The organism is Micromonospora sp. NPDC047644 (assembly GCF_040704315.1).
Lineage (GTDB): Bacteria > Actinomycetota > Actinomycetes > Mycobacteriales > Micromonosporaceae > Micromonospora.
The window spans coordinates 230,037-287,707 of record NZ_JBEYSY010000008.1 but is presented as its reverse complement, the minus strand read 5'-3'; the positions used below and the strand labels follow the sequence as shown (position 1 = coordinate 287,707).

The window sequence follows — 57,671 nt, the reverse complement described above, 5'->3', positions numbered from 1 at the left end:
ACTTCGGCCAACTCGCCAAGCTGAAGGCCAAGCACCCCAAGCTGCAGGTGCTGATCTCGCTGGGCGGCTGGAGCTGGTCGACGTACTTCTCGAACGCGGCCGCCACCGACGCGTCCCGCAAGGCGTTCGTCACGTCCTGCATCGACCTCTACCTCAAGGGCAACCTGCCGGGCACCACCGCCGGTGCCGGGGCCGGCGTCTTCGACGGCATCGACCTCGACTGGGAGTGGCCCGGCTCGGACGGTGAGCCCGGCAACGTCATCCGCCCCGAGGACCGGGAGAACTTCACCAAGCTGCTCGCCGAGTTCCGCCGGCAGCTCGACGCGTACGGGCGCACGACCCGCGCCCACCACCCGCTGACCGCGTTCCTGCCGGCCAGCCCGGCCTTCATGGATGCCGGCTACGAGGGCCGCAAGATCTTCAAGTACCTGGACTTCGCCACCGTGCAGGGGTACGACTTCCACGGCGGCTGGGACGCACGGGCCAACCAGCAGTCGGCGCTGCGCGTCCCGGCGGGCGCCCCGGACAACCCGGACTTCTCCGTCGAGGTCGCCATCGACGGGTGGATCGCCCGAGGAGCGCCGCGCGACAAGCTGGTGCTCGGCATCCCCTACTACGGTCGCGGCTGGACCGGCATCACCGGCGGCGGCAACGGTCTGTTCCAGCCGGCCACCGGGCCAGCGCCGGCCACCTTCGAGGCCGGCTACGAGGACTACAAGAACCTCAAGACCCTGGCCGGCAACGGCTACACCGTGCACCGCGACCTGCGCGCCGGGCACGCCTGGCTCTTCGACGGTACGACGTTGTGGACGTACGACGACCCGGCTGTCGTGCTGCAGAAGACGCTCTACATCCGACGGGCCGGCCTGGGCGGCGCCATGATCTGGTCGCTCGACGGCGACGACGACAACGCCACGCTGACCAAGACGATCGGCCTCGGTCTGACGACCTGGTAGCCGTACCCGATCCACCCGGCCCGCCGCCGACCGATTCCTCGGCTGGTGGCGGGCCGGCACTGCGTCACGCCGTCGGGCTGCTGTTACCCGACGTGCCGAGGTGGATGTCGACGTCGGCGGCCCCGGTCATCTGGTCGTACGCCCTGGTCTTGAGCCGGTTGGTCTGCACCTCGCCGTCGAGCAGCGCTGCCCGCAGCGCCTCCGCGTCCGTGATCTCCCTGCTGGTGACCGCGTCGGCCGCGGTCGTCGCACCCTGCACGACCTCCAGGTGAGTGCCGTCGGTGGGCATCAGCTCGGCCCACTTGGCAAGGCAGTAGACCCGCTCCGGCACCTCCTGGCACTCGCTGCCCAGGTCGGGCATCTCGTCGCCGGTGCCGAGGTGACTGGTGCGGAACGCGGCCAGTTCGTCGACGAACGCGGCCAGTTGCTCCTCCACCGCCGGCGCGAGCCGGGTCGCCACCGCCTTGCCGAAGATCCATCGCAGCGCGGCAAGCTCCATCCCGGCCCGCACCGGGAGGTAGAGCTTGGCCCAGCTGGCGTTGAGGAAGTCACTCGGGTCGCGCTCGGGGGCACGGGCGTCACCGGCCGACCACCAGCCGGGGTACGACACGAACGAGGCGCGCTCCCAGTCGAAGACCCGGTGCCAGAAGTCGATCTCCCACGCCTCGTCCCGCACACTGGCCGGGAAGTGCGCGTCGACGATCTGCGAGACCATCTCGTTGACCGGTGAGTAGCCGCCGCGCAGCCGCGCCTCGAACTCGTCCCCGGCCTCCTCGGCCGCCGCCAACACCGCGTCGCGGGTGTCCTGCCAGTCCTGCAGATCCGTGAGATAGCCCGCCACCAGCGCGTTGTACGCGGCGTCGTCGGCATTCTGGTCGACCAGCGTCGGGGTACGCCGGAACGTGGCGGCGAGCTGCACGTCGGCGCCGGGACCGGCGAGCCAGCTGGCCGCGCCGACGTGGATGCGTACCCGCAGTGCGGGCTGACCGTTGGCGTCGGTGACCACCGGAACGCCGACCACCCGAGCCGCGATGCCCGACGGCGGCCGACGGGTGATCAGGTTGAGGCTCTGCCGGATGCTCTCGATGTCGCCGTCCCACTCCCACCCGCTGTCGAAGGTGACGTCGATGTCGTAGTCGGCGCTCATGTCGCCGGTGAAGCCCCACTTGTCGAGCGTGACCACCGGGGAGTGGATGGTGCGGGTCTCCACGGCGGCCGGCACGCCGGGTGCCGGGCGCACCGGCTTGACCGGCATGGTGGGCAGCGCGGCGAGAGCGTTGTCTCTGATCCGCTGGCGCCCGTCGGTGATCTTCTTGGCGAACGCCAGCGCCGGGTCCTTCACCGTCGGCGCCCAGCACACCCGGGCGCCGTAGCGTTCGTGGGCCAGCTCCAGGCGTTGCAGCACCTTGAAGTAGTGCAGCGTGATCGGCGTCACCCGGTTGGGATTGCGGACGGTCCGCTTCGAGGTCGACTCCATGCCGGTCTCGCTCACCAACTTGAAGTCGGTCTTGTGCTGGGTGCGGTAGCGGGCGGCGACCTTGGAGGTGGCGGTCTGACTGTCCTTCACCGCGCGGCGGCTGGTCTCCTGGCTGGCCGCCGTCACGCTGCGCGTGTAGCCGATCGTGTGGCTGGCGTTGAAGGTGCCCCAGACGCCGGTCGGGCTGGTGTACTGGCCGGTGTGGCTGGCGTTGAGCCCCCAGGTGTCGGTGAGCGACTTCTGCCGCTCGAAGCCCTCCTGCAGTTCCGTGGTGAGCGCGCTGGTCAGCTCGACGTCCGTCTGCCTCTCGGTCTCGGCCTGCTCCTCCAGGGTCAGCTCACGCTTGGTGTAGGTGCGCTGCTCCAGCACCGCCTCCTCGCCGGGCGCGAGCGCCAGCGCGTAGACGTGCTCGCCGAGCGCGAAGCCCACCGGCCGGATCCGGGTCCGGTCGAGGAACGCGATGCCCACGTCGGACTGGAGCAGACCGGCGACGAACTCCGCCTCCTGGTCACCGAGGATGCTCTGACGCCGAGCCGGCGGCTCCCGGTGGATCATGCCGGAGTCCTGCCCCGGCAACGCCGCGTCGGCGGCGTCCATGTCGTTGGCCTTCCACAGCCCCGACAGACCGAGTTCCTTGAGCAGGTGCGGCAGCCGATCCTGGGACAGCCCGCCGTACCGCATCGCCTCGATCAACGCCTGCTTGACGTAGAAGGGCAGCAGCGGCGTCTGCCCGTCGTCGAAGGTGAGCTGGACCGGCACGAAGTAGTTGGAGTAGACGTAGCGGTCGGAGTGCGCGGTACTGAACCCCAGCGTCGCCAGGTCCGCCTCGGCGACGACGACTTCACCCATCGGTGCTCCTTCTAGAGTGGCAGTTGGTAGAGGGCGTGCAGACCCTGGTAGGTCATCTCGTGCGAGGTGACGAAGAACCCGGGAAACAACTGACTCAGGGCGGCCTGCCGGACGACGGTCTCCCGCACCGCGTGCGCCGTCAGCTCCTCCAGGCCGGCGACGACCTCAGCCGGCACGCCGCCCTTGCTGGCCCGCCGGTAGGCGTCCGCGATCGCCTCCCAGCGACCGTCGAACGCCTCGCCGAGGTCGTCGGCGACCGTGCCCCACGTCTTCTCGAAGCGCTCCAGCTTCGTCGACGCGGTCCAGTCCACGTTGGTGACCCGGGCCGCCTCGGCATCGACCAACAGCAGGTCGCTGCGAAGCTCACCGACGGTGGTGGACGCCTTCCAGCCGAACCGCTCGGCGAGGTGGGTGGCCAACGCCTTCTCCGCGCCGGCCGCAGCCGGGCTCCTGGTGAACCCGACGAGACGCAGCAGCAGGTCCCGGTCCGGGTGGCTGAGCAGGAGCTGGGCGACCGTCTGCCGGAGCACCGCGTCGGAGCCACGCAGGGCCGCGGCCAGCTCCGGGTTGGCCGCGCGGACCGCCTCGACGACGGTGGCCAGCGACTTCTCCGCGAACGGCTGCAATCCCGGCGAGCGGGCGACCAACTGGGCGGTCTCGGCCGCCATCCGCCGGTGTACCTGTTGGCCGAGCCGCCAGGGCTGCGCCTGCCCGGCCTTGCGCAGCGCGCGGAACTCCTCGTACGCGGCGGTCTGCAATGCCCGGTTGAACACGGTGGTCAGGCGCTGCTCGAGCTGGCGGGCGATGGCGGCCCGCACCGCGGCGGCCCGGATGTCGCGGGGGGTCTTGGGGGGTTTGAGCTCGCGCAGGTCCTCGACCCGCTTGATGATCTCGTCGAGCGCCTGGTTCAGCTCCGCCCGGGTGGCCGAACGACCGGCCGACGACACGGTCTCCGACATGCACGCCATCAGGACCGGCTTGCCGTCGGCGCTGATCAGCGCGCTGAGCCGGGCGCCCGCACCCGCCCCGGCGAACGCCTCGGCGTGTGCGGCCTGGTTGAACACCGTCAGGGTCAACTCGGCGTCGACGAGCAGCGCCCGGCCCTGCCGGAACAACGCGTCGAGCACCTTCGGGGGGAACAGAGTACGCAGCACCGCCAGGCCCACCTGCGGCGTGGCGAGCAGTGCCGCCCGGCCGATCGCGACGAGCAGCGCGGCGATCTGGGTGGTCAGGAGACGGACCTCGGCGGCGGCCTCCCGGGCGCCCACGATCAGCAGCGGCACGTACCGGATCGCCGCGCGCACCGCCACGCCACCGAGTAGCCGGACCAGGTGGACCAGGCCGGTCAGCACCTGGAACAGGTCGCCGGCGATCCGGCCGAGCAGCCGGCCGGCGGCGAACGGGTCGAGATCCTCCAGGTGCCGCCCGAATTCCGTCGCCCAGCCGCGCCAGAGCGTCAACAGCCGCTCGGGCACGGTGCTCGGGTCCAGCGCGGCCACGACGCCGGCCAGCGCCTCGCGGACGACGGTGGCCTGCTCGGCTAGGCGTCGCAGGCCGGCCCGGGGGTCCACGGTGAGCACGATCAGGGTGGTGAACTGCTCCTGCTGGAGCCGACCGACGAGCTGCACGAGTTTGCCGAGGTCGACCGCCACGGTCGCCAACGACTCCCCGACGCCCACCAGGAAGCCGTCGAGGAACAGCTTCGGATTGATGCCGTTCCAGGCCGCGTAGTGGCGCATCGCGTCGAGCAGCGCGGGGTCGAGGCCGAGCAGGAACCGGCGGAACGCGCCGTCCGCGTCGACGTCGGAGGCCGCCAGGTCGAAGAACTTCTCGGTCAGCCCGAGCCTCGTCAGCATCGCGACCAGGTCCCAGACGTTGTCGGCGGAGATGCGGCCGGTCATCGCCTGCACCACCCGGTCGCGGGTCATCGAGCGGGTGGCGTGCGCGTCCACCCAGTACCGTACGGTCAGCGCGACGAACTCCACCCGCGGATCCTGGGTCCGTAGGCCGTAGACCGCCGCCCGGTTCTCGGCGGACACCCGCGGCACACTGAACCAGTCCCGGATCATGACGGTCTCGCCCGTCGGTTGCCCCAACGTCCCCACCTCCTCCGGCGCAGTGCACTGTCCGGGCAAGGGGATTCGGGCGGTAGCGCTGGGTCGAGAACCCGACATCGATCCACTTCGGAGCTCGGCATCGGGTCACGGTGCGGCGATCGATATCGGTCATCGTCGAGGCGATTGACGCATCGACGACTGTTTGGTTCGGGCAGCCGGTCGACCTGGTCGGGTCGAAGCGGCTCAGCGGTCGTTCGTCTCGACCCTCGGCCGGTGATCGGCCGGAGCACGCACCGCGCTCGCGATGAGCGCCGTCACCTGATCCATGTCACGAGCACCGCGCACGTCCAACTCGGCCGACCAGCCGTCCGCACGGGTGAGCCGCACCGTCACGTCGTCGCGGCGGTGGGTCAACCAGCCGGCGATCGACTGCACCAGCACCATGACGGCACCGCCATCGTGGACGGCGACCACCAGCACGTCGGTGGCGGCCGCGGCGGGCGCGGTGGTCACACCCTCACGCAGCCGGTCCTCGGCGCGAAGCCAGGACCCCAGAGAACGTCGAGCATCGGCAGAGGGAAGATCCGGACAGACCGACAGCGTGATCGTCTCCTGAGACGCGGGCAACGTCTTCTCCTTCCGGCGAAGGCCAACCCCACTGCGTCATCCTGCCAGCCGGCGTGACCATCGGCAGCCCGCGCAGTCACCGGAGTCGATCAGAGCTTGACCGTCGCGTCCGCCCGTCCATAGGCTCCGGCCACTGCGAGGCTTTCCCCCAGGAAGGGAACCCGAGAGATGGTCCCATCGTCGCGTCCGTTCTGGACCCTCCCTGCGAAGCGGCTGGCCAGCGCCGCCACGATCGCGCTCCTGCTCGGTACGGCTCCCCTGCTCAGCGGCCCGGCAGCCGCGAGCGCGCCCCGGCCGACCCCGTGCAGCAGCGACCCGACCGCCCGGCTGACCACAGTGCCCAGCCCGGACGCCGTGCTCGGCTTCCCGCTCGGCGCGGGACAGGAGCGGGTCGTCACCAACGACGAGGTCCGGACCTACCTCGGGGCGGTCGATCGCGCCTCGAACCGGGTCGTGACCGGCGTGATGACCACCAGTGTGCTCGGCCAGCCGTTGCCGTACGCGGTGGTGTCCAACGAGCGTCACGTGCGGCCCGCCGCGCTTCGCGAGATCGCCGACGACATCCGGGACCTGCGCGACCCACGCCGGACCAGCGCTCGGACGGCCGCCCGGACGGCGAAGGACAGCCCGGCCATCGTCTGGGTCACCGCGAACGTGCACGGCGGAGAGAAGAGCGGCGCCGACGCGGCGCTCAAGACGCTGTACGAGTTGGCCGCGGGCCTGTCCTGCGATGTCGCCCGGCGCAACGACAACCTGGTCACCATCATCGTCCCCACCCAGAACCCGGACGGCCGTGACGCGACCCGCCGGCAGAACGAGTTCGGCTTCGACCTGAACCGGGACTGGTTCGCCCGCACCCAACAGGAGACCGACGGCAAGCTCGAACTGCTGCGCCGCTACCCGCCGCAGGTGCTCATCGACGCCCACGAGATGGGCGGCCGGCAGTACTTCTTCCCGCCCAACGCCGATCCGATCCACCACGAGATCGCCGGCGAGGCGGTGGACTGGATCAACCGCATCGGCGAGGCCAACAAGGCCGGCTTCGGCTTCAACGGGGCCTGCGACGACACCGTCACCACCGAGTGCTACTTCAACTACGACACGTACGACATGTTCTTCATGGGCTACGGCGACACCGTGCCGACCACCGGCTTCGGCGCGGCCGGCATGACGTACGAGAAGGGTAGCGCGTCGGCGGTGGCCGACCGGGTCCAGCAGCAGTTCCACACCCAGTGGTCGACGCTCGGCTGGGCCGCCGCGAACAAGCGCGAGGTGCTGGACGGCTACTTCGACATCTGGACCGACGCGCTCGCCCAGGGCAGGGCGGGCACGCTGGAGCCGAACGAGGTGGTGCAGCCCACGAACGAGGTGCAGTTCCCGGTGCCGGACCTCACCATCCGCTCGTACTTCCTGCTGCCCGACCGGCAGCTCGCCGACGTCCGCCAACTCGTCGAGCGGCTACGCCGGATGGACGTCGAGGTGTACGAGGTGCAGAGGGCGACCCGGGTGCCCACCGCGCGGGTCTTCGGCGGGCGCAGCGCCACGAACGTGACAGTGCCCAAGGGCGCGTACTGGATTCCGATGGACCAGCCGCAGAAGCACTGGATCCAGGCCGTCATGGGCGAGGACCCGTACGTCCCGTTCCCGTACTTCTACGACGTGTCGTCCTGGAGCAACCCGCTGCTGATGGGCATCAACACCATCTACACCGGAGACACCGTCCGGCCGAAGGCCGAACTGGTGCGCAAGGTCTCCGGCGGTCGCACCGGTGCGGCGTGGCCCTGGGGCTCGTACACGTACCCGCTGGATTCGGCCGCCGCCGCGGAGTTCACCTTCACCCTGCTCGGCCGTGGCGTACCCCTGGTCCGGGATCTCACGACCAGCAGGGTCGCCATCCCGGCCACCACGGTGAGCCGGACCGTGGACGAGCTGGCCACGAGGCTGGGTGTCACGCTCACCCCGGGTGGTCGGCCCTCCGGCACCCGCCTCGATCTGCCCGACGTGGGGCTGTTCCAGGGCACCGGCATCTCCACCACCTCCGGTTCGCACGGCGAGGCCCGCTACGTGCTCGGCAAGCGGTGGGGGCTCGACCTCACTCCGGTCACCACGGCCGACATCAACGACAACACCGAGGCGTTCACCGGGCGTACCGTGCTGGTGGTGCCGGACGGCAGCAGCGCCACCGGCGGTCTGACCGCCACCGGGCAGGCCAACCTGCGTGACTGGATCGGCCAGGGCCACACCTACCTCGGGCTGCGCAACGAGGGCACCCGCATCGCCCGCGCCGCCGGGCTCACCTCGACCACCGAGAAGACGAAACCTGCTGACTACCTGGTGATCGGCTCGCACCTGCGCGTCGACGTCGACCAGGACAGCCCGGTGGCGGTGGGTCGCCCGGCGGAGGACTTCGAGTTCAACAACAGCGACCCGATCCTCACCCCGAGCACCACCGGGACGAACGTGCTCACCTACCCGACTGGCGACACGTTCTGGGCCAACGGTTTCACCGTCGGCGCGGACACGTTGAAGGGCACGGCGGCCGTCGTCGACGAACCGACCGGCGCCGGTCGGGCGGTGCTGTTCGCGTTCAATCCGCTCTTCCGCGCGTACAACGAAAATGGCCTGCACCTGGTCGCCAACACGCTGCTCTACCCGGCGACCACCGCGCCCGACGCGCGGCGACCGGCCGGCGTCGGCGCGGCGCGCGCCAGCGCCGCCGCCGCGCCGGTGACGCCGGACCTCGGCGGCGGATGGCGGCCGATCACCATCCAGGTGGCGGCCGGCGACCTGCCCCGCACCCGGGCGATCGTCGAACGCTTCAGCACCGACGCGCAGGCGTCCGAGAAGAACGGCTCGGCGTACGTCGTGATCCCGAACCCGCGGGGGCTCCAGGTGGACGAACACCCGTTCGCGAGGGATCTGGTACGCGCCCTGCGCGACGCGAAGGTGCCGTTGCGGTCGGTGGTCAGCTGACCGACCCGTGCACGGCGAAGCGCCCGCCCCTCGCGTTGGGGGCGGGCGCTTCCGTGCGTGCTGAGGGCTACGGCCGCCGGGCTACCTCGGTGACGAACGCCCGCCAGGCCACCGGCCCGAAGACGAGCGCCGGCCCCTCGGGGTCCTTCGAGTCCCGCTAGAACGCTTCGTCAGATCACCCCGGCGAGAACTGCCTGAACGTAGTCACCTACCCAGCGGAGTGTAACCACCGGCGCGGCTGGCAAGAGACCCCGAAACGCGGTGGAGGCGTTCTCGCCCAGGGCCCGAGCAGATCTTGGACAGTTTCCGTTACGGCGTAACGGAAACTGTCCAAGATCTGGTGGTGGGGCGGCGCTGCTCATGGTGGGCACCCTGCTCTGGGCGGCGCTCAACGGCGGGATCCGAGCGGACCAGGCCGCAGCGGTAGTTCGGCCGAGTGGCGCAGGCCGGCTTACGGCTTGCGGCCGACGCCGCTGTAGCCGGTGCGGGCGACCTGTGGGTCCTCGGTGGAGGGCGGTTCGGCGTACGGCCACATGTTGACCAGGCCGGGCGACTCCAGGACGAAGTCGCCGAAGAACCGGGAGATGTCCGCGTGGCTCCGCGGCACGAAGGGGCTGTTCGCTCGCGCGTAGACAGCGGAGATCCGGGCCATCAGGTCGGGGTGCGTGTCGGTGCTGGCGTGCGACAGCGCCAGGTAGCTGCCGGGGGCGAGCGCGTCGCGGTAGGTGGCCACGATCCGCTGCGGGTCCTGCTCGTCGGGCACCAGGTGCAGCACGAACATCATCAGCACCGCGACCGGGCTACCGAGGTCGACCGCGGCGCTGATCTCCGGGTGGTCGAGCACCTGCCGGGGATCGCGCAGGTCGGCCTGGACCACCGACACCGACGGCGAGCCGGCGAGCAAGGCGCGGCCGTGCGCACAGACCACCGGATCGTTGTCGACGTAGACGACCCGCACGTCCGGGTCGACGCGGTGCGCGATCTCGTGGACGTTGTCCCGGGTCGGCAGCCCGGACCCGAGGTCGATGATCTGTCGGATGCCCCGCTCCTGCACGAGGTGCCGGACCGTCCGGGCGATCAGGTCACGGCCCTGCCGGGCAGCCTCGGGCATCCACGGCGCTACCTGCAACACCATCTCGGCGGCGGCCCGGTCGGCGGCGAAGTTGTCCTTCCCGCCGAGGTAGTAGTCGAACATCCGCGCCGCGTTCGGCCTGTCCGGTTGCAGGGCTACCTCCGGCTGCGACTGCGACTGCGACTGCGTCATGATCGACCACCTCTCCCCCCGCTGCCCGGTCCCGCAGCATAACGCCGACAATGATCGATTTACGCCCGCCCGTCCCCGACCAGACATCGGTCGGGGACGGGCCGTTGAGCGTCCTTCGCGCGGGGCAGTGACCTGTCGCCGTGGTCGGCGACCAGGTCACCCGACGCTAGGCGACGCCGCTGCGCCACCGGTCACAGGTGTCGGTGGCCCAGGCGGGCTGGTCCACGCAGGAGCGGAAGCGGACGGTGCGTCCCTCGCCGAAGTTGTGGTCCCACTGCGAGCAGTCGCCGCTGCTTCCCGGGTTGTAGTGCGAGCCGGTCTGCAGGGACCCGTCGATGCGGACGTACTCGAAGGCCACGTACGAGATCAGGCCGTCCGAGGACGTGTCGCAGTTCTCGAACTTGTCTCCGTAGCTGATGAACCGCGACGACGAGCCGGTCACCGAGGACGACGCGTCGGTCCCGGCGTACGCGCTGGTTCCGGTCGCGAGAATCGTCGCCGTCGCGGCGACGGCAACCACACTGAGCTTCCCGACCGTCCTCATGCGACGCCCACCACCCAGTTGCTGCAGGGGTCCGGGATGATTCCCGGCATGTCGGCGCAGGCACGGAAGGTGACGCTGCGGCCCTCACCGAAGTTGTGGTCGTACGAGGCGCAGGTCCCGCTACCGAGGCCGTTGTACTCGATGTCGTGCTGGAGACTGCCGTCCTTGCGGATGTACTTGTACTCGTTGTAGACGTTCAACCCGTCGGTCGAGGTGTCGCAGACCGAAAACGAGTCACCGTAACTGGTGAACGTCACCTTCGCGCCGGACATCGTGGCCACCCGGTCGGTTCCGGCGTGGGCGATGCCGCCCGTGCCCAGCAGGACCGCCGCGGTCGTCGCGGTGACGACGAGCGGTCGTTTCAGCCATCCCATGTCGTTGCCCTCCATCTCGTTTCCAGCCCGTCCTGGGCTGTCCCGACCGACTATCGGCGTCGGGTCTGGGATCGGTCTGGGACGGATCTGGTATCCGCTGGTCCCACCGGGGTAAGGCATTGACGGGGCCTCGGGGAGGAGACGCGGGTGGCGGTGCGATTCGGCTTGCTCGGGGACGTCGTGGCGACCGTCGACGACCGCCCGGTCGCCCTCGGGCACGCCCGACAGCAATGCGTCCTGGCCGCGCTGCTCGTCGACGTCAATCGGGCCGTCTCCGTCGACCAGCTCATCGACCGGGTCTGGGGCGACAGCCCACCGCAACGCGCCCGGGACACCCTCTACGGCTACCTGTACCGCTTGCGCCGCAGTCTGGCCGACGTCTCCGACGCGGCGATCACTCGCCGGTCCGGCGGCTATCTGCTGGCCGCCGACGAGCTGGCGGTGGACCTGCACCGCTTCCGCCATCTGCGGGACAGGGCCCGCGCCGAACGGTCCGAGGACGACCGCCTCGCCCTGTTCGACAGGGCACTCGGTCTCTGGCGCGGTGACCCGTTCTCCGGGCTGGACGCATTCTGGCTCGACAGCGTGCGGACGGATCTGGAGCAGGAGAAGCTCACAGCGGAGCTCGAACGCGTCGATGCGGCGCTGCGGGTCGGCCACCACGACGAGGTGCTGGCGGACCTGTCGCGGCTCGGGTCGGGGCAACCGTTGAACGAGCGTCTGGCCGGCCAGATGATGCTCGCGCTCTCCGGCGCCGGCCGCTCGGCCGAGGCGCTGGAACACTACCGGCGTTTTCGGGACCTGCTGGTCGAGGAACTCGGTGTGGAGCCGAGCCCGCATCTTCAGCAGCTGCACCGGTCGATCCTGACGCCGGATGTCGCGGCGGACCCGCCCCCGGCCGGCTCACCGGTCCCCCGACAACTGCCGATGCCGTCCGGGTCGTTCACCGGCCGGTCCGAGGATCTGGCGCAGCTCGACGCGGCCCTGCTGCCGTACGGGGAAACGACCGCTACCGCGGTGGCGGTGAGCGGCACCGGCGGGATCGGCAAGACCTGGCTCGCGCTGCACTGGGCAGCCGGCCACCTCGACCGGTACCCGGACGGTCAGCTCTTCGTCAACCTCAGCGGCTTTCATCCCACCGAACCGCCGATGAGCCCGGCCGGCGCGGTACGCGCGATTCTGGACGCGCTCGACGTCGCGACGGACGCCGTGCCGGCGGACCTCGACTCCCAGATCGGGTTGTACCGGAGCCTGGTGGCCGACCGACGGATGCTGATCGTGCTCGACGACGCCCGGGACCCCGATCAGGTCCGCCCGCTGCTGCCGGGCTCGGCCAGTTGCGCGGTCCTGGTGACCAGCCGGAATCAGATGTCGGGCCTGGTCGCGACCGAAGGGATCCGTCCGCTGCCACTCGGCTGCCTGAGCCGGAACGAGGCCCTTGACCTCCTCGCCGGCCGGCTCGGCCCGGACCGGCTCTCGACCGAGGCGGACGCGGCGGCCAGCATCGTCTCCGCCTGCGCCGGCCTGCCGCTCGCCCTCTCGATCGTGGCGGCCCGGGCCGCCACGAACCCGGCCCTGTCGCTCCAGGACCTGGCCGACGAACTCACCGATCAACACCTTGGGTTGGACGCCCTGGCCGACCGCGACGCCGTCGCCGACGTGCGGTCGGTCATCGCCGCGTCCTGTCGGGCGCTCAGCGCGCCGGCGGCCACGCTGTTCCGCCTTCTCGCGCTCTACGCCGGCCCGGACGTCAGCCTGCCGGCGGTGGCCAGCCTCGTCGGGCTGCCCGTTGCGCAGGTGCGTGAACCGCTCGACGAGCTGCTCGGGGCCCACCTGGTGGACCTCACCGGCCCGGATCGCCATACGTGCCACGACCTGCTGCGGGCGTACGCCGGCGAGCTGCTGGACGACAACGACCGGGCACCCGCGGTGCGCCGGCTGTACGACCACTGGCTGCACACGGCTCACGCTGCCGCGCTGACGATCGAGCCGCATCGGGACCGCATCGACCTGCCACCGCCGACCGCCGGGACGGCCGTCGCGTCGTTCACCGACAGCGAGCAGGCACAGCAGTGGCTCGACGCCGAACGGCCCGTGCTTCTCGCCGCCATCGACCAGGCCGCCGAATCCGGCCTGGACGGTCACGCCTGGCGGCTGGCCTGGGCCGTCACCACCTACCTCAGCAGGCTGTCGCGATGGTCGGATCTGGCCGCGGCCCAGCGGACCGCGGTGACCGCGGCGGCGCGGGTGGGTGACCTCGTCGGGGAGGCACACGGCCACCGCGATCTCGGCCTGGCGCTGCACCAGCTCGGCGAGCTGGCCGACGGGCTGGACCACCTTCGGTGCGCCGGCGAGCTGTTCGGGCGGCTTGGCGACCGGGTCGGCGAGGCGTACGTCGCGCTCTACCTGGGCTGGGTGTACGAGGGGCAGGGCCAGCACCGGGAGGCGCTGGAGTGCGACGAGCGGGCCCTCGCCCTCTTCGGCGAGGTCGGCCACCTGGTCGGGCGGGCGAAGGCCCTCAACGCCATCGGCTGGGATCACGCCCGTCTCGGCGACCATCATCGGGCCGCCGACCACTGCCAGCGCGCCCTCGCGTTGCACGAGGAGGTCGGCAACCTGACCGGGGCGGCCAAGACCTGGGACAGCCTCGGCTACGTCCACCATCAGCGGGGTGACTCCGACGAGGCAGGCGCCTGCTATCGGAGGGCGCTGGAGCTCTACGAGCAGTCGGATGACCGGTGGGGCGTGGCTGAGACGTCGACCCGGCTGGGCGACGTCCTGCACGACGCGGGTGACGTCGAGGCGGCCCGGGACACCTGGCTGCGGGCGTTGCGCCAGCTCACCGACGACAATCCGGTGGAGATCGCCGAGTTGCGCCGTCGACTCGACAGCGCCGACTCGCCGTGACACAGCGACCGCGGCTCGCGGGTGCGGCACGTGGTGGTCCGGCCGACCAGGCGAACGGGTCGACCGGACCACAGTGGTGTCAGCTGGTGCTACAGATGGTGCCGTTAAGGGTGAACGCCGTGGGCAGCACGTTCGGCCCGCCGTACGCGCCGACGAAGCCGGCGCTCACCGTGCCACCGGGGGCGATCTGCCGGTTGTCGGTGGTGGGCGTGACCCGCACCGCGGTGCCGACTTGTTCCCAGGTGGCGCTCCAACCGCTGCTCACCTGTTGCCAACCGGTGGGCCAGGTCCAGGTGAGCGTCCAGCCGTTGATCGGGCTGGACCCGTTGTTGATGATCTCGACGCCACCGACGTAACCGTTGCCCCAGTCGTTGTTGGCGCTGAAGCGGACGGTGCACGTACTGGCGGCAGGGCTGCCGGTGGCGAAGGTGAGCGGCGGTGAGGCCCAGGAGATCCGCCCGGCGGTGTCGCGGGCCAGCACGTTGACGGTGTACCTGCTGCCCGGCACGAGGTTGTCGACGGTGAACGAGGTGCTCGTCGTCTCGCCGACCTGCTCGCTGACCGCGCCGTACTGCCGGTACACCTCGTACTTCGCGATCGGGCTGGCGCCCGGGGCGGACGCCGGCCAGGTGATCGTCGCGGCGCGGTCGGTGACGCCGCTCGCGGTCGGCTGGCCCGGTGTCGCCGGCCGTCCGGCGGTGGTGCCGGCAGCACGCAGCACGAGCGTGGTCAGCGAGTACGCGGGCAGCGTCCGGCTGGTCGCCGAGCCGGACTGGCTGGTGACGATGCCGGTGGCCCCGTTGGCGAGGGTGGACACCGTCGGCGCGACGGTCGACGGGGTGAACCCGGAGTAGTCGATGGTGACCGGGTGGTCGTTGTCCGGGTCCTTGTTCACCAGCAGCACGGCGAGGTCACCGTTGCTCCGGCGGACGGCGTGGGCGGTGACCAGAGGCTCGTCGGTGCCAGCGCGAACGAACTGGTCGCCGGTCTTCGCGAAGAGCTTCATCATGCTCAGCCCGTGGTACGGCGCGAACGGTGTGTTCAGCGGCGGTTGACAGACCGAGCCGTCCTCGGTGCAGGCTCCGCTGGAGAGCATCCCGAAGTCGCCGTAGTCGGTCTGACCGGCCACCTGCGTCACGGTGCCCATGCCGTTGTGCACGTTCCACCAGTGGGCGGTGAAGACGCCGTTCTCCAGCAGGCCGCTGTAGACGTCGGCAAGGAACAGCGCGGCCGGTTGGGTGTTCCGGCCGGCGTCGACGTTCAGCTCGGTGAAGCTGATGCCGATGCGGTCGGCGTTCGGGCCGGCGTACCGGGCGAGCTGCTGTCGCAGCAGGTAGGTGGCGTCGGGGAGGTGGTTGACGCGGGCCAGCGACTCGGCGGCGGTGCCGCCCGGGTACCAGTGCACGTCCACGAAGTCGATCTTCGGGCCGGCGATGGAGAGCACGGTCTGGTTCCACGGGCCCGGATCGCTCCCGGCGGTGATCCCGTCCGGCCAGTTGCCCGGCATGGTCAGCACCGCTCCGACCTTGATGCTCGGGTCGACCGCCTTCATCGCGTCGGCGTACTCGACCACCAGCCTCGCGTACTGTGTGGCGCTCTTGTCGGGGTGGTCGTCGGCCTCCCACGCGGATCCGTAGTGGCCGTTGCCGTAGTTCTCGTTGCCGACGGTCCAGTAACGCGCGTCGTAGCCCTTTGTCACGTTGGCGTACCGCACCCAGTCGGCTGCCTCGGCGGGCGAGCCGGTGCCGTAGTTCGCGATGATCATCGGCTGCGCGCCGACGCGCCGGACCGCCGCCATGAAGGTGTCGAAGTCGGTGCCCGGCGCGACGTAACCGCCGGGCGCGGTGTGATCCTTCCAGTGGTAGATGTCGGCGTACGAGCCGCCGGGGTAGCGCATCATCTGCACACCGGCGTTCCTGAGCAGGTCCGATGTCTCGGCGGTGCCGATGTTCGAGTCCCAGATGGCGTGGTTGACGCCGAGAGCGGTGTCCGGGACGCTCGCCAGTCCCGCGCGGGTGTTGACGGTCACGGTGACCGGGTCGGCCGCCGCGCTGGCGGTTGGTGGGTTGAGGCCCGCGAGCGCGCTCGCGGCGAGCAGCAAGCCCGCCAGGAGTGCTGCTCGGGTCTTCGGTTTACGCATGGGCGGGGTTCCTTCGCGCAGACTAGCCGCCCGACCGGTCAGGGTGCGACCGGTGACGGGCGATCTCGGGGACGGCAGACTCGGGTTGGTCCATCGCTCGTGTCACCGCCCCCCGAGATCACCTCTGGATCCCGGCTGCCCAGTGGACGGACGTCAGCCCCGCGCGCGGCTGTTCATCGACGTACCACAATGGCACTGTCGGTTGGACAATCTCAAGCCGTGGAAGCCGTGAACGCCCCGACATGTGATCGACAATCATCGGACATTACAGGTTGACGAACGGCATGTTATCGCTCACAGTCGATGCGAGGCGATCAGCGCGCGCGGCTCACCGGGAGGCCCATCGCTGGCTCGACCTCAGTGGCCAGGACGTCCCTGGGCAGGTGGACGTCGCATCAGGATCCGTCAGCAGCCGCCGGTGACCCGCGGCGGCCGTCGCGCGCCCGGAACCACCCGTACGTCGTCGTCGACGCGCCTGCGCCGGACCGCCGCCGGGTCCCCCACTCACGACAAGAGGAGCCGCCGATGAGATCAAGGATCGCACTGCTGGCCGCCGCGCTGGCGACGACCCTGGCGACGATGACGGCAGTGGTCACGGTCGCCACCCCGGCGTCGGCCGCGACGCTCACCCAGGTGACCAACTTCGGCACCAACCCGACGAACCTCCAGATGCACCTGTACGTGCCGGACCGGGTCGCGGCTCAGCCGGCCCTGCTCCTCGCCCTGCACTACTGCACGGGCAGCGGTCCGGCGGTGCACAGCGGCTTCGGCCTGAGCACCCTCGCCGACCGCTACGGCTTCATCGTGATCTACCCGTCGGTGACCCGGAGCAGCAAGTGTTGGGACGTATCGTCACCGCAGGCCCTGCGGCGCGACGGCGGCAGCGACCCGGTGGGCCTCAAGTCCATGGTCGACCACGTGCGGAGCCGCTACCCGGTCGACGCCAACCGGATCGGCGTGGGTGGGTTCTCCTCCGGCGCCATGATGACCAACGTCATGGTCGGCCTCTACCCGGATCTGTTCCACGCCGGGTTCAGCTCCTCCGGGGTCCCGTTCGGGTGCTTCGCCACCACCAACGGCGCGGAGTGGAACAGCGAGTGCTCCGGCGGTCGAATCGTCCGGACCGGGCAGCAGTGGGGTGACCTGGTCCGCAACGCCTACCCCGGTTACTCCGGCAAGCGACCCCGGTTCCAGATCTGGCACGGCACCACGGACACCACGTTGAGCTACGTCAACTTCGGCGAGCAGATCAAGCAGTGGACCAACGTGCAGGGCGTGTCGCAGACCCCCAGCTTCACCGACTCCCCGCAGGCCAGCGCCGTCCGTACCCGGTACGGAGGGACCGGCGGCACGGCGCCCGTCGAGGCGATCAGCTTCCAGGGGTACGGCCACTCCATCCCGTTCGACGCCGCGCAGGCCATCCGGTTCCTCGGCTTCGACACCACCAACCCCACCACGCCGCCACCCGCCGGCACGTCCGCGCCGCTGCGCAACGCCGCCGCCAACCGCTGCCTCGACGTCCCGTCGCGGTCGCATACCAACGGCACCCAACTGACGTTGTGGGACTGCAACGGCGGCACCAACCAGCAGTGGACGCCGACCGCCGCGAAACAACTCCAGGTGTACGGCACGAAGTGCCTGGACGCCGAGGGCGCCGGGACCTCGCCGGGCACCCGGGTGATCATCTGGGACTGCAACGGCGGCACCAACCAGCAGTGGAACGTCAACACCGATGGCACGGTGACCGGAGCGCAGTCCGGCCTGTGCCTGACGCCCAACGCCGGCGGAACCGCCAACGGCACCCCTGCGGTCCTGTCGAGCTGCAACGGCTCGAACAGCCAACGGTGGTCCCGAAGCTGACGCGGTGACCGACGGCGGCGTACCCCGTCGGTTGGTCGTGCGGGTGTGCGTCCCGCTGCTCGGGCCCGGACTCCGAACAGCGGGACGCAACCCGGCGGCCAGGGCCGGGATCGACGGTCGCCATCAGGGCGGCCCAACTGCGGGCCACTGCTCAGCGGTGCGCTGGCAGGTGGGCGGGCCGGTCGTCGTCGCACGACTGTCCCGGCTGCTGCGGTGCCCTGGAATCCCGGTGGCCGTTCACGCCTCGGCCGCGTGGCGCGCGGGTCGCCCGGTGGTGGTCTCGGGCCGTCTCGCGCCGGCCACGTGCCACCCGCCCCACGCCACGATCGTCATCTGTCACGCCCCGGGCCAATGGCGACAGCTCCGTCACAGCGGCCTGAGATCGGTCGAGCATTGACGACTGTCCGTCACGTTAACGTTAACAGTAAGCAATTGTCCATAGACAATCGCCTTCTCCGCCGCTCTGGAGGGGCTGCCGCTCACCGACACCGCCGCCTCTGAGGTTTTCGCGACGGCAGCTCGGCTACCTTACGGACCGAGGAGGCGGCTATCGACCGAAGCGGTCGCTGACATCCACGCCGTCCGGCAGGACGTCCGTCAACCGGATCCGCACGCGGGTGCGGACCACCTCGGTACCCCTGCCGAAGCTGGTCGGCATCCGCCGCTTCCGCCACTCCCGCAGCGGCTTCGCCGCCTCCCGCTTACGGCGCTTGAGGATCGCCTCGGCGGCGATGACGTCAGCGTGCCGGCCCTCGACGACCTCCAGCAGTTCGGCACCCCCACGGAGATGCTCCCGCACCCTCGGCATCCCGCCCACGCCGAACTTCAGCAGCCCGCGATGCCTGAACAGGTAGAGCAGGTAGGGCGTGTCCCGCAACGCCGCGAACGACCGGTCACCGGCCTCCGGCGGACAGGTGACGCAGCCCTTACCCGGGCCGGTCAGCCGCTGCCAGGACCCGCACCGGAGATGCACGCCCCAGGTCCCGTGCGACATGGGTTGCCGCCGTTGCCCGAACCAGGGTAGGCCGTGAACGTCCCCGGCCAGATCAGTCCAGCCGTCGCCGCGACGGCGGTCGAGATCATTGCCGAGCGCTACCGCGGCGCGGAACTCGGCGGCGGCGCGCGGTGAGACAGCATCGTCGGTGGCCACATCGGCGAACTGGCGTACCTGGTGAGCCAGTGCCGGCTCCGCCGACAGCCGGGAAAGCAGCTCCCGGCCGCTGTCGAGCGCTGATCCCGAGGAGCGCTCGTCGAGGCAGATGTGGCAGCGGGTCCGCCAACCCTTGCGGCAGATCCGGTGGTTGCCGCAGCCGCGGCACCGGTGGATGTCGACGCCGCTTTCGGCCGGAAGGACGCCGAGAGGCTCCATCTGGTCCGCGACCAGCGCCGCGCACGGAGGACAGTGCGCGTACCAGGCGATGTCCGGACCACGCCGACGCGTGTTGGCCCTGCCGTGGACGGTGTCACCACAGTTCACGCAGGCGAACCCATCCGACACCGCTGACGTCCTCAACTCGGGTGCCGCGACCATCTGCCCTCCCGTCGGTTGCTGGGCACGTGACCCGGATACCGAAGCAGACGCACGCCCCTGAGCCGCAGGTCAGTCGGAAAGGCGACTCACGACGCGACCCCGACCACGACGGGCGGCACATACCCCGGTGCTGACCGCTGATTCGGCTGCCGCACCGGGGCGACAGCGACGCCGACGACAGCCGCGAGCGCGGGCGCAATAGCCTTGCGGCATGCGGGGACGATTCGGCGCGGCCAGACGCTGGTACGGGAAGCACCCGTTGGTCCGTCGTACGGTCGTCGCGCTCGCGGTGGGGACCGTGGTGCTGACCGGCAGCACGATGGCCAGCGTGACGTGGATCCGCGACATCGCGCAGGGCCACCTCTACGGCGAGTCCGAGGTGCCGGTCGCCCCGGTCGCCCTGGTCCTGGGCACCAAGGTGGACGCCGACGGCACGCCCTCACCCGTCCTCGCCGCCCGGTTGGAGATCGCGCGGCGGCTGTTCGACGCCGGCAAGGTGCGGGCGATCCTCGTGTCGGGCGACAACATGAACGCCGACTACAACGAGCCGGCCGCGATGCGGAACTGGCTGGTCGAGCGGGGCGTGCCAGCGCACAAGGTGGTGCCGGACTACGCCGGTTTCGACACCTACGACTCATGTGCGCGCGCTGAGCGGATCTTCGGGGTGCGGCGGGCCACGGTGGTGACCCAGACCTTCCATCTTCCGCGCGCCGTGGCGCTGTGCCGCCGCCTCGGCATCGACGCCAACGGCGTGGGCGACGACAGCGCGAAGCGGTACGCCCAGACGTGGTGGTTCAGTTCGTACCGGGAGAACGGCGCCTGCCTGAAGGCCGCGCTGGAGTTGCTCTCCGGTCGGGATCCGGCGCACCTCGGCCGCCGGGAGACAGGCGTCGACGACGCGTTGCGCAGCGACTAGGCAGGGTCACGATCGTCTTGGCGCGGCGCTGTCGCGGACGATGAGTTCGGTGGCGAGTTCGACCCGAGGGCTCTCGGTCCGCTCGCCGCCGGCGAGGCGCAGCACGGTCCGCGCGGCCAGCATGCCCATCTCGGCCAGGGGTTGCCGGACGGTGGTCAGCGGCGGTGAGCACCAGCGCACCTCCGGCAGATCGTCGAAGCCGACCACGCTGATGTCGTCGGGCACCCGCAGACCCCGTTTACGGACCGCCTCGTAGACGCCGAGGGCCATCTGATCGCTGGAGGCGCAGATGGCGGTGGGCGGGTCGGGCAGGGCCAGCAGTTGGGTGCCCGCGGTGAAGCCGGCCTCGTGATAGAAGTTGCCGGGGCGGATCAGGGCGTCGTCGATGGGGATCCCGGCGGCGCCGAGGGCGGCGCGGTAACCGTCCATCCGAGCCCGACTGCACATCAGGTGCGGCGGCCCAGCGATGAAGCCGATGCGGCGGTGACCGAGGCTGATCAGGTACTGGTTGGCGCTGAGGCTGCCCGCCCAGTTGGTGGCGCCGATGGTGGGTGACTCCTGGGGGTCGACCCCGGCCGGGTCGATGATGACGACCGGCAGGTGCAGCCGGCGCAGCTCGGCCTGCAACGGTGGATTCACCATCGAGGTCACGAAGATGATTCCCTCGGTGGAACGCGTCCGCATGTTGTCCAGCCACTGCTTGGCCGAGGAGATGCGCCAGTGGATGGCCGACACGACGGTGCCGACGCCACTGGTCTGGCCGACGTCCTCCACCCCACGGATGATCTCCACGGCCCACGGGCTGTCCAGGTCGTTGAAGACCAGATCGATGAGGGCGGCGTCGGTACGCCGCGACGGCGAGCGGCGACGGTAGCCGTGCCGGTTCAGTAGTTCCTCGACGCGTTCCCGGGTGTCGGGGGCGACGTCGGATCGGCCGTTGATGACCCGGGAGACGGTGGGCACGGAAACTCCGGCCAACCGCGCGATCATGGCGATGGTGACGTTTCGGCCGTTCTCCGTACCCACGGTCCCCCCTGCGGAGCTATGGATCTCCGAAACTTTCAATGCTTCGCCGGTAATGCCGATCGATGGCCGGCACGCTACGAGCTGTTGTCCCAGCGGTCAAGACCTCTGTCCTATTGCGAAAGGACCGGCTAGCGTAAGGAGAGCTTCCAGTGATCCAGGACCCGATTTTCCGGAAGTTCCAGACAGCCCGTCCAGAGGAGTGCTCGTGGCGACCGACATCGCTGACGTGGCGACCGCTACCCGGTCGATCCGCAATCCCATCCTCGCCGGCTTTCACCCGGACCCGTCGATCCTGCGCGTCGGCGACGACTACTACCTGGCCACCTCGACCTTCGAGTGGTATCCGGGCGTGCTCGTGCACCACTCGCGTGATCTGGTGAACTGGCGCAGCCTGGGTGGGATCATCACCGACCGCCGCCTGCTCGACCTGCGCGGATGCGGTGACTCCAACGGGGTGTGGGCGCCCGACCTGACGTACCACGACGGTCGGTTCCACCTCGTCTACAGCGACGTGGCCAGCTTCGCCAGCGGCTACTGGGATCCACAGAACTTCCTGGTCACCGCCGAGGACATCACCGGCCCCTGGTCCGATCCGGTGAAGCTGCACGGGCGCGGGTTCGACGCGGCACTGTTCCACGACGACGACGGCACCACCTGGCTGCTGGGCATGAGCGCGGACTGGCGGCCCGGCCGCGATCGCTTCGGTGGCATCGAGATCCAGCAGTACGACCGGGCCGCACGCCGTCTGGTCGGCAGCCCCCGCATCCTGTTCACCGGCTCCCCAGCCGGGCTCACCGAGGGTCCGCACCTGTACCGCCACGACGGCTGGTACTGGCTGATCACCGCCGAGGGCGGCACCAGTTGGGAGCACCAGGTCACCGTGGCGCGGTCCCGGGAGCTGTTCGGACCGTACGAGGTGGACCCGGACGGGCCGCTGCTCACCTCCTTCGGGCGGCCCGACCTGCGGTTGCAGAAGGCGGGGCACGGCAGTCTGGTCCAGACGCAGGACGGCGAGTGGTACCTGGCCCACCTGGTTGGTCGCCCGTACTCTCCGCTGGGCAACTGCGTGCTGGGTCGGGAGACAGCGATCCAGCGGGTCGAGTGGCCGTCGGGCGGTTGGCCGCGAATCGCCGGAGGGGTGCCGGCGAACGACGTCGTTGCACCCGACCTGCCCGCGCACCCGTGGCCGGCGGAGCCCGAGACGGACCACTTCGACGCCCCCGAGCTGGGCCGGTGCTGGTCGACGCTGCGTCGGCCGGCCACCCCGGACTGGGTCGACCTGCACACCCGCCCGTCGTACCTGCGGGTCCACGGCGGGCAGTCGCCGGTCGGGCGACAGGCGCCCAGCCTGGTCGGGCGGCGCGTCGGCGCGACGGAGTGCTCGCTGGAGACCGTGGTGGAGTTCGCACCGGCCGACCACCGTCAGCTCGCTGGGATCACCGCCTACTACAACACGCTCAACTGGCACCACCTCTACCTGACCCGGGCCGACGACGGCCGGACGGTGCTGGAGCTGCTCAGCTCCGACAACGGACGGCGCACCGCGTACCCCGAGCTGACCGTCGATGTCGACGGCGTCACCCGGGTCGGCCTGCGGGCCGTCTTCGACGGGCCGGCGGTGCGCTTCGACTACGACCTCGGTGCCGGTTGGCAGCGGCTACCAGTCGAGCTGGACGCGACCATCCTGTCCGACGAGCACGCCGCGCTGATCATCGACGGTGAGCCGGCGGCGTGGGGCTTCACGGGGGCATTCCTGGGCCTGTGGGTGCAGGACCTGGGCGGGGACGGCGTGCACGCCGACTTCGACCTGGCCACCTACCGGGAACAGTGACCACGCGGACGGCGTTCGGCGGGTGCCGTCCGCGTGCCCACTCCTCCTACCCGGCCTGAGCGCTCCTACCTGGCCCGAGCGGCGACGGCCCGCAGCTGGCCGAGAGTGGTACGGAAACCGCGGCCGGAGGCGGCCGGGTCCTCGGCGTTGAGGCCGCTGACGGCCATGGTCTGCGAGCGGGTCGTGGCGACGGCCTCCGCGCCGGAGCCGTTCAGGTCGAACACGCCGAAGTCGCCGCTGAGCGTCCGGAACGTCGGGGCCGCCGGGTCCTGGGCGAGGTAGAGCACCACGACCTGGCCGGCTTCGAGCTTCGACATGTGCGCCATGTCCGGCACACCGGCGGGCAGCGGGGCGAGCGTGATCCGCGCCCCGGCCCGCACCGTCGATCCGGTCGTCGCGCGCAGCACCTCGTCGACCCGGAATCCGGCCTCCTCGACCTCACCGCGTACCACCAGGTCCGCGGTGTCGCTGAGCTGCCGCACGGTGGCGTACCCGCGCAGCTTGCCCTGGATCGGCGGGGGCGCGACGTCCGTCGGCGTGGCGGCGCTGCTCGGGGCGGCGCTGCTCGGGGCGGGCCCGGCGGCCCGGTCGGCGTCACCGCCGCTGCCGCAGGCGGCCAGGGCCGCGGCGGACAGCACGGCGGCGGCCGTGGCCCACAGCGGCCGGGTACGGCGAAGGTCGACTGCCATGGAACGCTCCTCGCGTCTCGGTGCCGTCCCGGGCCGTCTCGCTCGGAACGCGGCACTGCTCACGCCTTCTATCTGTGCGTCCCGGGCACCGGGTTCCATTTTTCTTGCGGACTCACTTTCGGGGGTCAGCGCCGCTCGCGCGCGAGCTGACGCAGCTCGGCGAGCGTGGTGACGAACGCGCGACCCACCGCGGTGTCGTCCTCGCCCCGCAGACCGGTCACCGACATCGCCGGTGACCGGCTGGTGGCCGTTTCCCCGGCGAGGTCGAAGATCCCGAACTCCCCGCCGAGCGGGTGGTAGACGCGCGCAGTCGGGTCGACGAGGCCCAGGTAGAGGACGCTCGGTCGGCCGACTGTCCCGGCCGGTGGCGCGGCCACGATGATCTCGGTGGGCACCGGGGCGGCCGGAACGCGGTAGAGCACCTCCGCCACCCGGTAGACCGCCCGACCGTCCGTCACCGACGCCACCTCGCCGCGGACCACCAGGTCAGCCGTGTCGGTGAGTTGGCGCACCGTGCCGTACCCACGATTCTTGGCGGCCGTGCCCGGCGGCGCCGGCCGAGCGGCCGGACGGGTCGCCTCGGGCGACGAGAGCACGGCCGGGGGCGCGTCGCCGGACCGGGTCGCGAGCCCTCCGCCGATCCCCGCCACGACCAGGACCAACACCGCCGCCGCGAGCGCCAGCCGCGACGACACGAAAGCCCTTCTTCGGGTACGCGGCTCCTGCGTGATCGCCGCGAGCAGGCGGCGGCGGTGTAGTTCGTGCCGGCCCGTCGGCAGGTCGTGGTCACCGGGGTGGGGCGCGATCTCCGCCCACTCGGCCGGGTCCGGCGCGCTCACTGGCTGCCCTCCCGCACGAGCGAGGCGTCCACGACCGGTGGCCGCGCGGCGCGTGGCGGCGCGTCGACGAGGGTACGGAGCCGGGCGCGGGCCCGCGACAGCCGCGAGCGCACCGTACCGACCGGAACACCCAGCGCCTCCGCCGCGGACTCGTAGTCGAGGCCCTCCCACAGGCACAGGGTCAGCACCTCACGCTCGGATCGACGCAGCCGGGCCAGCGCGTCGATGGCGGCGGCGATGCGTCGGCTGTCGTCGAGGCGGCCGGCGACCTCGTCGGCGTGGTCGGGCAGGGTGAAGTCGGCGGCGAGCAGCGCGGCGGCCACCCTGCGGTAGCGACGGTTGCTGCGGGCGTGGTTACGGGCTTCGTTGGTGGCGATGCCGAGCAACCAGGGACGCAGCGACCCGCCCTCCTCGGTGACCCGCTCCCGGGAGCGCCAGGCCTGCAGGTACGTGGCGGCCATGACGTCCTCCGCCGTGGCCCAGTCGGCGGTCAGCCGGAACGCGTGGTTGTACACCGAGCGCGCGTACGCGTCGTACAGCTCGGCGAACGCGCCGGGGTCACCGGCTCGCACCCGGGCACGCAGACTCGACTCCATGACCATTTTCTGTCCGTCGGACGGGTGCTGGTTCCGACGGACCGGCCCGTTGATCAGTTACGGCCCGACGATAGCCACCACCCGGTACGTCCCGCCAACGACGGGATGAACAGACGCCGTCACGCCTCGCTGTCGTCGATTGACGACGAATCGACGTACTGGTATCTGTTAATACAGTTTCCTGATGCTTGGCCCGGCGCGGCAGTTCGGTGCCGTAGGGCACCGCGAACCGACCGGCTGGCGGCACGCCGCCCCTTCCCCGAGGAACACCCATGGTTCACAAGAGAACAGCCGCCTACGTCGTGGGCACCCTGCTGGTCGGCGTCGCCGCCGTCGGCTACGGCCTGCCGTCGGCGAGCGCCGCGACCGCCGGCCCGATCACCGGCCTCGGCGGCAAGTGCGTCGACGTCGCGGCCGCCAGCTCGGCCAACGGCACGGCCGTCCAGCTCTACGACTGCAACGGCAGCGCGGCCCAGACGTGGACCGTCGGGAACAGCGACACCTCGATCCGGGCGCTCGGCAAGTGCCTCGACGTCACCGCCGCGTCGACCGCCAACGGCGCCAAGGTGCAGCTGTACGACTGCAACAACACCGGCGCGCAGAAGTGGACCGCCAGCAACGGCGCGCTCGTCAACACCGCCTCCGGCAAGTGCCTCGACGTCACCGACCGGAGCACCGCCAACGGCGCCCGGTTGCAGATCTGGACGTGCGGCGGCACCACGAACCAGCGGTGGACCCTGCCGGGCGGCGGCACTCCCACCACTCCCCCGCCCACCACCCCGACCGGCACCAACCTCGACGACCCGGCGAAGAAGGACGTCGCCATGCAGCTCGTCTCGGCTGCCGAGAACTCCTCCCTCGACTGGCGCGCGCAGTTCTCCTACATCGAGGACATCGGCGACGGACGCGGCTACACCGCCGGCATCATCGGCTTCTGCTCCGGCACCGGCGACATGCTCGAACTGGTCCAGGCGTACACGAACACCAAGCCGGGCAACGTCCTGGCCGGCTACCTGCCGGCGCTGCGTGCCGTCAACGGCACCCCGTCGCACTCGGGCCTCGACCCGAACTTCCCCCGCGACTGGCGGACCGCCGCCAACGACTCCGTGTTCCAGGCCGCCCAGGAAGCCGAACGCGACCGGGTCTACTTCAACCCATCGGTACGCGACGGCAAGAACGACCAGGTCCGGGCGCTCGGTCAGTTCGCCTACTACGACGCGGCGGTCATGCACGGGTACGAGGGCATGCGCCAGATCCGCAACCGCGCCCTGAACCGGGCCAAGCCCCCGGCCCAGGGCGGCGACGAGCGGACCTGGCTCAACGCCTTCCTCGACGAGCGGGTCATCGAGATGAAGAAGGAGGCGGCCCACTCGGACACCTCCCGCGTCGACACCGCCCAGCGGGTGTTCCTGAACAACGGCAACTTCAACCTGAACACGCCGCTGGTGTTCGCCGTCTACGGCGACCAGTTCCGCATCGGATAGGCCGGTGGTGGTGGCGGGGTCGCCGGCACGGTTCGCCGTTCGCCGATGACCCCGCCACCCAGGGCGTTTCCCGGCCGCCAGGCGTGGCCCTGCCCGCAAGCCCCGGTCCAAGCAATCGATCATCGCGACTGAAACTGTCGTACACCTGTCCTAGTCTCGGGTCGTGGTCGAGGAGTTGGCGCAGGCAGACGAGGCGGTCGCCGCCTGCGTCGACGCCGCCACCTGGGCCGTTGCGGAGCGCGACCTGATCACCGCGCTCGACGCCGCGCACCGCCTTCAACAACGCCTCGCCGCCGTCACCCTCGCCCTGGTCCGCGAGCTGGACGGCCGCGGCACGGCACGCGCTCAGGGCGCCTCCTGCACCGCGGTCTGGCTGCGCGAACGTCTGCGGCTGACCGTCCCCGCCGCACGCCGCCTGGTCGACCTCGCCAGCGCCGTGGAGACCGGCCACCCCGGCATCCGACAAGCGCTTGCCGATGGCACCATCACCCTGGACCAGGCCCGGGTCATCGCCGACACCATGGACACCGTCGACAGGTCGGCCGACGCCGAGACCGCCGACAGGGCGGTCGGTGTCCTGGTCGGTTGGGCTGGGCAGTTCGACCCCTCTCACCTGCGCAAGCTCGGCACCCGCATCCTCGACCACGTCGCCCCCGACCTGGCCGACGCCGCCGCCCGCGCCGCCCTGGAGGCCGAAGCCGCCCGCGCCGCCCGCGACCGGCACCTCACCCTCTCCGAGCAGACCGACGGACGCCTCCGACTCAGCGGCACCCTCGACGCCGAGGCCGCCGGCCTGCTGCGGGCCGCCATCGACCCACTGACCGCCCCGTCCGGGCCGGACGACTCCCGATCCCCCGGTCAACGACGCCACGACGCCCTCGCCGACGTGTGCCGACTCGCCCTGCGGGCAGGTGAGCTGCCCGACAGCGGTGGCGACGCCGCCCAGGTCGTCGTCACCACCAGCTACGACGGGCTGACCCAGCAGTTGTCCACCGGCGCGCTCGACGTCGGGCTCACCCTCACCCCGGGCACGGTGCGCCGACTCGCCTGCGACGCCACCATCCTGCCCGCCGTCCTCGGCGGCACCGGCCAGGTCCTCGACGCGGGCCGATAACGCCGACTCATCACCGGACCGCTCCGCCGCGCCCTGGTGCTGCGCGATCGCGGCTGCGCCTTCCCCGGCTGCGACCGCCCACCCCGCTGGTGCGCCGCCCACCACATCCACCACTGGGCCGACGGCGGCCCGACAAACCTCGACAACGCCGTTCTGCTCTGCGGCCACCACCACCGACAGTTCCATCAGGGCGACTGGGTCGTCCGGCTCGGCAACGACGGGCACCCCGAGTTCGTCCCACCCGCCTGGCTCGACCCCGAGCAACTCCCCCGCCGCAACCACTACCACCGACGAACATAGGAGCAGCCCAGGCCGAGCACCTGACGTCGAGCCGGTACGCCAGACGGACGCTGGGACAGCCGAGGCGCGGAAGCGGCCGGCACCCATCACGCGGCCGGGCCGAACAGAGGCCCACCCCGAACAGGTCCCGTGCCGGCCGCGCCGGCGGACAGCCCAGTCAGGCCCGATTGGCCTTGCCGGGCCCGCTCGCAGCGGAGCCAGCTACGTCGCGGGCACCGCGCTGCCCTCGGTGCGACCGGCTGACAGCAGCCCGCGATGGCGGTGGAGCGCGGTACCGGATGTCGTGGACGACACCGGTGGTTCCTGGGCGACGACCGCCGTGCCCCACCCCGTGGCCGCAGCCCCGCGCGGCGGCTTGACCTCAAGCTCGGGTGAGGTCCTAACCTGCCGTATCGGAGGTAACGAATGAGCATGGAAGTTACCGCGTGGATGTCTCTGCACCACGCGATGAACGCGCAGGACGAGCGACCGCTGTCCCGCGCGACCCTGAAGCGGATCGCGCGGTTCGCCCGGCCACACCGCGCCCTGATCATCAGATTCCTGTTGTTGAGTGTGGTGACGGCGGTTCTCACCGTGGCGGCGCCCGTTCTCGCCGGCCGGGTGGTCGATGCGATCGTCGACGGCGCCGACGGCGGTGTGGTGATCCGGTTGGCGGTGTTGATCGCCGTGATCGCGCTCGCCGAGGCGGGGCTGGGTCTGGTGACGCGGTTCCTCTCCGCGAGCATCGGTGAGGGGTTGATCGTCCAGTTGCGGACGGCCGTCTTCGACCACGTTCAGCGCATGCCTGTGGCGTTCTTCACCCGGACCCGCACCGGTGCGCTGGTCAGCAGGCTTAACAACGACGTCATCGGCGCGCAGCGGGCCTTCAGCGACACCCTGTCGAGTGTGGTCGGCAACGCCGTCACGCTGGCGCTGACGTTGGCCGTGATGCTCACCTTCTCCTGGCAGATCACGCTGCTGGCGCTCGTCCTGCTGCCTATCTTCGTCCTCCCGGCCCGGCGGATGGGCTCGCGGCTCGCCCAGTTGCAGCGGGAGGCTGCCGAGCACAACGCGGCCATGAGCACCCGGATGACCGAGCGGTTCTCCGCGCCCGGCGCCACGCTGGTCAAGCTGTACGGGCGGCCGGCCGAAGAGTCCGCCGAGTTCGCGGCACGGGCACGCCGGGTCCGGGACATCGGCATCCGCGCCGCGATGCTCCAGTGGGTCTTCATCACAGCGCTGACCGTGGTCGGCTCGCTGGCGTTGGCCCTGGTCTACGGGCTGGGTGGCATCTACGCCCTACGGGGCAGCCTGGACGCCGGGACGGTGGTGGCCCTCGCGCTGCTCCTCTCGCGGCTCTACGCACCGTTGACCTCGCTGGCCAGTGCTCGAGTCGAGGTGATGAGCGCGCTGGTGAGCTTCGAGCGGGTGTTCGAGGTTCTCGACCTCAAGCCGCTGATCCTCGACAGGGCCGACGCCCGACCCCTGCCGGAAGGGCCGGTAGCTGTCGAGTTCGACGGGGTCCGGTTCGGCTACCCGTCGGCGGACAAGGTCTCACTCGCGTCTCTCGAGGACGTGGCGAAGCTCGACACCCGCGGCGGCGAGGAGGTGCTGCACGGGGTGTCGTTCCGCGCCGAAGCGGGGCAGATGGTCGCGCTCGTCGGGTCCTCCGGGGCGGGCAAGTCGACGATCGCGCAGCTCGTGCCGAGGCTCTACGACGTCGAGGACGGCGCGGTGAAACTCGCCGACGTCGACGTCCGCGAACTGTCCGCCGAGTCGATCCGGACGGCGTTGGGTGTGGTGACCCAGGACGGGCACCTCTTCCACGAGAGCATCCGCGCCAACCTGGCATTCGCCCGGCCGGACGCGACCGAGGACGAGATGTGGGAGATGCTCCGGCGGGCGCGACTCGACGACCTGATCCGTTCACTCCCCGACGGGCTGAACACCGTGGTCGGTGAGCGCGGATACCGCCTGTCCGGCGGTGAACGGCAACGGCTCACCATCGCGCGACTGCTGCTGGCCCGTCCGCGCGTGGTCATCCTCGACGAGGCCACCGCGCATCTCGACTCCACCTCGGAGGCGGCGGTGCAGGAGGCCCTCGCCGAGGCCCTGACCGGCCGTACGAGCGTGGTCATCGCGCACCGGCTCTCCACCATCCGGGCGGCCGACCAGATCCTCGTCGTGGAAGACGGTCGGATCGTCGAGCGCGGGCGTCACGGTGACCTGCTCGCGGCCGGCGGTCGCTACCACGAGCTGTACCGCACCCAGTTCGCCCAGGAGCAGCCGACAGACCACGACCAGCCGACGGTCCAGGAGCAACGCGTCGGCATCTGACGGTCCTCGCGTACCTCGGACGAACGCGTGGTCGGCCCGTCCGAGAGGACGGTACGACCACCGCGTCATGGGGGTACCTGCGGACGTGGCACCGCCGCCCGTCCCGGAAGGCACCCGGGTGGGCGGCGGTGGCCGGTCAGTCGTCGTCGTTGTCGTCGTCGTCCTTGTCGTCGTCCTTGTCGTCGGCGTCGTCGTCGTGGTCGACCGGCTCCTGCTCGGCCTTGACCACCGAACCGTTGTCCCGGTCGACGTCCACCTCGTGCTCGGTCTCGCCGGCGACGATCTCAATGCTCCAGACCGGCCGGCCGTTCTCCTGCTCGGCTTCGACCTCGACGATCTGACCGCCACCAGCCTTGGCGAGCGCGATCTCACCGGCGCGCTTCTCGTCGACCGCGCTGCCCGCCGGCGCGCTGCCGGTCGACGGCGTGCCGGACGGCGTGCTGGCCGACGGCGTACCCGATGGGGTGTCGGCCGACGGCGAACCGGTGGTCTCCGGTGCGACGGTGGCGGTCGGCGGCGCGACGGTCGCCGCGGCGAGTGACGTGCCGCCGGTGCGCGAGTCGTTCGCGGCGTTGACGCCGATCGCGACCCCGGCCACCGCCAGTACCGCCGACCCGCCGACCGATGCCAGAAGCAGGTTCGTGCGCTTCATCGTGGTGTCCACCTTTCCTCGGTTGTCGACTCCGAGGATCGGTCAGATCGGGATAGCACCGCGCTGTCCGAACGCTAAGGCCGGGTTAAGCCGACGATCCTGCGCCACCCCCTCGGGACCGCGCGTCGGCCTGAACCGGTCAGAGCGCCATCCGCATGAAGACATTCGCGCGGGCGTACGGCGCGAGCGGGATCTGTTCCGGACCGACGTGCTCGAAGCCAGCAGCTTCGTAGAGGTGCACGGCGTTCGCAAGCTTGGTGTTGCTGCCCAGGAACAGGGTGGTCGCGCCGAGCTGGCGGGCGCGCGCGATCGCCGCCTGGATGAGCTGGCGGCCGATGCCCCGGCCGCGGGCCGCCGGAGTGACCGCCATCTTCGACAGTTCGAAGACGTCCGCCGAGCTGCGGACTACCGCGGCACAGCCGACGATCTCCCGGCCGTCCCGGACGATCAGCACGTCGCCACCCGGGTCGACGATGGACGTGAACGGGTCGTCGAGCGTCTTGTGGTCGGACTCCTCGATGGTGAAGAAATGGGAGATCCATTCTTCGTTCAGCGTCCGGAAGGCCGCGGCCTCCTCGGCGGTCGTCATGGACGTCACGGTCAGCGTGCTCGGATTCATGGTCCGATTCTCTGGCCCCCGCCAACCGAACGTCCAATATCTTGTTCCGAGCCATTCGTATCCTTGGCGTATGGATCCTGAACTGCGCCATCTGCGGTACTTCGTCGCCGTCGCCGAGGAGCTGCACTTCGGTCGGGCCGCGGCGCGGCTGCGGATGGCCCAGCCGCCGCTGTCACAGCAGATCCGCCAGCTCGAGGCGATGATCGGTACGCCGCTGTTCGCCCGTACCTCCCGGTCGGTGGCGCTGACGCCGGCAGGTGAGGCGTACCTGATCCGATGTCGGCGGGTGCTGGCCGCCGTCGCCGACGACGTGCACGAGGCGAGCCGCATCGGGCGCGGGGAGCAGGGGCGCTTCGACATCGGCTTCGTCAGCTCGGCGATCCAGCTCGGGCTGGCCGGGCCGATCCGTCGGTTCCGGGAGCGTCATCCGGCCGTCCACCTACGTCTGCACGAGGCGTTCACGGCGCAGATCGTCGACCGGCTGTTGACCGGCGAGATCGATGTCGGCGTGGTCCGGGATCCGGACGACCACGACGACCTGGTCGGCACCACGTTCGCCACCGAGACCTTCGTGGCCGTCCTGCCGGCCGACCACCCGCGCGCGGGAGACCCCAGCATCGACGCCGCGCTGCTGCGGGACGACCTGTTCGTCTTCTTCCCTCGGACGGCCGGCGAGCGGGCCTACCAGCGCAACCTTCGACCGTGCCTGGACGCCGGCTACACACCGCGCGTCGTCCAGGTCGCCAGCAGTTGGAACACTCTGGCGCACCTGGTCGCAGCCGGCCTCGGGGTCACGATCGCGCCGGCGAGCGTCTCCGCAGTGGTGCCCCCGCCGGTGGCGGTAGTGCCGTTGACCGGCACCGGGGCCACCACGAAGATGCGGATCCTGCGCCGCCGGGATGACGACCGGATCACCTCGACTGGCTTCGGAGCTGCGGGGCAGGCGCCCTGACCTCGTCGGCGCACGAGCGGGCTCGACCACACGGCGCCGCATCCGCGGCACGGGAGCGGCGGGTCCACAGGTACCCGGCTAACCGCGCCGGTTGAGTTCCGCTTCCAACCGCTGGACGAGCGTCTTGCGGTCCTTGCTGGCACGCTCGTTGCGCAACGCGGTCTTGAGCTGTCGGGTCTCGAGGCCGCGGACCAGTTTGGCCGCCTCCGCGACCGACATCTCCGTCATCCGGCCGGCCGTTGTGGCGTCCCGACGCGCCCGTTTGGCCGGTCCGGTGTTGGAGACGTACTGCTTGCCCGTTCGAGAGGCTTCGCGCTTCTTCGTGTCGGTCGCCTGCTTCTGGCTCTCCGACATCTCGTCCCAGGCCTTCTTGGGCAGGTAGCGACTCGTCGTGCCGTCCTTGCGGGCACGGGTGTCGCCCTCCTTCGTCTGCCACTTCTCGTTGCCCCAGCGCTGGAGCGCCTTCTGTCGTTCGTCCTTTTGGCCCAGGAATCCGCCGCCGCGCCGCTTGTACTCCTGAGTGACCAGCTGCGACTTGCGCGCCGACCACTGCCCCGGCTTGCCGCCCTTGTCGGAGGCCTGGATCTCTTCCTTGATCTGCTCTCTGAGCTCGGGTTTCGTATACCGCGCCATGACTGGCAGCTACCCGGCACCGCCGGGCCTATGCGTCCGGTGGCGACGTCGGCGGGCCGAGCCGGAGCAGCACCTGCGCGCCGCCGTGTGGGCCGGCCCGCAACTCCAGTCGACCGCCGGCGGCCTGCGCGGCGCGCCGGGCGATGTCCAGGCCGAGGCCGGTGGACCCGGCCGCGCTGGCGCCCCGCCGGATCGCCCCGGCGGGCATGCCCGGCCCCTCGTCGGCGACGGTGAGGACCACCTCGCCCTCGCCCGCCTCGCCCGCCGCACGGGCGAGCCGCACGGCGAACGGCGTTCCGTCGGGGGTGTGCGCGAAGACGTTGCCGAGTAGGGCGTCCACGGCCGCCGTCAGACTGTCGGCGGCCACACCGACGGGAAGAGGGCCGGGCGTCAGGTCGAGGGTGACGGCGCGGCCGGTGTCCTCGGCCAGCACCGACCAGAACGCGACCCGGTCGGCGACGATCGCCGACGCGTCCGAGGAGGCCGCTCGCGTCGGTGCGTGCCGCCACCGGGCCTGCCGGATCAGCCCGGTGACCGCGCGTTCGAGCCCGTCGGCGGCGGCGGTGATCCGGGCGGCGCCGTCCGGGTCACGCAACGACTCCGCCTCCAGCCGCAACGCGGTCAGCGGCGTACGCAGCTGGTGGGACAGGTCGGCGACCTGTTCGCGTTCCTGCACCAGGAGCACCTGGATGCGGGTGGCGAGGTGGTTGAGCGCGCCGGCCACCTCGCGCAGTTCGGGCGGGCCGGCCGGCGTGACGCGGGCGTCCAACTCGGCGTTGGCCAGCCGGTGTGAGACGGCCGAGAGGTCGCTGATCGGCCGGACCAGGGTGCGCGCCAGCCGGTCGGCGACCAGCAGCCCGATCAGCACGAGGATCATGCCGAGCAGCGCCAGCACCAGCCAGGCCCGGGTGACCCCGGCGGTCAGCTCGTGCTGCGGCACCGCGATCCGGATCACCCCGGTGCCGTCCGCCCGGCCCTGCACGGCGATGACCACCTCCCGGCCGGCCGCCGACTCACCGGTGAGGCTCTGTCCGCGCGCGGCGAGGGCCACCGCTGGCGTACGCGGTGTCTGGGCGCCGAGCACCGTGCCGTCGGGCAGGAAGACGCTCACCGGTCGACCTGACTCCGCGGCGAGTTGCTCGACGGTGAGCCGGATGGTCGCCGCGTCGGCGGTGCCGACCACCGGCACCAGGCTCTGCGCGTCGGCGGTGGCCCGCACGGTGGCCCGGTCCTCGGCGACGGTGCGCACCAGCAACGCCAACGGCACCAGGAACGCGATGAGGGTGAGGACGCTGACCGCGGCGACCAGCAGCGTGAGACGCGCCCTCACGGCTGCGCCGCCGGGGCTTCCAGACGCACCCCGACACCACGCACCGTGTGCAGGTAGCGAGGCTGTTGGGCGTTCTCCCCCAACTTGCGACGCAGCCAGGACAGGTGCACGTCGACGGTCTTGTCGGCGCCGCCGTACGGGATCTGCCACACCTCCGTGAGCAGCTCACGTTTGGTGACCACCTGGCCCGGCCGGCCGGCGAGATGGTGCAGCAGATCGAACTCACGGGGCGTCAGCTCGACCGCGACCCCGTCCAGGGTCACCTGCCGCGCCCGGGGGTCGACGCGGAGCCCACCGACGACGAGCGCCGGCACCTGCCCGTCGGAGCCGGAGGGGCCCCGCCGCAGCACCGCCCGGACGCGGGCGTCGAGCTGCGCCGCGGTGAACGGTTTGACCACGTAGTCGTCGGCACCCGCGTCGAGCACCCGGACGATCTCGGTCTCGTCGTCGCGCGCGGTGGCCACGATGACCGGCACCGGGCTGACCGCGCGCAACATCCGCAGCAGCTCGCGTCCGTCCAGGTCGGGCAGGCCCAGGTCGAGCACGACGAGGTCGGGTCGGTCCTCCAGCGCGTCGCGGAGCCCGGCCATCGCGGTCGAGGCCGCCGCGACCGCGTGGCCGCGTTCGCGCAGGGCCCGGATCAGCGGGGTACGGATCGTCAGGTCGTCCTCGATGAGCAACAGGCGGGCCACAGCTGGCAGGCTAACCGCTGCCGCCGTCGGTACGGCGTACGTTAACCACGCCTTAGCGTTGGGATGTGCGAACGACAAGGACGGATCGGGGATAGTCAGGGGATGGGCCGTCGTTCGATCCTCGTCGCCACCGGGTGGGTGGCCACCGCCGCCATCGCCACCCTGATCGGCCTGGGCGCGATCCGGTTGGTGGGCGAGAGCCTCACCGGCACCCCGGGTGGGGTTCGCAGCGAGGCCGATATCGAGCGGGCGCTCGCCTCGCCGGAGCCGGTCCCCACGCCCGGGCCGGGCACTGCCCCGGCCACGCCGGGAACGACGAGCACTGCGCCGGGCACGACGGGCACCGCGCCGAGCGCCAGCTCGGGGGCCCGGCGGGGGTTCGCCACCGACGGCGGTACCGCGGTCGCCGAGTGCGGCGTCGGCGGCGTACGCCTCGTATCCTGGGCGCCCGCGCAGGGCTACCGGGTCCGCGACGTGGACCGGGGTCCGGACGACGACGTCGAGGTCACGTTCCAGGGGGCGACCCGGGAGTACGAGTTGAAGGTGCGCTGCATCGGCTCGGAGCCGGTGTCAGTCGCCGACGACTGACAACCCGCGGGCGATCGAGGTGAACCTCGGACGGTTCACCGGCTCCGCAGGGCGTCCACCAACCTCCGCAGTGTCACGCGAGCATTATCGAGATCGTTAAGGCTGAGGCCGGCTCGGTCCACGGCATCGCGGCGGTCAGCGTCCGAGCGCTTCACGAGTGCGGCGAGCGTGACACGCCCCGCTTCCGTGAGTGCCACAAGTGGCGCGCGGCGGTGATCGGGGTTGTCGTGCAACTCCACCATCCCGGCGTGGGCCAGGTCGTCAACCACCCGCTGCACGCTCTGCCGAGCGAGGCCGAGTCTGCGTGCCGCACTCGCGGCGGTGCGGGAGCCGTCGGAGAGCACGCTCATCACGTGCCATCGGGCGGCGGTCTGTCCCTCTTCCCGGGCGAGATCTTCGCTTGAGCGCCGGGACTCGCCTGCCAGTTCGTACACGTCGGCCATCAGCAGACGGTAGGCGTCGACCCCATCCTGCTTGCGTTCTTCCACCGGCTGAACCTTACCGAAGATTGACACCCTACTACTGCAATGACAGCATCCTGTCATGATTCTTCGACTGTGGAGCGGATGGACGAAGCCCGCTCTCGCTGACGCTTACGAGCGGTTGTTGACGCAGGACATCGCGCCCGCGATCCTCGACCGGGGCGTGGCTGGGCTACAGGAGCTTCGGGTTCTGCGCCGCTCCCAGCAGGAACTGGATCCCGCCAAGGGCAGCGAATTTCTCACCGCGATGACTTTCACCGACTTCGCTGCGGTGGCGGCCTTCACCGGCGGCGAGCCGGCAACCTCCGTTGTCCCGCCCGCTGCCCGAGATCTGCTCGAACGCTTCGATCGGCAGTCCCGGCACTATCTCAGCCGAGCGGTGTTCCGCGATGGTGACAGCAGACCCACAGTCGGATGAGTAGCGCTCCGCCTCACTCACCCATCGGCTGCTCGCGGTCCGCGTTGCGGCCGAGGGCGACCATGCGCAGGGTCTCCTCCCGGCGTCGCACGAGCAACGCCCCGGCCAGGAAGGTCACCGGCGCGACCAGCACCAGCATCGTCCACTGCGCCGGCACCAGGGGAATGGCGTGCCCCATGTTCATCGTCGAGGTGACCCACCCGGCCAGGGCTCTGTCGATCACCAGGTCGAGGGTCACCACGGGCAGGAGCATGACGACTATCCGCCGGCGTACCTCCGGAGTGAGCGTGGCCACCGCGATCACCATGGCCGACGCGGCGGCCGCCAGGCCCGCGACGTAGAGCCAGAGAACCACCTCACTGCTCGCCTCAAGGCCGTAGAAGACCTGGTAGGACACCCCATCGACGAAACTGTACGTGGGACTGCCCACCCGGTTCGCCACCAAAAGCGCGACCATCGCGGTCGGCGCGAGCACCAGTGCCAGCAGTCGGCGTACGCCCAGCAGCGCAATCGCCCGACGCCGCGGTGCCGGCACGGTGAGCGCGGCGGCACCCACCACGGCGAGGGCGAGCTGCGGCAGCATGTCCACCACGTACGTCGGGTTGCCGCTGGTCTGCGGGGCGACGAGCGCTGCCCAGCCGAGCACGCCGGCCCAGGCCAGGCCGGCGGCGAGCCAACGCCACCCGACCAGCACCGCGGCGCAGACGCCCGCCCAGCCCACGACGCGCAGCCAGTCGACGAGATCCGGGCCTCTCGGCGCGAACCCGGACGGCAGGCCCGGCGCGTGAACGAGCTGATCGAGCAGCGTCTTGCTGGCGAACGCCAGCAGGACGACTCCCACCAGCAGGCCGGTCACCGTCGCCGCGGCGGCCCAGCTCGGCTCGGTGAACCCCCGTGCGCCCACCCGCAGCCGCGCCCGCAGGCCGGCGCCGACCAGATTCCGCACGTCGGCGGCGTCAGGGCGCCGCTGACCCGGTCGCGCACCGGCGAGGAGCACCGCCAGCATCTCGTCCTCGTACACCCGACGGTGTTCCCAGGGATAGACGGCCAGCAGTCGCCGATAACCGTGTTCCAGCTCGTCGCCGCTCACGCCGCACCCCCGTCGGTCAGGAGGCCGCCGCGGCGCAACCGCACCCGAGCGGCGTCCGCGTTGTGTCGCAGGCGGGCCGCCTCTTCGCTGAGCCGCCGGGCGCCCAACGCGGTCAGGCGGTAGTAGCGGCGCAGCCGGGACTGCACCACCTCCTCGCGCTCGACCTCGATGAGGCCGTCGGCGCGGAGTCGGTCGAGGACGGCGTAGAGGGTGCCGGCGCGCAGGCGCACCCGGCCGTCGGAGATGCGCAGCACGTCCTCGATGACGGCATAGCCGTGCATGGGCGTCTCCGCCAGCGCGGTGAGCACCAGGAACGTCGGTTCCCGCAACGGAGCCTCAGCCATGCCAGGAAGCATATACCGACAGTCGGTATATACAAGCAGATGAAAGGGACGTGGCCGGCACGGATATCCGTGCCGGCCACGTCATCGGTGGTGGTTCAGCTGGCGTAGGCCTCCAGCTCCCAGAGCGAGTGGCCATACCCGGTGCCCCGGGCGGTGCCAAGGATCCGCAGGTAGCGGCCGTTGGCACCGAGGGCGGTGTGCTCGTCCACGCCGCCGTCGGCCCCGGTCACCGTCTTCACTGTGGTCCAGGTGGTGCCGTCGTTCGACGTCTGGATCTGGTACGCGCTGCTGTACGCCGCCTCCCAGCTCAGCTTGACCCGACCGATCGCGGTGGGGCTGCCGAGGTCGACGCGGATCCACTGCGGATCGGAGAACGTGCTCGACCAGCGGGTGGTGAGGCTGCCGTCGACCGCCTGGGCGCCGGCCACGTCGGCCCCCTCGTTGCTGGACGTCGACGTCGGCTTGTTCAGCAGCAGGTTGCCGCCGGTCGGGGTTCCGGTACCGCCGTACACCTCGAACTCGAACAGCGAGTAGCCCCAGGCGGTCCCCCGGGTGGTGCCGAGGAGCCGGATGTACCGGCCGGAGCCGCTGAGTCCGGTCAGGTCGTCCACCCCGCCGTCGCCGCCGGTCACGGTACGGATGGTGGTGAAGTTGACCCCGTCCGGCGAGGTCTGGATCTGGTAGCCACTGCCGTACGCCGCCTCCCAGGTCAGCTTGACCCGGTTGATGGCGTACGTGGCGCCGAGGTCCACGTCGATCCACTGTGGGTCCCCGAAGGCGCTGCCCCACCGGGTTCCGGCGACGCCGTCGAACGCGTTGGCCGCGGTGAACGCGCCCTCGAAGCTGGACGCGCGCGCCGGCTTGCCCCGGGCCAGGTTGGCGCCCGGCTCGGGATCCGGGTCCGGGTCCGGGTCAGGTCCGGGACCGCCGGGGCTGGTGGAGAGGGTGAACTCGTCGATGTCGAAGTACGGGCCGGTGCCCTTGAAGACCAGGAACAGGGTCCGGGTGCCGGTCGGGGCGGTGACCCCACCGGTGACCGTGGCGAAGTTGGCGTACCCGCCGGTGGAGGTGACGGTGGCCGAACCCACCAACGGCCCGGTCGGCGAGTCGACCCGCAACTCCAACGTGCCGCCGCCACCGGCCGGTGCGCCGACCCGGGCACTGAACGACTGGACACCGGTCAGGTTGTACGGGCGGAACGAGATCCAGTCGTTGTTGTCGACGTAGCCGACCGCCGCGCCGCCGTTGCCCGCTGCCCCGGCGACGATCTGGATGCCGGACGAGTCACCGAAGTGCTCGGCCTGGCGTACCCGAGGTTGCAGGACGGCCTGGGTGTGCGTGGTCAGCGCCGGCTGGCCGCCTCCACCCAGGTCGGTGTACTCGGCGTCGATGATGCCGAAGATGTTCGCGGCCGTGTCGTGCTCGCCGTCCTTCGAGGTCTGGATGACCCCGGTGCAGCCCTGCACGCTGCCGAGCTGGTGGCCGTGCGAGTCGTGGCCGAGGACGTAGTTCACCTTCACCCGGGCGCAGTTGATCGCGCCGTCCTGGGCGTCGGTGACGGTGACGGAGAACGGCACGGCGTCCCCGAAGCTGAAGGTCTGCCCGTTCAACGGGGTGTTGACGGTGACCACCGGGGCGCTGTTGCCGACAGTGACGACCACGCTCGCGGTGGCCGTCTTTCCGGTGGTGTCCCGGACCGTCAGCGTCGGGCTGCGGGTCCCGTTCGTGGTGTAGGTGAAGCTCGGGTTCGCCGCGGTCGAGTCGGTGGTGCCGTTGTTGTCGAAGTCCCAGGCGTAGGTGAACGGGTCACCGTCCGGGTCGAGCGTGCCGGCCGAGGAGAAGGCCACGGTCAGCGGCGCGGTGCCACTGGTCGGGGTGGCCGAGACCTTGGCGACGGGGGCTCTGCCCTCGCGGGCGTACTCGATGCGGTAGAGCGCCGAGTTGGCGTCGCCGTTGAACCAGCCGGTGCCGTAGTCGAGCACGTAGAGCGCGCCGTCCGGGCCGAACTCCATGTCCATGACCTGGGTGCCGGTCCACGGGAACGGGTTGATCTTCAACGGTTGGCCGGACGCGTCGAGCTTGATGTTCTTGATCCAGCGACGACCGAACTCACCGGCGAAGTAGGTCCCGTCGTAGTACTCGGGGAACGCCACGGGCGAGGTGTTGTTGCGGTCGTACCGGTAGACCGGCCCGCCCATCGGCGAGAGGCCACCGCCGGTGAACTCCGGCGGCGAGCCGGAGCCGCCGTACGGCAACCAGGCCGGAACGGCCGGCGGCAGCTGGGTGATGCCGGTGTTGTTGGGCGAGTTGTTCACCGGCCCACCGGCGCAGTTGAACTTCGCCCCGGACGGCCCGGACGGGAAGGTGTAGTCGTTGTAGGCGTCGTTGCGGGCGGTGCAGTACGGCCAGCCGTAGAAGCCGGGCCGGTCGATCCGGGCGAACTCGACGTTGCCCGCCGGCCCCCGGTTCGGGTCCGCGGTGCCCGCGTCGGGGCCGTAGTCACCGAGGTAGACGATGCCGGTGGCCTTGTCCACGCTCATCCGGAACGGGTTGCGGAAGCCCATCGCGTAGACCTCCGGGCGGGTTCGCGCGGTGCCCGGGGCGAACATGTTGCCGGCCGGGATGGTGTAGCCGCCGGCCGCGCTCGGCTTGATCCGCAGCACCTTGCCGCGCAGGTCGTTGCTGTTCGCCGAGGTGCGCTGCGCGTCGAACGCCGGGTTGCGGCCCGCCCGCTCGTCGATCGGGGTGAAGCCGGCCGAGTCGAACGGGTTGGTGTCGTCACCGGTGGACAGGTACAGGTTGCCGGCCGCGTCGAAGTCCATGTCGCCGCCGACGTGGCAGCACATGCCCCGGCTGGTCGGCACGTTGAGGATCAACGTCTCGCTGGCCAGGTTGATGGTGTTGTCCGCGTTCACCGTGAGCCGGGCCAGCCGGTTGACACCCTCCCAGACGGCGAATTCGGCCGGGGTGCCGGTGGCCGGCGCGCCGCCACCGGGGGTGCTCAGTGGTGGGGCGTAGTAGGCGTACACCCAGCGGTTGGTGGCGAAGTTCGGGTCGGCCTTGATGCCCTGCAAACCCTCCTCGTCGCCGGTGTAGACCGGCAGGGTGGCGGCAATCTTGGTGTTTCCGGCGGCGTCGGTGTGCCGGATCACGCCGTTGCGGGAGGTGTGCAGCACGCCCCGGTCGGGCAGGACGGTGAGGCTCATCGGCTCGCCGGTCTCGGCCGCGCCCTTGGCCAGCTCCACCTGCTGGAAGCTGCTGGTGACGGTGGGGCCGCAGTCGGCGTCGACCTCCCCCGCCGCGGTCCGGATGCCGCCGAGCAGGTGCTGGCGGAAGTTCGCCTCGCTGTACGAGGCGTCGGTGTGGCCCAGGCCGGTGTACCAGGCTCGGCCGCCGGAGTAGTTCTGGCACCAGGAGATCGGGTGGTCGGCACCCATGCTGCCGCCGGTGTAGGTGGTCTCGTCCAGGGTGGCCAGCACGTGCGCGTTGCCCCGGGGGTTGGTCCGGTAGTTGTACAGCTCGTCGAACCGGCTCCACCGCTGCGGCAGCCCTGCGGTGGACGGGTGCACCTGGTCGGCGACCTTGACCGTGACGGTCTGCTCGGCCGGGTGCGAGGCGAAGTACGCCCCGACCAGTCCCCCGTACCAGGGCCAGTCGTATTCGGTGTCGGAGGCGGAGTGCACGCCGACGTACCCACCGCCGCCGGTGATGTAGCGCTCGAACGCGGCCTGCTGGGCGGCGTTGAGAACGTCGCCGGTGGTGGAGAGCCAGATCACCGCGGCGAACCGGTCCAGGTTGGCGTCGGTGAACTGGGCGGCGTCCTCGGTGGCCTCGACGGTGAAGCCGTTTGCCGCACCGAGTTGCTGGATCGCGGCGATGCCCGGGGTGATGGATCCGTGCCGGAACCCGGCGGTCTTGCTGAAGACCAGCACGGTGAACGGTGCGGCACTGGCAGTGGGTGGCGAGGCGACGATGCCGCCCGCCACGAGGATCGCGCTCAGCGCGAGGCCGAGCCACGATCTCAGGGATCTGCGCACAGTGGGGTCCTTTCGCGGTGCGGGGGACGGCGTGCGCCGATCACGCCAGGCGGTGGTGGGACGAGACATGTGAATGCATCGTTGCGGTCGGATCACGGGCGCGTCAAGCACTCTCCCAGCATCCGTGAGAGCGTTATCTCCGCAGGTCAGGCACGACCGTGTGAGGTGAGATCGAATAACGGTTTTCGGGCCACGATCCACCGGCGGAGGACTCCGGTGCCAACGCCTGCGCCTGAGTCGCCGTCATCGGCGATTAGGCAAGGCTGGCCTATGCAAAACATGCCAAAGGATGGGGAATTGTCCGGTCGGACCCGGGTATGGAGATGACCCGGTGCCACCGACGGAAGCGAGATCGTCATGACCGACATGCTGGAGATGCCGCGGGTACACGAGTGCACCGTCACCGACTGCGGCTACAACCACGACGGCTGCCACGCGTTCGCCATCACGATCGGGCAGCAGAACGCCAGCTGCGCCACGTTCATCGACACCTCGGCCAAGGGCGGGCTGGACCGCGTCATCGCCCAGGTCGGCGCCTGCAAGCGGTCCGACTGCCAGCACAACGCGGAGCTGGAGTGCCACGCGCCGTCCATCCGGGTGGGTCCGGGCCAGGACATCGCGGACTGTCAGACGTACGAGCCGCGCTGATCCCGGCGCGACGCGGGTGAGGGACGGCCGCCACTGCCGTCCCTCACCCGCGACCCGACGCCGGCTGCGCAGGTACGCCCGGCCGACAGGTGCTCAGCGCCCGCCCGCGGCCAGCTCGGCGATCATCCCCTCGCAACTACGGACGACGACCTGGGCGCCGCGGCGCTGCGCCAATGGGAGCAGCGGATCCTCCGACCGGTCCCGCCACCGCCACTGCGCCTCGGCGGCGACCTCCCAGAGCTGCCGCACGTCGGCCTCATGCTCGACACCGAGTCGAGCCGCGAGGCCCACCCCGTCGCCGCCGACGAGCCGTTGCGCCTCGGCGGCCAGCTCCGCGTCGAAGCCCAGCCGGGTGTTGCGCAGCGCCACCAGCAGGCGCAGCTCCCGGAACTCGTGCGCGCCGGCGAGGATCTGCTCCACCGCGCCGACCAGCTCGGCGGAACCCCGGATCGGCTCGGCCCGCAGTAGCGCCTCCACCGCGGCCAGCGCGGACCGCGCCTTGAGGGCGTCGCGGCGATCGATGAAGGACCGCGTCACCGACTCACGCAGCTCGGTGAGACCACTTCGCCGAATCAACTCGGCGGAGAGCTTCACCCGGCTGTCGAACCCGCTGCGCACCAGCGTGGCCGCCAGCCGGACACCGAAGACCCCGAACCGGCCCAGCAGCGCGGCGCGCACCTCGGTGTCCAGCCGTACCGGCAGCTCACCACTTAGGAAGCGGTCGGCGGAGATGAGGTGGGCGTCCAGCTCCGCCCGAGGCACCTGGGCCAGGGTCGCGAGCGCGGCGAAATCGGATTCACCGAGCAACCGACCGGCCAGGCCGATCATGCCGCTGCACGCCACGACGTTGACACTGAGCGCGTTCACCCTCGGGTCGCGGTAGTGCCGGCGAGCGAGCTGGCGGGCCGTGAGCAGCCCGTCGATCCGGCCGCCACCGGTCTCGTCGGCGCGGGACAGCACCACGATCACGTTGACCGGAGCGGACTGCCCGACGGCACTGTCCCGTGCGGACTCCAGCACCCGCAGGTCGCTGTCGCGACCGTCGCGGGTCAGGTACAACACCGCGTCCGAGTCGCGCAGCACCCGCTCCAACACCGGCGACCGGCCCTGCTCGGCGCCACCGGTGACCGCCGGAGTGTCGATGAGCGTGATCTGCCGCAGCGCCCGCGTCGGCCACCGCACGACGATGTCCCGCACCTCCCCCGCGCCCCAGCCCAGATCCACCCGCAGCCCGGTGGCCGACTTCACCACCGCCAACTCCTGCGGTGGCTGCCCGACCGGGTAGGCGGTGGCACGCGGCGCGGCGCCGTCCTCGTACCAGGTGAAGGCTCCGTCCGCCCGCTCGACCGGCGCGACCTCCTCGCCCATCAACGCGTTGAGCACCGTCGACTTACCCGATCGCCACGGGCCGACGATGGCGATCCGCAGCGGCTGCTCCAACCGGGCCACCTGTTGCCGAAGCTCGGCGACGGCCCGGGGATTGTCCTGGTACAGCTCGATGGCCTGGTGCAGCAACCCCCACGCCGCCTCGTCCAGGCGCACTCCCACAGTCATGCCTGCGGCTCCAACAGCAGCGGGGCGGAACGGGCGCCGGTCAGCTGCTGAGCCTGCTCGTACACCGCCGCCAGCCTGGTCATCTTCTGCCGGATCTCACGCTGCCGCTGCTCGCGCACCGAGGCATCGGTGTCGGCCTCCTGCTTCGCGCTGCGGAACGACTGCACGATGGCCTCCTGCAGCTCCTCGGTCAGCCCGGTGAAGTGGTCCCGCAGCATCCGCTGCACCTGCCGGGCGGCGTCGCGGCAGTCTCGGATGATCCGGACGAAGAAATCGTCGACATGCCGCTGGATGGCCGTCTTGACCGTCGCCTGTCGCCGACGGAGCAACTGCTTGCTCTCGTCCCGGATGCTCTTGCCGCCGAAGAGCGCCCCGATGCCGACCGAAACCGGATTGATCATCGGCATGCCGGCCAGGGTGGTCGCCAGACCGAACATCAACATGCCGCCGTACGAGCCCTTCATGCCGGTGAACAGCTTCTGACCGGTGGTGAACCTGTCGATCGTCGGCCGTTGCAGGTCGGGCAGTCGCTCGCCGATGTCGTCCGGCATCGTCATCGACCAGGGCGGCAGCACGTCGTAGCCGTACCTGTCGAAGTTGGCGGCCACCCGCCGGGCGATCCAGTCACAGCGCTGGATCAGCCACTCGTGGTTCGCCTCCGCCGCCTCCACCAGGCTGCGCTCCAGCCAGTCCTGGAAGGTGTCCCAGGCGACCAACGGGTCCGCCGTGTCGAACGCCTCGTCCACCGCGCGCAGGATCTGTCTGGTCCGGTCACGCAGGTCGTACTCGAGGTCGGCCAGCAGGTCGGTGATCTCGTCGGTCAGCGTGTTCTGCCACCGGGTGGAGCACCGGCGCAACTCGTCGACCTCGCGCTGCGCCGCGTGCAGCCGGGAGATCGGCCCGGACTGCTCCTCGGCCTCCTGGGTCTCCAACTCGGCGCGCAGCGGCGCGGCCAACTGCTCCACCACCGTCCGGGCCACCGTCTGCACCGCCGCCCGGGCCAGGTGGTCGGCCTTCCCGGCCAGGTCACCTTGCAGGCGGGCGATCAACGCGGGGAAGCCCGACTCGGCGTTGAGCCCACGGTCGTCGGCGGCGGCCGCGCGCAGTCGCAGCGCCGCAGAAACCGGGATCAGCGTCGCCGGAACCCCCGCCTCGGCCAGGTGCTGCCGGTTGCGCTCGGCCACAGCCCGCCAGTCCGCCACCAGGTCGGTCTTGCTCTGCACCACCACCACGTTCGGATGCGAGCGCATGATGTGCAGCAGCATGTTCAGCTCGGCGACCGACAACTCCCGAGTGGAGTCGGAGACCAGCAGCACGGTGTCCGCGCGGGCCGGCGCGGCGACCGAAGCGGCGGCGCCGATGCCGGCGACCTCGTCGGTGCCGGGAGTGTCCACCAGCACCAACCCGGCACCGAGCAGCGCACGGGGCAGTCCGATCTCCACGTACGCCGGGCCGCCGCCCGGCCGGCGACCGACCAGGCCGGCAACGCCCGCCGCGACCTGGTTGAGCGCCACCGGGGTCCGCTCGACGGCCACCGCGTCGACGGCGCCGCTGCGCTGGCCCGGCTCTGATGGCGGCGCCTGGGCCACGGCCGCGGTGGGGGCCTCGGCGTGCCGCACCACGGTCGGCAGGACCGTCGTCCGGCCGTCGCCGACCGGGCAGGCCGGGGCGTTGATGATCGCGTTGATCAGCTGACTCTTGCCCTGATTCGGCTCGCCGATGACCAGGACACGCAGCGTCGGGTCCAGCAGTTGCGCACGCTTCTGCCGCACCGTCTGGAGTAGGTCACCGCGACCGTGTGCACTGCACGTGCGGGCGATCTCGTCCAGCACGTCCAACCAGATCCCGGCCATCACCGCACCAAGTGTGCGGATTTCGGCTCAATTATCAAGAGGGACCGGATGTGGAACCGGGAAGGGCCGGATCGCCCGAGACGATCCGGCCCTTCGCTCCGACCGGAGATCCGGATCAGAGCAGACCGCCGGTGATACCCAGCAGCCCGTGATCGGTCGAGGCGTGCGAGTCGCCGCCGAGCACACCATCGGTGACCCCACCGGTCACGTCACCGACCGTGTCGGTGACACCGGGGAGGAGGCTGTCCACCTGGTGCGTCACGCCGCCCACCGTCGACGGCACGTCGAGCGGCGGGACCCCGCCGACGATGCCGTCGCCGTGCCCGAGGCCCAGCCCGCTGAGGGTGTCGTCGACACCGAGGGAGCTGACGACCCCGCCGAGCTGACCATGGGTGCCGGAGAGGACACCACCGGTCAGGTCGCCGCCGATCAGGTTCGAGTCGGTGACGTCGCCGAGCAGACCGCTCGGGTCACCGACGGTGCCGGTGACGTCGCCGAGCACCGGGTCCGCGATCGCGTCCACCGGCTGCACCACGTCGGCGTCGAGGGTGTGCGCCACGTCGGAGACACCGGCCAGGTCGGTGTCGAGGCCGGACGGTCCGACACCCAGACCGATGCCCGGCAGCACGGTGACCCCGGCGGCGGCGGTCGACGGGTCGACGGCGATGGCGCCGAGCACGCCGGCCTTGACGTCCACCCCGCTGGGCGAGCTGGTGACGCTGATCTGCTGCGCCACGCTCTGCAACTGACCCACCACGTCGGTGGTGTCGGTGAGCAGCGGGTCCAGCCCGAGCTGCCCGACCGGCGAGGCCAACGATGCGAGACCGGCACCCGGTGCGTAGTCGACGACCAGCGGCACGACGTCCTGCACGTCCGCAGCGGTGATGTCGGTGAGCCCCGCGCCCCGCAACGCACCCTCGGGGTCGAGGTCGAAGGCCGACCGCGCATCCGGGTTCGTCAGTAGGTCGAGCACGAAGTCGTGGAGCGTCTGCTGCGAGTCCATGTGCCGGTTCTCCTCGGATGTGGCATTGGCGGGTGTCGTACGTCGACGGTGACGACGCTATGGCCGGGGCCCGCCCCCGGGCATCGGGGCTGAACCCGCATCCGGGCCGGTTGAACTAGGGGCTGCGCCACCTCGTACGTTAGGGGGACAGGGGGAAACCGTCCCGACGAGATTAGGGTCCCGACCAGGGTCTGATCTCTGGTACGAACGTAGGAGCCCGCGGGGTTCGCCGGGGGTGGGTCGTCGGGCAGCCGACGCCATCGCCACCGACCGGCTGACTCACGGGGAGAGACAGAGACGATGCCGTACGTCCTGGGGATAGACATCGGAAGCAGCAACACGGCCGCCGCCGTCGCACGGCGACGCGGCGCGACCTGGACCCGTCCCGAAGCCGTCCCACTGAGCGCCGGGTCACCTCTCATGCCCTCGGTGCTGTGCCTGGTCGAGGACGGTTCGCTGCGCGTCGGCGAGCCGGTGACCGACGACGGCAGCCGCATCACCCGGGACTTCGTCCACCGGATCGGCGACGACGTGCCGGTGCTGCTCGGCGGCGAGCCGTGCGCGCCGCAGACGCTGACCGCCGAACTGGCGGCGTGGGTGGTGGAGCGGGTCCACGCCCTGGAGGGCGGGGCGGCCGAGGCGATCGTGCTCAGCCACCCGGCAGGGTGGCGCCCGTACCGGCGGGAGGTGCTGCACCGCGCCCTGTCGGACCTCGGCCTACGGCACGTGACGTTGCTGCCCCGCACGGTCACCGTCGCCGAGAGTCACGCCGCTCGGGGGTTCGCGGGAAGCACTGCCGTTGTCTACGCCCTCGGGGGCAACAGTTTCGAGGCGGCTCTGGTGCGCCGCACCCCGCGCGGCACGTACGAGACGTTCGGCACCCCGCAGGGTCTCGACTCGGTCGGTGGCGCCGACTTCGACGAGGCGCTCGCCGAGCATGCCCGTACCGTGCTGGCCCGGGAGTTGGCCGCGACCGGCCGTCGCGGCGCCCAGGCCGCGCTGCGCGGGCTGCGCGCGGAGTGTGACCGGGTCAAGCGGGTGCTGACCGTCGACCTCACGGCCGACGTGATGCTGACCCTGCCGAGCGGCCCGGCGCGGGTGCCGGTGACGCGGGCGCAGTTCGAGGCCATGATCCGCCCGACGGTGCAGGCCACCGTCGACCTCCTGCTCCGGGCCGTGAGCAGTGCCGACCTGACCCCGGCGCAACTCGACGGCGTCCTGCTGGCCGGCGGCTCCACCCGGGTCCCGCTGGTGGCCGAACTGATCGGCGCGGCTCTCGCGGTGCCCGTCGAGGTGGAGCCGGACGCACAGTTGACCGCCGCCACCGGGGCGGCGATGGCCGCCTGCCAGGTGGTGTCACCACGCCCTCGCCAGCCACCGCCGGCTCGAGTCCCGGCTCCGGTCAGCGGCGCCGGGCGGGCCACCCTTCCGGCACCACGCCGCCCTCATCACACCGTTCCGGGCGATCCGCCACCGCGGCCCCCGGTGCGGGTCCTCCCACTGGAACTGCCGAAGCCGTCCCGCCTGGCGCTGGCCCGCGGCCGCGGACGCGAAGGATGACCCCGATGATCATGAAGGACCTCGCCGCGCCAGGGTTGATCCTGGACCGGGGTTTGCAGGCGCTACTGGACACTGTCGCGCAGGACCCGAGCGGCCCACTCGCCGTCGGCGTCGCCGGCCCGGCCGGTCACGGAAAGACCGCGTTCCTCGCCGAGCTGGAGCGCGTTCACCAGCGCGCCGGGATCGCCGTCCGCACGACCGCCCCGGAGCCGGACGAGCCGGTCGACCCCGACACGGTGGTGCTGGTCGACGACGCGCACCTGCTCGACGACGCACGGGCCGAAGCACTGTTGCGTCTGGTCGCGGGCCGGCGACACCGCCTGGTGGTCGCCCACCGCCCGTGGCCGCGTTCGGCGGCCTTCAGTGAGCTGGTCGACGCTCTGCGACGCGACGGGCAGGCCGTGCTGCTCACACCGTTCACCCGGGAGCAGACCGCCGCCCATCTCGCCAGCACGCCCGAGCTGGGCCGCCCGGCCGACCTGGTCGACTTCGTCCACACGCAGACCGCCGGCGTACCCCGCGACGTGGCCCGGCTGGCCCGCGGCCTGGCCGGCGCGGAAACCCGCACCGGCACGGTGGACCCACCCCGCTCCGTCATCCTCGAATTCGGTCCGGACCTGGACGTCCAACCCCCCGGGGTACGACGACTGCTGCTCGCTGTCGCGGCCGGCGGGTCGCTGCCGGTGACCATGCTCGGCGCGCTGCTGGGCCGGGACCCGGCCGGAGTGGACGACCTGATCGCCACGACGAGGGCGGCTGGGCTGCTCGGCGCGGACGGCCGGCTCGCACCGATCGTCCGGCGAGCCGTCGCGACACTCAGCCCCACCACCGACCGGACAGCGGTCTGGCGAGGGCTCACCGAGTTGCAGCTCGCCCGCGGTGGCGCGGTGTTGCCGCTGGTCCGCTCCCTGCGCGCGCTCGGCGCGCTCGGCGACTGCCCGGCCGCGACCCTGGCCGCCGCGGCGGACGAGGCGCTGGCCGACGAGCCGGCGTTCGCCGCCGAGCTGTTCGCGGCGGCCACGGCAGCCGGCCGGCCGCCCAACGCGCAGCAGGCGCTCGCCGCCGCGCTCGCCGGCGACCTCGACGACGCGCTTCGGCTGGCGGACCGCCTCCTGGCCACGGCCGCTCCCCCGGATCGCTCCGAGGCGGCCGTGGTCGCCGCCACCGCCCTGGCTCACCGTGGTCACATCGGTCGCAGCGTCGAGCTGTTCCGGTGGTCGGGCACCGCCTCGGCGGCGGCGTTCGCCATCGTCGGCGGGTTGGCCATCGGTGACCCGGCCGCCCGCACCGAGTCACCGGCGGCCGACCCGGCAGGCGACCCCCCGACCCTGCACGCCAGCGCCGCCCGACTGATGGCCAACGGTGTACGGGAGAGCGTGACCGGCCCCCCGACCGCCGCGCTCTCCGCGCTCGTGCAGGCCGCCGCGCTGCTGGAGCCGGACGGCCGGGCGGCGCTGCTGCCGGACAGCCCGGCGGCGCTCGCCGCGTTGACGGCAGTGCACTGCGGTGAGCTGGAGATCGCCGAACGGGTGCTGCACCGCGCCCTCGGCGCCGGTGTCGGAGGCCCGCTGATGGCCCGTCGCCACCGGCTGTTGCAGGCCTGGATCCTGATGGTCCGTGGCGAGATCCACGCCGCCGGCGAGCGGCTCGCCACTGTGACGCTCGACGGGCGGCCACTGGAGTCACGCGACCAGCTCTTCGCCGCCGCGATCCGGATGGGCATCGGCCGGCGCAACAGTGACCTCGGGGCGCTCAAGCGTGGTTGGGAGCAGGCGCTGGAGGCCGTGGTGCGGCACCCCGTCGACCTGTTCACCCTGCTGCCGTTGGGTGAGCTGGCCATCGCGGGCGCACGGCTGGGTGACCTGGCCCGGCTGGAGCCGTACCTGCACCAGGGGCGTGAGTTGCTCGACCGCCTCGACGACCCACCGCTGTGGAGCGTTCCGCTGCACTGGAGCGAGCTGCACGCCGCCATCCTGGCCGGCGAGCCGACGATCGCCGACCGACACGTCACGGCGTTGCTGGCCGCTGCCGGCCACAGCCGGTACGCGGCAGTGGTCGCCGCCGCCGCGGAGAGCTGGGTGGAGGTGCTCCGGGGTGTCGTCGACCCGATCCGGGTGGAGGCCGCCGCCCGGGGGCTGCACGACACCGGGTTGTGCTGGGACGGCGCCCGCCTCGCCGGGCAGGCCGCGATCCGCACCGCGGACCGACGGGCGATGACCACCCTGCTGGAATGCGCCCGAGCGTTGCAGGGGCGGCCCTCCGGCGGGCAGACCGGGCAGACCCCGACGGCCGGTACGAGCACGGCGCGGATCGCCGGCCCCACCCAACACGGCCTGAGCGACCGCGAGTACGAGGTCGCCGAGCTGGTGCTCGCCGGATTGACCTACCGGGAGATCGGCGATCGGCTCTTCATCTCGGCCAAGACTGTCGAACACCACGTGGCGCGGATGCGTAACCGGCTCAACTGCGCCAACCGCACCGAACTGCTGGCGCTGCTGCGCACCCTCGTCGCCGACCGGGCCAGCGACACGGCCGGGCAACCGTGGCCGCAGCGGGCGACCCGATGACCCGTGACGACGTCCGGCTGATCCGGACCAGGCTGGCCGTGCTGGCCGCCGTGCTGGTCACGCTCTGGTCGTACGCGGCCTACGTGTCCAGCCAGGACGCCGTCGACCTGCTGCGCGTGCGGGCGCTGGCGGACACGCTGGGCCAGCCCATTGACCGCCTGATTCTGAGCCTCCAGACGGAACGCCGGATCACCGCCGAGACGATCGCCGGGGCGGGGCGGACGACCCCCGAGCTGGTCGGGGCCCGCGAAGGCACCGACCGGGCCGCCGCCGAGATCCGCGCGTTCACCAAGGGCCGCGACCTCCGGCTGCTCAGCGCCGGCACGGTCCGCGACCGGGCCGGCGAGCTGGTCCGCCGGCTCGACGGCCTGGGCACGACCCGGTCCCTGGTCGACACCGGGCGGCTCGACCAGGGGGCGGCAGTCGACGGGTACGACGAGGTCATCGACATCGCCTTCGGGGTGTACGGCCCGGAGTGGGCCGCGTACGAGAGCGGGTTGGCCGCCGACACCCGCGCGGTGATCGCGCTGGCCCGCGCCCGGGAGTTGCTGGCCCGGGAGGACACGGCCTTCAGCGCGGGCCTGGCCGCCGCCCGGCTCGGCGCCGACGAGCAGCGCCGGCTGACTGCGCTGGTCAGCATTCAGCGGTACGCGCACACCGAGGCCGTGGCCGGGCTTCCGCCCGACGGCCGGGCCGAGCATCAGCGCCTCGCGGCCGGGCCCGAGTTTACGGCTCTGCTCGCCCTGGAGGACCGGCTGCTGCAGGGCGGCACCGCCAACGCCCTGGCCGGTGTCACCGTCCAGGACTGGCGGGCCGCCGCGGACGCCGCCCTCGGCGCGCTGCACACAGTGGTGACGAACACCGCCCGCGGCAGCGTCGAGCGGGCCACCCCCGGTGCCGCCATGCTCATCGCGCGTACCGGTGCCGTCGTGGGGCTCGGCCTCATCGTCGTGCTCGTGCTCCTGCTGAGCTGGGCGGGCACCGTCCGACGCCTGACCGACGAACTGACCAGAAGCAACACCGATCCCTCGACTCCGGAACCGGGCACGCCGGCCGCACCCCGCGACCCGGCGACGCCGGAGGCTGACACCGCGCGGGAGCTGTTCCTGGGGTTGACCCGACGCAACCAGGTCCTGCTGCGCGACCAGCTCAGCCTGCTGGACGGGATGCAACGTCGGGAACGGTCCACCGAGGAGACCGGCGAGCTGTTCCAACTCGACCACCTCACCACCCGGGTCCGCCGCAACGTGGAGAAGCTGATCACCCTGGCCGGCGCGACACCCGCCCGCCGCTGGCGACGCCCGGTGCCACTGCTCGACGTGGCGCGCGGCGCGGTCGCCGAGGTGCCGGACTACCACCGGGTCCTGATCGCGCCCCACTGGCCGTGGTCGCTCGCCGGCCCGGCCGTCACGGACGTCATCCACCTGCTGGCGGAGCTGATCGAGAACGCGCTGGCCTTCTCCGGGGCGGAGACCACCGTCCGGGTCAGCGGCGAGCACCGACCGCAGGGATGTGCCCTGATCGTCGTCGACGATGGGCCCGGCCTGGACGCCGCCGCGCTGGCCGAGGCGAACCACCTGCTCGGCGATCCGCCACCGGACGGCCCGCCCGCGGGCCGCACCGGTTGGTACGCGGTCGCCGTACTGGCCGGCCGCTGCGGTGCCCACGTTTCGCTGCACCCCAGCCGGCGCGGCGGGACGGCCGCTGTCGTGCTCCTACCCTCCCGGCTGATCACGGTCACCGACACCGGCCGCATCCCGGCCAACGCACCACCCGGCAGCCCGTACCCACCGGCCCACACCGACGCCGACCTGACCGGCCCGGTCGGCAACGGCGGGCTACCGACGCGGGTCCGTCACCCCGGGCCGACCGGCCCGCAACACGGCAGGACCAGCCTCGACACGGTCGAGTTGCCGGTCGCCAGAACAGCGAGGAGACAACAATGACGTCTGCAGTGGTCACCGACAACGGCCTGACCGACGCCCTGAACGACCTGGTCGACCGGGTGCACGGCGCGGAGTTCGCAGTGGTGCTCTCACCGGACGGGCTGCCGCTCGGTGGCTCGCGGCGGGTGGGCGCGAAGCTGGCCGAGCAGATCTCCGGCGTGGTCGCCGGACTGATCGCGTTGGGACTGGCCGCCACCCGGACCTGTGACGCGGGTCAGCTGCGTCAGGTCGTGGTGCAGATGTCGCGGGCGTTCCTGTTCATCGCCACCATCCCGAACGGGACCATCCTCACCGTGCGGATCGCCGGTGACGACGTCGAGGTCGGTGACATGGCGTACGAGGTGGCGCTCTTCGTGGGGCAGGCCGAGCAGCACCTGCCGATCACGCTGGGCCCGGCCTCCTCGGTGACGATCGGGGACACAGGTGCACTCCAGCGGCGCCGCTGACGAGGCGTGGTACGACGACGACGCGGGCCCGGTCGCCCGGCCCTACACGATGACCGGAGGGCGTACCGCGCCCGCACGCGGCCAGTTCGACCTGATCTCGCTGGTCGTCGCCCGGCGGGGGGTCACGCCCCCTACACCGCTCTTCCCTGAACAGGCGCGCATCGTCGAGCTGTGTCACCATCCAGTGTCGGTGGCCGAGGTGGGCGCCGAGTTGGATCTTCCGCTGGGGACGGTCCGGGTGCTGCTCGGTGACCTGCTCGCGGCCGGGCTGATCGAGACGCACGAACCGCCGACGCTGTCGGAGCTGCCGACCGAGGACCTGCTCGAGGCGATACTCGTCGGGCTTCGCGGGTTGTGACCGGGCAGACGCTGACCGCGACCCGGACGGACCGTGGGCACGCACCCGGCGACTATGTGAAGGAGAAACTGGCAGTGCCGGCAACACCACCCCAACCACGCCGTACCGTGGCGATCATTCTGCTGGATCGGGTCGTGGCCATCGTCACGGCCGCACGGCGGGTGCTCACCGGTCGGGAGGACGTCTCGCGGGCCACCTGGGTGGCCGTCGTCGCGGCGCTCGGGGTGCTGATCGCGACGGCCGTGTCCGTCGTCGGGGTGCTGCGTACGCCGGAGAAGCTGACGCCGGTGACCCTCGATCCGCCGCCATCGGTCGAGCAGGTGGGCGAGTCGCCGTCCGCCACCCCCCGCGCGCAGGCGCGACCGGCACTCACCAGCCCCGCGGTGGCCGCGTCCCCGTCCGTCTCGGCCTCGTCGGTCCCACCGGCGGTCCCGTCGTCGACCCGGCCCACACCGACCGGCGCCACCCCCGAACCCACCGCGGCGGCCCTGGGCGCGGACTTCGCCATCACTGACAACGCGCTGCTCAGCTACGGCGCGGCAGTGACGATCAGCAATCCGGGCCCGGTCGCGGCACCGGGGTGGACGCTGGTCGTCACCCTGCCCCGGGAGTCGCTGGGCGTCAGCGGGGTCGAGGGGGCGCGGGCCAGCCGCGACGGTGCGGTGTGGACGTTCGTGCCGGACCCGGACACCGGTCAGGTCCCCGGCAACGCCTCGGTCCGGGTGACGTTCCGGGTGAATGGATCGTTGACCGGCGCCGCGCCCAAGGCGTGCACGATCGACGGCGTCGCCTGCGCCGGCCTGCCGAACTGACCAGTCCGGCACGCCGGATCAAGCGCGGTACACCCGGCGTTCCGGCGGCAGCCATGCGTGATTGATCATCAGTTCGGGCGTGCTTCGTACCGTCGCGACCATGACTGTCCCACCCGCATCACCGTCGCCGCGCCGCGCCGGGTCACGCCTCGGCGCCCTGGGCACCCGGGCCGCCGCCGCCGTTGCCGCTCTCGCCGTCACCGGCGCTGCCGTCGCGGTCGCCGTCGCCACCTCGTCACCCGCCACGGCCGAGCCGGGCAGCGTCGTCGTCTCGGAGGACTTCTCGGCCGGGTCGCTGCCCGCCGGTTGGCACGCGGTCGACGGCACCTGGAAGGTCGAGAACGGCCGACTGTACGGAACCTCCGCCAGCTCCAGCGAGAACAACAAAATCACCTTCGGTCGACACCTGAACGACTTCCGCCTCGAGGCGACCATGCGCTTCGAGTCGGTCTCGGCCGCCACCCGCTGGGCCTCGCTCGGCATCGACGTTCCCGCCAGCGGCGTGACCCCCTGGTGGATCGCCACCATGCGCAGCGGCACCACCGCCGCCAACGGGCTCGAGTTCGCCCAGCGGACCACCGCCAACGCCTGGGTCGTGACGAACACCGCCTCCGCCCTGTCCGCCGCCGGCACCGGCCGGGACGTGCGCGTCGCCGTCGAGGTGCACGGCAACCAGGCTCGTTGGATCTTCGACGGGCGGGAGGCGATGCGGACCAGCAGCCTCCAGCGTTCCGCCGACGGCGTCCAGGGGCTCTTCGTCAACGGCGCGACCGTGTCGTACGACGACGTCACCGTCACCGAGCTGGCGCCGAACGGTTACCTCCGCCCCGAGGGCAGCCCGTTCACCGTGATCGCCCACCGGGGCGCGTCCGCCGCCGCGCCGGAGAACACCCTCGTCGCCCAGGAGATCGCCCGCAGGGGCGGCGCCGACTGGATCGAGAACGACGTCCAACCGAGCCGGGACGGTGTCCCGTTCATCCTGCACGACGGCACCGTCGACCGGACCACCGACGGCACCGGCAACATCCGGGACCTGACCGCCGCGCAGATCAAGGCGCTCGACGCCGGCTCCTGGTTCGGCCCGCAGTACGTCGGCGAGCGGGTGCCCACTCTCGCGGAGCAGCTCGCCGACCTGCGCACGCGGGGTGGCAACCTGCTCGTGGAGATCAAGGGCAAGCACACCCGGGACGAGGTCGCCACGATCATCCAGGTGATCCGGGACGAGCAGATGATGGGCCGGGTCTTCATCCAGAGCTTCGAGGTCGACGCGCTGAAGTACACCTACGAGATCGCCCCCGAGCTGCCGCTCGGCCTGCTCCGCAGCACCCTGGACGCCGACCCGGTGGCGATCGCGAAGGAGTTGCACCTGACCGCGTACAACCCGGACGGCAACGCGCTGTTGGCCAAGCCGGAGGTCGTCGCCCCGCTGCACGCGGCCGGGGTCGCCGTGATGGCCTGGACGATGGACTCCGCCGGCCTGTGGCAGCGGCTGGAGCGGATCGGCACCGACGCGATCATCACCAACCGGGCGGCGGAGCTCGTCGGCTGGAACTCGGCGTTCGTTCAGCGGGCCCCCGCCGACCCGAGCGTGCGGATCGATTCGCCGACCAACGGTGCTCGGCTGGACCGGGCACAGTCACCGGTGATCGCGGTCGCCGCGACCAACGCCGACACCATCACCGTGATGCTGGACGGCAAGAGGTCGGCCGCCGGGCGCAAGCTCGACCTGGTCAAGCTGACCGCCGGCCGACACACCATCACCACCGAGGCGACCGGTCCCGAGGGCACCGCCACGGCGACCAGCACCTTCACCGTGACGGTGAGCCAGGCTGGCCTCGGCTATCTGATTCTCACCTCGGGCGCGGACCCGGCCGCCGTCACGGCGATGACCACCAAGCTGGCCCACGCCCAGTACGCCGAGCTGGCCACCTACGCCGACCGGCAGGCCGGCAAGCTGGTGCCGGCGGAGGTCGCCAGCGTCATCGCCGCCGACGCCCGCACCCTCGCCCTGAGGTAGCGGCGTGATGGGTGGCGCTGGTCCGACGGGGCCAGCGCCACCCCGGTCCTCACTCGCCTCGCCCTGGCTTTCGTCTCAGGTCTTCCACCGAGCGACCCCGAGACCTCGCGTTCAGCGTTCGCTGATGAGAGGGGCGTAGTCGCCGCGGGTGAGCGGCATGCTGGACAGGGAACCGTCGGCCCGGGGCACGCCCAGCGCCCTGCCGTCGCGCAGGAAGGCCACAGCGGAGACGTCCTCACGGCTGGTGAGAGTGCAGACGATCTGGCCGAAGGCGAGGACCTCGTCGCTGCGACCGCCCACCTCGGCGGCTTCGTCGACCGCGACGACGGCCTGCGACCCGGTAACTGTCGCGCCGGCCGCGTTGACCGCACCCGGCAGCGCGCTGGTCAGATCACTGTCC

44 protein-coding genes and 2 pseudogenes (2 of these 46 cut by a window edge) are annotated in these 57,671 nt (G+C 71.4%); 20 read left to right on the top strand and 26 right to left on the bottom strand.

Annotated features, from left to right (window positions below; genetic code table 11):
• Positions 1–956 carry the 3' portion of a glycoside hydrolase family 18 protein gene (locus tag AB0877_RS15805; protein WP_366609349.1) on the top strand. 370 nt of this gene lie to the left of the window's left edge, so the window shows 956 of its 1,326 coding nt (coding positions 371–1,326); its start codon lies off the left edge, out of view; its stop codon occupies positions 954–956.
• Between the two features lie 64 nt (positions 957–1,020).
• Here the strand turns inward: AB0877_RS15805 and AB0877_RS15800 are convergent, their stop codons facing one another.
• The 3 genes from AB0877_RS15800 to AB0877_RS15790 all read right to left on the bottom strand — a co-directional run bounded on the left by AB0877_RS15800 (position 1,021) and on the right by AB0877_RS15790 (position 5,966).
• The gene (locus AB0877_RS15800; RefSeq protein ID WP_366609348.1) at positions 1,021–3,282 is read right to left on the bottom strand and encodes a hypothetical protein; all 2,262 of its coding nucleotides are present in this window, start codon (positions 3,280–3,282) and stop codon (positions 1,021–1,023) included.
• Between the two features lie 11 nt (positions 3,283–3,293).
• Positions 3,294–5,387 carry a hypothetical protein gene (locus AB0877_RS15795; protein ID WP_366609346.1) on the bottom strand — a complete coding sequence of 698 codons (2,094 nt, stop codon included), beginning with the start codon at positions 5,385–5,387 and terminating at the stop codon, positions 3,294–3,296.
• Between the two features lie 195 nt (positions 5,388–5,582).
• Positions 5,583–5,966, bottom strand: coding sequence for a hypothetical protein (locus AB0877_RS15790; RefSeq protein ID WP_366609344.1), 384 nt, complete (start codon positions 5,964–5,966; stop codon positions 5,583–5,585).
• Positions 5,967–6,134: 168 nt separating this feature from the next.
• On the opposite strand from AB0877_RS15790, the gene AB0877_RS15785 reads away from it, so the two are divergent.
• The gene (locus AB0877_RS15785) at positions 6,135–8,939 is read left to right on the top strand and encodes a M14 family zinc carboxypeptidase (RefSeq protein ID WP_366609342.1); all 2,805 of its coding nucleotides are present in this window, start codon (positions 6,135–6,137) and stop codon (positions 8,937–8,939) included.
• 67 nt (positions 8,940–9,006) lie between these two features.
• Here AB0877_RS15785 and AB0877_RS15780 read toward each other — a convergent pair.
• The 4 genes and pseudogenes from AB0877_RS15780 to AB0877_RS15765 all read right to left on the bottom strand — a co-directional run.
• Positions 9,007–9,096: pseudogene (locus AB0877_RS15780) on the bottom strand (DUF397 domain-containing protein); the annotation flags it as partial.
• Positions 9,097–9,390: 294 nt separating this feature from the next.
• Complete coding sequence (locus AB0877_RS15775; protein ID WP_366609340.1) at positions 9,391–10,203, bottom strand: SAM-dependent methyltransferase; 813 nt, start codon at positions 10,201–10,203, stop codon at positions 9,391–9,393.
• 166 nt (positions 10,204–10,369) lie between these two features.
• Positions 10,370–10,747, bottom strand: coding sequence for a hypothetical protein (locus AB0877_RS15770; RefSeq protein ID WP_366609339.1), 378 nt, complete (start codon positions 10,745–10,747; stop codon positions 10,370–10,372).
• Positions 10,744–11,136, bottom strand: coding sequence for a hypothetical protein (locus AB0877_RS15765; RefSeq protein WP_366609338.1), 393 nt, complete (start codon positions 11,134–11,136; stop codon positions 10,744–10,746). Before AB0877_RS15765 ends, AB0877_RS15770 begins: the two co-directional genes overlap by 4 nt.
• Before the next feature lie 132 nt (positions 11,137–11,268).
• On the opposite strand from AB0877_RS15765, the gene AB0877_RS15760 reads away from it, so the two are divergent.
• The gene (locus AB0877_RS15760) at positions 11,269–14,028 is read left to right on the top strand and encodes a BTAD domain-containing putative transcriptional regulator (protein WP_366609336.1); all 2,760 of its coding nucleotides are present in this window, start codon (positions 11,269–11,271) and stop codon (positions 14,026–14,028) included.
• Positions 14,029–14,107: 79 nt separating this feature from the next.
• Here AB0877_RS15760 and AB0877_RS15755 read toward each other — a convergent pair whose 3' ends face one another.
• Complete coding sequence (locus tag AB0877_RS15755) at positions 14,108–16,168, bottom strand: cellulose binding domain-containing protein (RefSeq protein ID WP_366609335.1); 2,061 nt, start codon at positions 16,166–16,168, stop codon at positions 14,108–14,110.
• Between the two features lie 525 nt (positions 16,169–16,693).
• Here AB0877_RS15755 and AB0877_RS15750 point away from each other — a divergent pair.
• Entirely contained in the window at positions 16,694–18,028 is a 1,335-nt protein-coding gene (locus tag AB0877_RS15750) for a PHB depolymerase family esterase (RefSeq protein WP_366609333.1), read from the top strand.
• A 547-nt stretch (positions 18,029–18,575) separates the two neighbouring features.
• On the opposite strand, the gene AB0877_RS15745 is transcribed toward AB0877_RS15750, so the two are convergent.
• On the bottom strand, positions 18,576–19,526 hold the full coding sequence (locus tag AB0877_RS15745) for a hypothetical protein (RefSeq protein ID WP_366609332.1): 951 nt from the start codon (positions 19,524–19,526) through the stop codon (positions 18,576–18,578).
• A gap of 244 nt (positions 19,527–19,770) precedes the next feature.
• On the opposite strand from AB0877_RS15745, the gene AB0877_RS15740 reads away from it, so the two are divergent.
• Positions 19,771–20,475, top strand: a complete 705-nt coding sequence (locus AB0877_RS15740) for an ElyC/SanA/YdcF family protein (protein ID WP_366609331.1) — start codon at positions 19,771–19,773, stop codon at positions 20,473–20,475.
• A 6-nt stretch (positions 20,476–20,481) separates the two neighbouring features.
• On the opposite strand, the gene AB0877_RS15735 is transcribed toward AB0877_RS15740, so the two are convergent.
• The gene (locus tag AB0877_RS15735) at positions 20,482–21,501 is read right to left on the bottom strand and encodes a LacI family DNA-binding transcriptional regulator (protein ID WP_366609330.1); all 1,020 of its coding nucleotides are present in this window, start codon (positions 21,499–21,501) and stop codon (positions 20,482–20,484) included.
• Positions 21,502–21,706: 205 nt separating this feature from the next.
• On the opposite strand from AB0877_RS15735, the gene AB0877_RS15730 reads away from it, so the two are divergent.
• Positions 21,707–23,332, top strand: coding sequence for a glycoside hydrolase family 43 protein (locus AB0877_RS15730; protein ID WP_366609328.1), 1,626 nt, complete (start codon positions 21,707–21,709; stop codon positions 23,330–23,332).
• Positions 23,333–23,397: 65 nt separating this feature from the next.
• Here the strand turns inward: AB0877_RS15730 and AB0877_RS15725 are convergent, their stop codons facing one another.
• From AB0877_RS15725 to AB0877_RS15715, 3 genes are all read right to left on the bottom strand, one after another.
• On the bottom strand, positions 23,398–24,021 hold the full coding sequence (locus AB0877_RS15725) for a hypothetical protein (protein ID WP_366609327.1): 624 nt from the start codon (positions 24,019–24,021) through the stop codon (positions 23,398–23,400).
• 125 nt (positions 24,022–24,146) lie between these two features.
• Positions 24,147–24,860 (bottom strand): hypothetical protein, encoded by a 714-nt coding sequence (locus AB0877_RS15720; RefSeq protein WP_366609326.1) that lies wholly within the window; start codon positions 24,858–24,860, stop codon positions 24,147–24,149.
• Positions 24,857–25,456, bottom strand: a complete 600-nt coding sequence (locus AB0877_RS15715) for a sigma-70 family RNA polymerase sigma factor (RefSeq protein ID WP_366609324.1) — start codon at positions 25,454–25,456, stop codon at positions 24,857–24,859. Before AB0877_RS15715 ends, AB0877_RS15720 begins: the two co-directional genes overlap by 4 nt.
• A 272-nt stretch (positions 25,457–25,728) precedes the next feature.
• Here AB0877_RS15715 and AB0877_RS15710 point away from each other — a divergent pair, with 272 nt between their 5' ends.
• The 3 genes and pseudogenes from AB0877_RS15710 (at position 25,729) to AB0877_RS15700 (ending at position 30,670) form a co-directional block, all read left to right on the top strand.
• Positions 25,729–26,940 carry a chitosanase gene (locus AB0877_RS15710; protein ID WP_366609323.1) on the top strand — a complete coding sequence of 404 codons (1,212 nt, stop codon included), beginning with the start codon at positions 25,729–25,731 and terminating at the stop codon, positions 26,938–26,940.
• A 163-nt stretch (positions 26,941–27,103) separates the two neighbouring features.
• Positions 27,104–28,354 (top strand): annotated as a pseudogene (locus AB0877_RS15705) (DUF222 domain-containing protein).
• A 405-nt stretch (positions 28,355–28,759) separates the two neighbouring features.
• The gene (locus AB0877_RS15700) at positions 28,760–30,670 is read left to right on the top strand and encodes an ABC transporter ATP-binding protein (RefSeq protein ID WP_366609322.1); all 1,911 of its coding nucleotides are present in this window, start codon (positions 28,760–28,762) and stop codon (positions 30,668–30,670) included.
• A gap of 136 nt (positions 30,671–30,806) precedes the next feature.
• On the opposite strand, the gene AB0877_RS15695 is transcribed toward AB0877_RS15700, so the two are convergent.
• Both AB0877_RS15695 and AB0877_RS15690 read right to left on the bottom strand, forming a co-directional pair.
• Positions 30,807–31,322: a PepSY domain-containing protein gene (locus tag AB0877_RS15695; protein WP_366609320.1), complete on the bottom strand. Its 516-nt coding sequence runs from the start codon at positions 31,320–31,322 to the stop codon at positions 30,807–30,809.
• Positions 31,323–31,461: 139 nt separating this feature from the next.
• Positions 31,462–31,911 carry a GNAT family N-acetyltransferase gene (locus tag AB0877_RS15690; RefSeq protein WP_366609319.1) on the bottom strand — a complete coding sequence of 150 codons (450 nt, stop codon included), beginning with the start codon at positions 31,909–31,911 and terminating at the stop codon, positions 31,462–31,464.
• 100 nt (positions 31,912–32,011) lie between these two features.
• Here AB0877_RS15690 and AB0877_RS15685 point away from each other — a divergent pair, with 100 nt between their 5' ends.
• Complete coding sequence (locus AB0877_RS15685) at positions 32,012–32,893, top strand: LysR substrate-binding domain-containing protein (RefSeq protein WP_366609317.1); 882 nt, start codon at positions 32,012–32,014, stop codon at positions 32,891–32,893.
• Positions 32,894–32,971: 78 nt separating this feature from the next.
• Here the strand turns inward: AB0877_RS15685 and AB0877_RS15680 are convergent, their stop codons facing one another.
• From AB0877_RS15680 to AB0877_RS15670, 3 genes are read right to left on the bottom strand one after another with little or no spacing between them, the layout of a single operon-like run.
• Positions 32,972–33,526, bottom strand: coding sequence for a DUF5872 domain-containing protein (locus AB0877_RS15680; RefSeq protein WP_366609316.1), 555 nt, complete (start codon positions 33,524–33,526; stop codon positions 32,972–32,974).
• Positions 33,527–33,554: 28 nt separating this feature from the next.
• Entirely contained in the window at positions 33,555–34,856 is a 1,302-nt protein-coding gene (locus tag AB0877_RS15675; RefSeq protein WP_366609315.1) for a HAMP domain-containing sensor histidine kinase, read from the bottom strand.
• On the bottom strand, positions 34,853–35,548 hold the full coding sequence (locus AB0877_RS15670) for a response regulator transcription factor (protein WP_366609314.1): 696 nt from the start codon (positions 35,546–35,548) through the stop codon (positions 34,853–34,855). The genes AB0877_RS15675 and AB0877_RS15670 overlap by 4 nt, the downstream gene beginning before the upstream one ends.
• 102 nt (positions 35,549–35,650) lie before the next feature.
• On the opposite strand from AB0877_RS15670, the gene AB0877_RS15665 reads away from it, so the two are divergent.
• Positions 35,651–36,136 (top strand): septum formation initiator, encoded by a 486-nt coding sequence (locus AB0877_RS15665; RefSeq protein ID WP_366609312.1) that lies wholly within the window; start codon positions 35,651–35,653, stop codon positions 36,134–36,136.
• A 35-nt stretch (positions 36,137–36,171) separates the two neighbouring features.
• On the opposite strand, the gene AB0877_RS15660 is transcribed toward AB0877_RS15665, so the two are convergent.
• Positions 36,172–36,624 (bottom strand): MarR family winged helix-turn-helix transcriptional regulator, encoded by a 453-nt coding sequence (locus AB0877_RS15660; protein WP_366609311.1) that lies wholly within the window; start codon positions 36,622–36,624, stop codon positions 36,172–36,174.
• A 55-nt stretch (positions 36,625–36,679) separates the two neighbouring features.
• On the opposite strand from AB0877_RS15660, the gene AB0877_RS15655 reads away from it, so the two are divergent.
• Positions 36,680–37,036 (top strand): hypothetical protein, encoded by a 357-nt coding sequence (locus AB0877_RS15655; RefSeq protein WP_366609309.1) that lies wholly within the window; start codon positions 36,680–36,682, stop codon positions 37,034–37,036.
• 13 nt (positions 37,037–37,049) lie between these two features.
• On the opposite strand, the gene AB0877_RS15650 is transcribed toward AB0877_RS15655, so the two are convergent.
• The 3 genes from AB0877_RS15650 to AB0877_RS15640 all read right to left on the bottom strand — a co-directional run bounded on the left by AB0877_RS15650 (position 37,050) and on the right by AB0877_RS15640 (position 42,507).
• The gene (locus AB0877_RS15650; protein WP_366609307.1) at positions 37,050–38,126 is read right to left on the bottom strand and encodes a hypothetical protein; all 1,077 of its coding nucleotides are present in this window, start codon (positions 38,124–38,126) and stop codon (positions 37,050–37,052) included.
• On the bottom strand, positions 38,123–38,470 hold the full coding sequence (locus AB0877_RS15645; RefSeq protein WP_366609305.1) for a PadR family transcriptional regulator: 348 nt from the start codon (positions 38,468–38,470) through the stop codon (positions 38,123–38,125). The genes AB0877_RS15650 and AB0877_RS15645 overlap by 4 nt, the downstream gene beginning before the upstream one ends.
• A gap of 95 nt (positions 38,471–38,565) precedes the next feature.
• A complete protein-coding gene (locus AB0877_RS15640) occupies positions 38,566–42,507 on the bottom strand; it encodes a ThuA domain-containing protein (protein ID WP_366609303.1) in 3,942 nt (1,313 codons plus the stop codon).
• A gap of 357 nt (positions 42,508–42,864) precedes the next feature.
• Between AB0877_RS15640 and AB0877_RS15635 the strand changes: the two genes are divergently transcribed.
• The gene (locus AB0877_RS15635) at positions 42,865–43,155 is read left to right on the top strand and encodes a DUF1540 domain-containing protein (protein ID WP_357205816.1); all 291 of its coding nucleotides are present in this window, start codon (positions 42,865–42,867) and stop codon (positions 43,153–43,155) included.
• Between the two features lie 93 nt (positions 43,156–43,248).
• On the opposite strand, the gene AB0877_RS15630 is transcribed toward AB0877_RS15635, so the two are convergent.
• From AB0877_RS15630 to AB0877_RS15620, 3 genes are all read right to left on the bottom strand, one after another.
• Complete coding sequence (locus tag AB0877_RS15630; RefSeq protein ID WP_366609301.1) at positions 43,249–44,709, bottom strand: hypothetical protein; 1,461 nt, start codon at positions 44,707–44,709, stop codon at positions 43,249–43,251.
• Positions 44,706–46,562 (bottom strand): dynamin family protein, encoded by a 1,857-nt coding sequence (locus AB0877_RS15625; protein ID WP_366609417.1) that lies wholly within the window; start codon positions 46,560–46,562, stop codon positions 44,706–44,708. Before AB0877_RS15625 ends, AB0877_RS15630 begins: the two co-directional genes overlap by 4 nt.
• Positions 46,563–46,677: 115 nt before the next feature.
• Positions 46,678–47,565 (bottom strand): IniB N-terminal domain-containing protein, encoded by an 888-nt coding sequence (locus tag AB0877_RS15620; RefSeq protein WP_366609300.1) that lies wholly within the window; start codon positions 47,563–47,565, stop codon positions 46,678–46,680.
• Between the two features lie 300 nt (positions 47,566–47,865).
• Between AB0877_RS15620 and AB0877_RS15615 the strand changes: the two genes are divergently transcribed.
• The 7 genes from AB0877_RS15615 (at position 47,866) to AB0877_RS15585 (ending at position 57,271) form a co-directional block, all read left to right on the top strand.
• Positions 47,866–49,125, top strand: a complete 1,260-nt coding sequence (locus AB0877_RS15615; protein ID WP_366609298.1) for an Hsp70 family protein — start codon at positions 47,866–47,868, stop codon at positions 49,123–49,125.
• Positions 49,126–49,130: 5 nt separating this feature from the next.
• The gene (locus AB0877_RS15610; protein ID WP_366609296.1) at positions 49,131–51,692 is read left to right on the top strand and encodes a LuxR C-terminal-related transcriptional regulator; all 2,562 of its coding nucleotides are present in this window, start codon (positions 49,131–49,133) and stop codon (positions 51,690–51,692) included.
• The gene (locus tag AB0877_RS15605) at positions 51,689–53,638 is read left to right on the top strand and encodes a nitrate- and nitrite sensing domain-containing protein (protein WP_366609294.1); all 1,950 of its coding nucleotides are present in this window, start codon (positions 51,689–51,691) and stop codon (positions 53,636–53,638) included. The genes AB0877_RS15610 and AB0877_RS15605 overlap by 4 nt, the downstream gene beginning before the upstream one ends.
• Positions 53,635–54,084, top strand: a complete 450-nt coding sequence (locus tag AB0877_RS15600; protein WP_366609292.1) for a roadblock/LC7 domain-containing protein — start codon at positions 53,635–53,637, stop codon at positions 54,082–54,084. Before AB0877_RS15605 ends, AB0877_RS15600 begins: the two co-directional genes overlap by 4 nt.
• On the top strand, positions 54,062–54,442 hold the full coding sequence (locus tag AB0877_RS15595; RefSeq protein WP_366609290.1) for a DUF742 domain-containing protein: 381 nt from the start codon (positions 54,062–54,064) through the stop codon (positions 54,440–54,442). Before AB0877_RS15600 ends, AB0877_RS15595 begins: the two co-directional genes overlap by 23 nt.
• Before the next feature lie 107 nt (positions 54,443–54,549).
• On the top strand, positions 54,550–55,254 hold the full coding sequence (locus AB0877_RS15590; protein ID WP_366609288.1) for a hypothetical protein: 705 nt from the start codon (positions 54,550–54,552) through the stop codon (positions 55,252–55,254).
• A gap of 100 nt (positions 55,255–55,354) precedes the next feature.
• Positions 55,355–57,271 (top strand): glycerophosphodiester phosphodiesterase family protein, encoded by a 1,917-nt coding sequence (locus AB0877_RS15585; protein ID WP_366609287.1) that lies wholly within the window; start codon positions 55,355–55,357, stop codon positions 57,269–57,271.
• A gap of 111 nt (positions 57,272–57,382) precedes the next feature.
• Here the strand turns inward: AB0877_RS15585 and AB0877_RS15580 are convergent, their stop codons facing one another.
• Positions 57,383–57,671 carry the 3' portion of a GerMN domain-containing protein gene (locus AB0877_RS15580; RefSeq protein WP_366609286.1) on the bottom strand. Its footprint extends 275 nt past the window's final position, so 289 of the gene's 564 nt are visible here — the last part of the coding sequence; its start codon lies beyond the right edge, outside the window; its stop codon occupies positions 57,383–57,385.

Excerpts from the sequence above, each read along its gene's own strand:
- AB0877_RS15775 (WP_366609340.1), bottom strand. The coding sequence starts at position 10,203 with ATGACGCAGTCGCAGTCGCAGTCGCAGCCGGAGGTAGCCCTGCAACCG.
- AB0877_RS15625 (WP_366609417.1), bottom strand. The coding sequence starts at position 46,562 with ATGGCCGGGATCTGGTTGGACGTGCTGGACGAGATCGCCCGCACGTGC.
- AB0877_RS15765 (WP_366609338.1), bottom strand. The coding sequence starts at position 11,136 with ATGGAGGGCAACGACATGGGATGGCTGAAACGACCGCTCGTCGTCACC.
- AB0877_RS15785 (WP_366609342.1), top strand. The coding sequence starts at position 6,135 with ATGGTCCCATCGTCGCGTCCGTTCTGGACCCTCCCTGCGAAGCGGCTG.
- AB0877_RS15725 (WP_366609327.1), bottom strand. The coding sequence starts at position 24,021 with ATGGCAGTCGACCTTCGCCGTACCCGGCCGCTGTGGGCCACGGCCGCC.
- AB0877_RS15695 (WP_366609320.1), bottom strand. The coding sequence starts at position 31,322 with ATGAAGCGCACGAACCTGCTTCTGGCATCGGTCGGCGGGTCGGCGGTA.
- AB0877_RS15615 (WP_366609298.1), top strand. The coding sequence starts at position 47,866 with ATGCCGTACGTCCTGGGGATAGACATCGGAAGCAGCAACACGGCCGCC.
- AB0877_RS15715 (WP_366609324.1), bottom strand. The coding sequence starts at position 25,456 with ATGGAGTCGAGTCTGCGTGCCCGGGTGCGAGCCGGTGACCCCGGCGCG.
- AB0877_RS15770 (WP_366609339.1), bottom strand. The coding sequence starts at position 10,747 with ATGAGGACGGTCGGGAAGCTCAGTGTGGTTGCCGTCGCCGCGACGGCG.
- AB0877_RS15700 (WP_366609322.1), top strand. The coding sequence starts at position 28,760 with ATGAGCATGGAAGTTACCGCGTGGATGTCTCTGCACCACGCGATGAAC.
- AB0877_RS15750 (WP_366609333.1), top strand. The coding sequence starts at position 16,694 with ATGAGATCAAGGATCGCACTGCTGGCCGCCGCGCTGGCGACGACCCTG.
- AB0877_RS15690 (WP_366609319.1), bottom strand. The coding sequence starts at position 31,911 with ATGACGACCGCCGAGGAGGCCGCGGCCTTCCGGACGCTGAACGAAGAA.
- AB0877_RS15630 (WP_366609301.1), bottom strand. The coding sequence starts at position 44,709 with ATGACTGTGGGAGTGCGCCTGGACGAGGCGGCGTGGGGGTTGCTGCAC.
- AB0877_RS15800 (WP_366609348.1), bottom strand. The coding sequence starts at position 3,282 with ATGGGTGAAGTCGTCGTCGCCGAGGCGGACCTGGCGACGCTGGGGTTC.
- AB0877_RS15740 (WP_366609331.1), top strand. The coding sequence starts at position 19,771 with ATGCGGGGACGATTCGGCGCGGCCAGACGCTGGTACGGGAAGCACCCG.
- AB0877_RS15655 (WP_366609309.1), top strand. The coding sequence starts at position 36,680 with ATGATTCTTCGACTGTGGAGCGGATGGACGAAGCCCGCTCTCGCTGAC.
- AB0877_RS15685 (WP_366609317.1), top strand. The coding sequence starts at position 32,012 with ATGGATCCTGAACTGCGCCATCTGCGGTACTTCGTCGCCGTCGCCGAG.
- AB0877_RS15610 (WP_366609296.1), top strand. The coding sequence starts at position 49,131 with ATGATCATGAAGGACCTCGCCGCGCCAGGGTTGATCCTGGACCGGGGT.
- AB0877_RS15620 (WP_366609300.1), bottom strand. The coding sequence starts at position 47,565 with ATGGACTCGCAGCAGACGCTCCACGACTTCGTGCTCGACCTACTGACG.
- AB0877_RS15605 (WP_366609294.1), top strand. The coding sequence starts at position 51,689 with ATGACCCGTGACGACGTCCGGCTGATCCGGACCAGGCTGGCCGTGCTG.
- AB0877_RS15710 (WP_366609323.1), top strand. The coding sequence starts at position 25,729 with ATGGTTCACAAGAGAACAGCCGCCTACGTCGTGGGCACCCTGCTGGTC.
- AB0877_RS15665 (WP_366609312.1), top strand. The coding sequence starts at position 35,651 with ATGGGCCGTCGTTCGATCCTCGTCGCCACCGGGTGGGTGGCCACCGCC.
- AB0877_RS15755 (WP_366609335.1), bottom strand. The coding sequence starts at position 16,168 with ATGCGTAAACCGAAGACCCGAGCAGCACTCCTGGCGGGCTTGCTGCTC.
- AB0877_RS15645 (WP_366609305.1), bottom strand. The coding sequence starts at position 38,470 with ATGGCTGAGGCTCCGTTGCGGGAACCGACGTTCCTGGTGCTCACCGCG.
- AB0877_RS15585 (WP_366609287.1), top strand. The coding sequence starts at position 55,355 with ATGACTGTCCCACCCGCATCACCGTCGCCGCGCCGCGCCGGGTCACGC.
- AB0877_RS15600 (WP_366609292.1), top strand. The coding sequence starts at position 53,635 with ATGACGTCTGCAGTGGTCACCGACAACGGCCTGACCGACGCCCTGAAC.
- AB0877_RS15635 (WP_357205816.1), top strand. The coding sequence starts at position 42,865 with ATGACCGACATGCTGGAGATGCCGCGGGTACACGAGTGCACCGTCACC.
- AB0877_RS15680 (WP_366609316.1), bottom strand. The coding sequence starts at position 33,526 with ATGGCGCGGTATACGAAACCCGAGCTCAGAGAGCAGATCAAGGAAGAG.